Below are 56,074 nucleotides of genomic sequence, written 5' to 3' on the forward strand. Positions count from 1 at the left end.
GCTCGGGCGCTGCTGGCATAGCGTGTGCAAAGATGTATCGTAATTTAGGCGCCAAACACATCATAATGCTCGATTCCAAAGGGGTGATCCATAAGGGTCGCACCGATCTTACCGAGCAAAAGAAAGAATTTGCCCTAGACACCGCAGATCGCACGCTAGAGGACGCGATGAAGGGCGCGGATATGTTTTTGGGCCTTAGCAAGCCGGGCGTTTTAACCAAAGAGATGGTAAAGACTATGGCGCCGCATCCAATCATTTTTGCGCTTGCAAATCCGGTACCGGAAATTTATCCAAGCGAGGTCGAGGAAGTAAGAAACGACGCGATCGTAGGCACCGGCAGAAGCGACTTTGCAAATCAGATCAATAACGTTTTGGGCTTTCCGTATATCTTCCGTGGCGCGCTTGACGTAAGAGCCAAAAAGATTACGGAAAATATGAAAATTGCTGCCGCTCGTGCGATGGCGGATCTTGCTCGCGAAGAAGTTCCTGCAGAAATCCGCAAGATGCTGGGCAAAGATAGCTTGAAATTCGGCAAAGACTACGTTATCCCAAATCCTTTCGATCCGCGCGTATTTGCCGTGATCTCGACGGCGGTTGCAAAAGCTGCGGTAGATGACGGTGTCGCTCGCGTCAAAGAGTTCGACGCTGCGGCTTATAAAAAGAGCCTAGAAGCCAAAAAGCTATGATTCCTTGCTCCTGCACGAGGCGAGATTAAATTTAAGAGGCGTAAATGAAAGATTTGGCTTTACTTACCGATTTTTATCAGCTTAGCATGATGCAGGGCTATTTTTTTACGAAGCCCGATCAGACAGCGGTTTTTGACGTTTTTTATCGTAAAAACCCAAGCGGCGGCGGTTACGCGATATTTTGCGGCTTAAACGAGGTTGTGGATTATATCGAAAACTTAAAATTTAGCGACGACGACATCGCATATCTAAAAAGTCTAAATTTCTTTAAGCCCGAATTTTTGGAATTTCTAAGAGGCTTTAAATTTAGTGGCGAAATTTACGCGATGGATGAGGGGCAGATCGTATTTCCGCACGAGCCGCTAATTCGCGTCAAGGCAAATATCATGGAGGCGCAGCTCATCGAGACCGCGATCCTAAATACTATAAATTTCCAAACTCTCATCGCTACGAAAAGCTCGCGTATAAACTTTAGCGCTCAGGGAGATTCGGTGATGGAGTTTGGCTTGCGCCGCGCTCAGGGGCGAAGTGCGGGCATCTACGGCGCAAAGGCTGCGATTATAGGCGGCTGCAGCGCCACGTCAAACGTGCTCGCCGCAAAGAAATTTGACGTCCCTGCGATCGGTACCCACTCGCACTCTTGGATTCAGAGCTTTGATAGCGAGCTGGAGGCGTTTCGCGCTTACGCTAAAATTTATCCAAACAGCGCGCTTCTGTTAGTCGATACCTACGATACTCTCGCAAGCGGCGTGCCGAATGCGATCAAGGTTTTTGAGGAGCTGCGCGCAAGCGGTCATAAGCCGCTTGGAATCCGCATAGATTCGGGCGATCTGGAGTATCTAACCAAGCAGGCGCGTAAGATGCTCGATGCGGCGGGCTTTGAGAACGCAAAGATCACCGCATCTAACGATCTAGACGAATACGCGATCGATCAACTCAAGCTTTTTGATGCCAAAATCGATAGCTGGGGGATCGGCACGAGGCTTATTACGGGCGGAGATAGTTCGAGTCTCGGTGGCGTGTATAAGCTAAGCGGTATCGAAAAAGATGGCGAGATCATAGCTAAGATCAAAATTTCAAATGATCCGCGCAAGATCAACAACCCCGGCTACAAGCAGGTCTTTAGACTCTACGACAAAGATAACGGCATGGCGCTTGCCGATCTGATCGCGCTTGATGAAGAGAGCATAGATGAGAGCGTGCCGCTTGAAATTTTCCATCCGCTTTACACCTACAAGCGTAAAATTTTAACGAATTTTAGCGCGCATAAGCTCTTACGTCCCGTTTTCAAGGAGGGCAAATTCGTAGGCGTGCGCCGCACGGTAAGCGAGATCGCGCGTTTTAGCAAGGAGCAAAAGAGCAAATTTTGGCTCGAGCACCTTCGCAATGTCCATCCGCAAAGCTACAAAGTAGATCTCTCTCAAAAGCTTTGGGATATCCGAAAATCACTCATCAACGAGTGTAACCTGAATTTAAAGGAGAAATATGTTTAAAGTTCTATCGTGTGCCGCTTTGGCGTTATTTTTGCTAGGATGCGGCTCAAACCAGCTCCGCCAATCCCCGGATAGCGCTATGAATAAGCAAGCACAGAGCGAAAAAACCATAACTCAAGAGAACTCAAAGACCTTCTATTTCGTCGATGACAAGGGCAAAAAGCTTTCGCTTAGCTCAAACGACGATTTCAATACCGCCGTGTTAAAGGACGATAGCGGCAAAAGCTACGACCTCAAGCGCGAGCGCGCCGCCGACGGCATCTATATGGAGAACAAAGACGGAGTGAGCATCCACTTCAAAAAAGGTGAGGGCATAGTGGAGTTTAGCAAATACAAATCCATCCCGATCACCGAGGTCAAATAAACTTTAAAATTTTTGGTTAAATTCCGATTTAGCGCCGGAATTTAACCTCTTTTCCTGCGCTAAATTCGGAGAAAGTTATGTTATTAGGCAAAATCGATTATCTAAATTTGCTCCCTTTTCACGTATTTTTAAAATCCCTTCCGCTGCCGTCTTATGTTAAAAAATCGATAGAATTTAAAAAAGGGGTGCCGAGCAAACTCTGCGCCGATCTTTATTTTAGGCGCATAGACGCCGCGGTAATCTCCAGCATCGAAAGCCGCCGCGCAAAATACCGCAAGCTGCCTCTTGGAATTGTCGCAAAGCGCGAAGTGTTAAGCGTACTCGTGCGCAAAAACTCGGCGCCCAGGCTCGATCCCGCGTCGATGAGCTCAAATATGCTAGCTCGCGTGCTGGATCTTAGCGGCGAGGTGCTAATCGGCGATAATGCTCTAAAGGCGCTGCTTTTGCAGGACAAGGATAAATTTTACGATTTGGGCGAAATTTGGCAGCAGCGTACGGGCTTGCCCTTCGTTTTCGGGAGGCTGTGCTGCGTGAAAAACGAAAAAGCTTACGCGCGCCTGGCGGCGAAATTTTTACGTTCGCGCATTAAAATTCCAAGATATATCCTGAAAAGCTACGCCTTTTCGCGCGGCATAAAAGAGCGTGAAATTTTAAATTATCTGAAATTTATAAGCTACAAAATCGGCGTCCGCGAGGAGCTGGCGCTGAAAAAATTTATCGCTAAAGCCAAAAAATTAAAATTTAATCCGGTTCAAAAGGAGGAACTATGAAGTCTTACATCGACGGCTTGCTGCTAAATTTAAAGCGTGCCAATCCCGGTCAGGAGGTCTTTATCCAGGCATCGACCGAAATTTTATACTCGCTCATACCGCTTTTAAAGCGCGATGAGCGATACGTGAAAAATAAAATTTTAGAGCGCATTTTGGCGCCCGAGCGCACGATGATGTTTCGCGTCGTCTATATGAGCGACGGCGGCGAGCCCTGCGTGCATACGGGATATCGCATAGAGTTCAACTCCGCTCTGGGTCCTTACAAAGGCGGTCTGCGCTTTCATCCGAGCGTAAATTTGGGCGTTTTAAAATTTTTAGGGTTTGAGCAAATTTTTAAAAATTCCCTCACAGGTCTTAATATCGGCGGCGCAAAAGGTGGCGCAAATTTCGATCCTAAGGGCAAGAGCGACGGCGAGATTATGAGATTTTGTCAAGCTTTTATGCTTGAACTTCACCGCCTAATCAGCTCCAATACCGACGTGCCCGCAGGCGACATCGGCGTGGGCGGTCGCGAGATCGGCTATATGTACGGCGCGTATAAAAAGCTCACCCGCAGATTCGACGGCGCTCTTACGGGCAAAGGGCTAAGCTGGGGCGGCAGTCTTGCGCGCACCGAGGCTACGGGCTACGGATCGGTCTATTTTGCAAACGAGATGCTCGCTACCAGAGGTGATTCTCTGCACGGCAAAATTTGCACGATCTCGGGCGCCGGCAACGTCGCGATCTACACCGCCGAAAAGCTATATCAGATGCAGGCTAAGCCCGTTACAGTAAGCGATTCTACGGGTTTTATCTACGATGCCGAGGGAATTGACGTAATGCTTCTTAAAAAATTAAAAGAGCAGCTGCGCGTAGGGCTTTGCGAATATATTAAAGAGCGTCCTAACGCAAAATTTATCCCAGTTAGTGCTTATCCTGAGGGGCGTAACGGCGTGTGGAGCGTGCCGTGCGACGCCGCATTTCCGAGCGCTACGCAAAATGAGATTAGTCTGCAAGACGTAAAGACTCTCTATGCCAACGGATGTCGCATGGTTTGCGAGGGCGCGAATATGCCAAGCACGCTTGAGGCGATCGATTTTATGCTCGCGCAAAAAGACTTTCTTTTCGGTCCTGCCAAAGCGGCGAATGCGGGCGGCGTGGCTACGAGCGGGCTTGAGATGGCGCAAAACGCGCAGATGGCGTCGTGGAGCTTCGAGGAGGTCGATAGTAAGCTGCGCGAGATCATGCGCCACATATTTCGCACCAGCTACGAGACCTCGAAGGAATTCGGCGCGGAGGGCAACCTCGTGCTAGGCTCGAATATCGCGGGCTTTCGCCGCGTAGCCGATGCGATGCTGGATCAAGGTTTGGTTTAAGCTCAACTCGCTTTATTTTGTCAAAAGCGGCAGCTCGCTTTTAAATTTAAGCTTTTTAAATTTACGGCGAGCTTTTTGGCTGCGGGGCTTGATAAAATTTCAATAGTTTGCGCCTAGGATATAGCCGCTCATCGCTATAATTCATTCTGCGCAACTTGCGCGCTGCGTAAATTTAAATAGCGCCAAGCAGTGCGGTTTTAAAATTTTAGCTCGTCGTAGCGATACTTTTAAAATTTAGCCGCAAGCATGACAAAGACCGCCCAGCCAAATTTCATCTTTAAATTTGGCTGGTAAATTCCGCCCGTTAAATTTAGCTTTGAAATTTGACGCTTAAAATTTAAGTCCGAATCCGCTTTTAAATTTAGCCTAAATTTTATCTCAGCTCGCCCGCGCAGCGCGAAAATTTAAACCGAGCACGGGCTGAGCGTTTACCGCAATTTGGCATAATGGCGCAAATTTTATCCAAAGGTTGTAATATGAAAAAATTTATGATTTTGCTCGCCGCTGCGGCTCTGTCGCTTGCGCATGCGGACGTGACGGATATCCTAAAGCAGGGCGCGGACGCGCTTGGTACGACTAGGAGCGGAAGCTACAAGGATCTGCTCGCTTCCGCCGCAAACAGCGCCGCAAGCGAGCTCGCCAAGGGCTACATCCACAGCAAGACCGCTAAAATCGAACTTCCTCCTTCGCTGAAAGCGGCTGCAAAGCTTGCGAGAAAGGTGGGCGGCGATAAATGGGAGCAGCAGCTCGTCGCGAGTATGAACGATGCCGCTACCAAGGCGGTGAGCGGCGCGAGCAAGATATTTTTGCAAGATCTGAAATCGATGAGCGATGCCGACGTTAAAAAGCTCATCGGCGGCGGTGACACCGCGCTTAGCGAGTATCTGCAGAGCAAGTCGGGTGCGAAGCTACGGGCGGTTTTTAGACCGATCGTAAGCGATATGATGAGCAAAAACAGCTTTGCAACGGCGTATAACGGGCTAAATTCCTTCGCGCAAAACAAGATCGCGAGTAACGAAGCAGTACAAAATATCGCGCGCGGGCTGGGCGCGAGCGAGTATCTGCCTAAGCAGGGCGAGGATTTGAACGATTACATCACGCAAAAGACGCTGGATGGGCTATTTGCGGTGATGAGGGAAAAAGAAAGCGCGCTTCGCGGCAGCGCCGTCGGCAAAGGTGCCGGGATTTTAGGCAAGGTGCTTCAATAAAGCTCGCGGTGAGGCTTTGGCGTAAATTCCGCCGTATAGCTGCTTATAATTGCTTTGCGCCGTAAGTTTGGGCAGTCTAAAGCTGCGCGCAAAGCACCCTCTCGTGCAAGACAGCTGTTTGAGTCAAAGTAGGCGTGCGGCGGAATTTAGAGGTTTATTTGTCGCGCGTTTTCGCGCGATCGATTTTATACGATAATCTTGCTGCGAAGTTAGTCTGCGAAATTTAAAATTTTACAAAGCTTTAGGGATTTGAAATTTTAGAATTTAATGCGGTGTTTAGATGCGCGCATAAATTAGCGCCTACATCTGAAATTTTAAAAAACGGCGAAGTATTGGGGTAGTAGGGCGGTAACAGATAAGCGCGTAAGACTAAAGCAAGAAAGCCGTCTTGTAAATTTCGCTTCTTTCATATCTCACTTTATGTTCCGCAAAAACCGGTTTACTCATTAGTCCTATTATTTTCCGATTCCATTTTTCTTAATTCTTTAAGCGCTCTATTATAGACATTGGCTTGCTTGCAAACTCTACCTTCGGCAGCAATATATCTTACTAAATTTATATCATTTGTATCGATTGCTATCAATAATCTACCCATAAGCCTTTCCTCTACAAAAAACGTATAATCGCACTTTGCACACAAATTACTTTCATAAATTATAAATAATAACAAAACTACTACGGCGCAAATTATAAATTTTAATGCTTTAACCATATTTTCTCCTTGTGTGTATTCTTGCCCGTATATTGATAATGTCGATTGGCGAGGCATTATATCACTTCTTATTTTTAAATTTAAATCTCTTTCGCTTAATTTTTATAAAATTTTCCAGCTGTTTATCGGTAAAATTTAAAACCTCTTTTCGGTTTTGCAAATTTACGTAGGTGTGCCTTATATCGCAGCATCTATAAAAAATATATTTCCAATTTTTAATTAGCCAGTCTGCTTCTACCATATTTTTATCTGTTTTAAATAAAAACGGCAAAACCCATAAACCCGCCTTGTAACCGCTAATTACGATCAATTTTATAAAATTTACTCCATCATCGTCTTTTGCTTTTACTACGACAAAATTTACATTTTTCTCATATGGATAGCCGGATTTTCTACATTCGATAATATCTCCGAGCTTGATCCTTCCACGAAATTTCAAGAGAGGAATGCTAAATTTTTTTATTAGATTCCTCTTTATGCGTCTATTGCGTCCGAATTTATCCCTAGGTTTTGTCAGTCTGAAACCGGGGATTGTTTCGTCGCAATCTTTTAGTTCATCGCTACTAAGATAATTATCAGAGCATATAAATACCTCCTGGGGGCTCGCATTGATGCCGAAATTTGCTAAATTACGAATCAATTGCCCCTTATCCACTACAAACCCCGCTTTACTTGATAGCATCTCGCTAGGAAGCTCAAAATATCTGTTATTTTTTAAATTTAAAAGGCAAGGATTTTCTGTCCAGAAACATCGCTCATCGCAGACCATAAGCTCATCGTCGTTAAATTTTATAATATCGCCTCTTTGTAAGTCATTGTCGAAGGTTGATATTGGTAAGATAGTCATTCAAAGTCCTTTTGCTTGCTAGATTGAACATGTTCATAATAAATTTTTCGTTATTTGTAATCGCTAAATTACACCTCGATAACCACATCGTTATACTTTTCATAAAGCCTCGGCTTTAAAATTTTATCACGATACTCTTTGCCTGCCTTAGTCATACATATCCAATGGCTAAATCTGCTCCAGGTATCGGGATTCTTCCAAGTTATCTCTGCTTTGGGAGTTATGTTCTCCTCCTCTAAAAATTTATACTCAAAAAAGAAATTATCTCTAAAATAGATCCACTTCTCATAAAGCGACATACCTAGATCGATCTTGGATAAATTCGTATCGAAGTCAGCCCATTTCTTTCTTAAATTTTCGCCCTCTATGCCGAAGTCTATCATACCCCCTAAAAATAGTTGACCCATTACTCCGAAGTATTCTCCCGCGTATGTCGGATAGGCTGAAATTTCAGGATTATCTTCGTCCGCTAGCTTATAGTCGCTTCGGATAATCCCATATAGTTCAAACCATTCGTACCAATCAAAGATTTCATATTCAAGGTAATCCAAAATATCTTTTTTTCTGGTACCGGGAATTTGAGCTAATATGCGAATAAACGAATCCATCCAGCAATCAAATCCTAAAGCCTTATAAAGTTCTTCATCTTTGTTAAAAACCCAGCCGTATAGTTCATTCAGTTTTAAAATTTTAAATTTCATAGTATCTCCTTTCTAAATTTAATCGGTTGGCGATATTTTATTTGCATAATCTAAAGCTTTATCCAATCCTCTTTCTTTACGCCGAATTCAAATTCAGCCTGTTTAAACGCGCCCTCTATACTTTCATGATAGGTATCGGTTTGCTCCTTCTCCGATTCGTTGAGATAGAACAGATAAAATCCGCTGTCGCCGCCATACTGGATGATACTTAAAGCAGATGGCTGCGGCAGAATTGTATCGCTGTCGTAATGAGCGGTGTTTCCGGTGGCCATGAAACTACTTTCGGGTAAATTTTATAGAGCTCTTTTGGGCGTTTTCCTCGCTAAATTTTAATCCGTTAGCCATTTTACCACGTATTCCAGTAATTCCTCTAAATTCTCGGCTCCACAACTTCCTTTGAGTTCGTTTTCCGTGGCATTGACGAAAAACCAATCCTCGTCATCTCTATCGATATTTATTTTGATCGGCTTTTTCCCGCTCTCGCCATCGATTTCAATCCACCAACCGGGATTATCGACCGTTTCTAGCGTAAGGCCATATTCATGCTCCCATTCTCCGTCGCATTTGGAAGCGTACCAGTTTTGTATGAGTTTTAGATTACTCATTGCTCCTCCTTTAATTTCATAAATTTCAAAATTCTCGATTTGTTAGGCTCTGATATTGCAATTGAAGCAGGGCTTCCTTGCTATTTAAATTTAATCGCTTATTAGAAATTTCTTTTCCACGCCATCTTCCTTTATGTCGATTATCTTCCACCCCGGTCTATTTAAAAATTTTATAGCTTTTTCATCCAGTTCGGACAATGGCTCCTCGTGATTAAATTTGGTTTTAAAGTAATATAAGAAAAGATCGCCCGTTCGATTTTCATCCATAAGCTGCATTATGCACCTATCGTTTGAATCGCCGCTACCATATCGGTTTATCATCATAAACGGCTCGCAGCTGTTATGAAACGGAAAGCGACCGAAGTTAAAAAGATTGCCGACGAGCTCAAATACAAGGACAAAAAACAGAAACAAAATGAATAGTTTGACCATTCTGTGTTTCACAGCGGCGCTCCTAAGCTTTGAAATCAAAAATTCGTTTGTGTTTTAAATGCCAGACGGTATTTGCGCTTAAGTCGCGGGTGCGTCCAAGCGCTAGTAGCGGCGGTCGGGCGCAAAATTTACGACGCTATCTCGCTTTTTGCCGCGCCGATTGCAGCGGATTCGCTTTCATCCATGATGATGAGCTGTTTTGCGCGCTTAATCTTGGCATCGTCGCGAAACGCCGCGCGCACCTTGTCCATGCCGGTGTAAAATTCCTTCATCAAAACAAGGCACAAATACGCGCCAAATTCCGTCGTGCGGATGATCTCGCCCTCGATCCGCACGGCTCCTGCAAGCCGCAGTAGGCTAAGCTCTCTGCCCAGTTCGCGGCGCAAATTTAGATCGTTTGCGGCGTTAAATTTAGCGATATTGATCTCGCCGCTAAAAAGCTCAGTCAAAAACAGATATTTCGCGCGCTCGGATCTGTTAAAATCGCAGGTGGCGATGACGGTGCTTTCGTTTTTATGCACTCTGCTTGCGTAGTCTTCGAGGTTAAACGCATTTACGAGTAGCCTGCCGCCTAGGAAACTAAACGCACCGCTTCCGATGCCTACGTATTCGTGGTTTGTGCCTACATACTCGTCGTTGATGTTTGATTTCTCGCGAGCGAAGGCCCATGCGTTGCTGCGGTGCCAGCTCGCAAATTCCTTGCAGATGATGGAGTAAAATTCCTCCTCGCGGTCTATGTTGCTAACGCCGAGGCTCCGCGCTATTTGATCGCGCATCAAAGGCGATTTCATCAGCGGATATAGCGTGATCTGCTCCGGTTTTACCGCTTTTGCCGCTTCGATGTCGCGAAGTAAAATTTCGCGAGTTTGAAACGGAAAGTTAAAGATCAGATCTAGGCTTAAAATCGGCAAAATTCCGACCGCTCGGGATAGCTTTTCTTGCAGAATTTCGCCCGAGCCGAATTTGTCGTAGCGTGAAGCTTTGCGTAAAATATCATCATCAAAGCTCTGCACTCCCACGCTTAGGCGGTCTATTAGCCCGCGAAATCGCAGCAAGCTCTCAGGCTCGATGTGGTTGGGATCGCTCTCGCACGAGACCTCTTTGATGCTAAAAAGCGACTTGGCAAGCTCCAGCGTGCGCGCTAGCTCCTCCTCGTCGATGAGCGTCGTGCCGCCGCCTACGTAAAGCGTCTCAAAGTCGTAGCCTGCGTCCTTCGTGCGCTGCATCTCTACGCGTAGCGCGCTAAAATACGCCTTGCACGCGCCGCGTTCGTAGGCGTATTTATGAAAGGAGCAGTACGGGCAAAACGTGTGGCAAAAGGGCACATGCATGTAGAGCATATATTTTTTATCGGGGTTTGGAATTTTAGCGATATTTTCCTGCGTGATGTCGATTCTAAGGGAGTTGTATAGGGATTTTTGCATAGTTTCGGCGGCGTATTTTTTGGCGAAGCTATGTACCATTTGACTGATAAAATTCATAAAACTTTAACCTTTTTTAAACTTAAAAATTAATTTCTGAAGTTTATCGAAAACTAACTTATAAATTTATCAATAATTTAATAAAAAGTGTAGCGCCGCCATATATATTAGCGTAGGAAGCGCTATCGTAACGAGGGAATTGCGAAATTTAGCATGCACGACAAACGCTATAATCAGGCAAGATAGCAGCGTCGCCGTTTGCAGCACATCCGCGCTAAAAGCTCGCTCGCCTGAGAAGCTAGGCAGCATCGTCTTAAGCGCATAGATCGTCAAAACGACCATTATCAAAAGGCCCGAGTTTTTCTGCAGATACGATAAGCTTGGACTCGCGGTCTTTTTCTTAAAAAGTAGCAGCGGCAAAAATCGCGTCAAAATCGTAGCGAGCGAGGCCAGAAAGATATAGGGCAAAATTTCCACTACCTGCTCCTTTTTAAGAATTTTCGCAGCCTGCGTCCAGTGCGTGAAGGTCGCTCGAAGTATTTACGAAAGAGCAGCAAAACCGCAGTGCCGAAAATCAGAGTGCCGAATAAAAAGTATTTTGTAGGAAAGATAAAAAGCCCCGCAAATGCGCAGGCAAATCCTAGCAATAGCACTTTGTATTGCGGGTTTGCTTTAAAAACTTCATAGGTTAGCATCGCAAAAAGCGCAGTTAGGCTAAACTCGACTCCGCTAAAATCAAGCTTTAGGCTTGCTCCCAAAACAGCCCCCGCAACGACGCCCGCGATCCAGTAGGACTGATTTAATACCGCGGTTAGATTATAGAGTAGATCAAGCTCTTTTAGCCTTTGCGGCGTTACGGGCTGTTCGCCGCTAAGCTCCTCGGGGCGCAAAAACGCGCGCGCTTTTAGCAGCGCAAAGGTTTCGTCCGTAAGGGCATATACGGCGTAAATTTTATGACGCACGAAGCGCAGCTCGTCCAACAGCGACATCGTGTAGAAAAAATGGCGAAAATTTAGCAAAAACGCCACGACGAAGGTATCTACGAGCGAGGCGTGGGTTACGATGAAGGCGATCAGCACGAACTCTACGCTGCCTGCGTATATCAGCAGCGAGGTTAGCGCGAGCGCCCATACGGGCAGGTCTTGGCTGATGCCGTAGATACCAAACGCCAGCCCCAGCGGCACGTAGCCCATCATCACGGCGAGGGTGGATCTGAAAATTTCAAATTTACTCATAGCTTTCCTAAATTTAAAAGCGCGATTGTAGCTAAAATTTTATTAAATTTTACAGGGCGTGCGGGCGAGATCTGTGTCGCCGCTAGCGAGTTTTATGCGGTGAGGCGCCGCAAGAGGAGCTGTAAAATTTGCTCGCTTCGGCGCTGTAAAATTTTAAAATTTAGCCCGCATAGAAATTCGCGAAATTTTAAAATTTCGGGGAGTGGATTTTTAAATTTAGCCTAAAATACGTGGCGCAAAAGCACGAATGCAAACGCCGAAAGCAGCGCCGAGACGGGCAGGGTGATAATCCACGCTAGCCCGATCGGCTTCATCAGCGACCAGTTCGTGCTGTGATTTACCAAGCCGATTCCCAAAATCGCGCCGATTAGCACGTGGGTCGAGGAGATCGGAAGCCCCAGCACCGATGCCGCCATGACGACGACGGCGCTTGCGAGCTCGGCACTAAAGCCCGAGGCAGGGTGGATTTTCGTAAGATTGGTGCCTACGGTGGCGATTACTTCTTTGCCGATGAACCAAAGCCCCGCTATGAGGGCTACTGCGAACATTATCATAATCTGCTGCGGCACGGGAGTGGAAGGATTGATACTATTCGTAGCCATCGTATCGATGATGGCGGCAAACGGACCCACGGCATTTGCGATGTCGTTGCTGCCGTGCGAAAACGCAAAGCCGCTAGCGGTGAGCACCTGCAGCCAGCTAAACATCAAAAACGCGGATTTGTTTAAATTTGAGCGGCGCAGGGTTTTAGCGAAAATAAACATCAAAAGCCAGGTAATCAGCGTTGACATACCAATGATCAGGTAGTTGTAAAAATTCGTAAGCCCGAAATTCAGATTATGCAGCCCCTTAAATATCAGCATCGCCGAGATCACGAAAGCACCGATACCAGCTACGGCAGGGATTCCGTACTCTAGGGCTTTGTGGGATTTGAGCTTCTCTTTTTTAGCGTCAAGCTCGATCACCTTTTTATAATACTCGCTATCCAGCTCGCTTGGATCGAAATCGGGATCGCGCATCGCGTAAATATCGTGATTTAGCGCCTCTGCATAGGCGATCTTTTGAATGTCGTCCAGGGTCTCAAAGGTCTTTTTATGCAATTTGCGGAGAGATTTTTTTTCGCGCTTTATGCGGTCGATCTTTATTTGAGCGTAGCGGTTGTAATCCAAAATATAATGTTTGATGAGCCAGAAAATTCCAAAAGAGATCACTCCGCCCAAAATCGGCGAGAGTACCCAAGAGATCGCTATTTTGCCGATTTTATCCCACTGCACGAGCCACAATGCGGAAGTCTCTGCGGTATTAAGCAGGGCGCCTAGCGTAAGCCCCGAGCCCACGATACCGCCTATGATAGCGTGCGTAGTGGATACGGGCAAACCCTTTCTGCTGGCAAAAAGCAACCATGCCCCCGCCGCAAAAAGCGCGCTCATCATTACATAGATAAAATCCCTAGGATGCACATCCATTTTGCTAAGATTGATTATGCCGCTGCGGATCGTCGAGGTTACTTCGCCGCCTGCGATTACCGCGCCGCTTGCTTCAAATACCGCCGCGATACAAAGGGCTTGCGCGATGCTAAGAGTGCCGCTTCCGACGCTAGTGCCGAAGGAATTTGCCACGTCGTTTCCGCCGATATTAAAGGCCATAAAGATGCCCAAAAATACCGAAACTAAAAATAGCATTTTATCGCCGCTTCCTATAAAACCGAATCCCCAGATAAGAAAATAGATTGTTACGCCGCAGAATATGCCGTAGAAAATGAGACTTATCTTGCTAGATTTCATAGCTCTCCCTTAAAATCCGCGAAATTTTACCACACGCGCCTTAATCCCCACTAAATCGCACGGGCGAGGTATATAAATTTTAATTTTAAAAGCGAATTTAGTGGCGCGCGCTAAGCTTTATTAAATCAATACTTCGTTACAATCCACATTAAATTTTAAAACCGAGGCGAAAAATGTCTAGAATTCCGCTGCAAAGCCCGTATTTCGGAATATTCGTAATGCTAATCCTAGCTTTTTGCGTCTTTTCGCTCATCGTTAAACTATCCTCTTTGGTAGGCTCGCGTTTAGCAGATAGGCGCGACGAGCGGCTAAAGGGCGAAATTTACGAAAGCGGTCCCGAGGCCGTCAAACAGCCTAACCGAATGAACTCCCACTTTTTTTTGATAGCCGTGCTTTTCATACTTTTTGACGTCGAGATTATCTTTATGTTTCCATGGGCGGTAAATTTTAAAATTTTAGGCGTGTTCGGGCTCGTGGAGATGGCGTTTTTCATCGTATTATTAGGCATCGGTTTCATCTACGCCTGGAAAAAAGGAGCGCTAAATTGGCAGAGCATAAGATAAACTACGCGCGCGAAAACGGGCTTCCAGTAGTTCTTACCACCGTCGATAAGCTGATTGCGTGGGGCAGAAGTAACTCTTTGTGGGCGATGACGTACGGGCTTGCGTGCTGTGCGATCGAGATGATGGCGGCGGGTGCGGGCAGATTTGACTTCGATCGCTTCGGTACGATATTTCGCGCAAGCGCCAAGCAATCGGATGTAATGATAATCGCAGGCACACTTAGCAAAAAGCATGCCGAGTTTACGCGCCGCCTATACGACGCGATGCCCGAGCCCAAATGGGTCATCAGTATGGGTAGCTGCGCCAATACCGGAGGGATGTTTAATACCTACGCGACGGTGCAGGGCTGCGATCGCATAGTGCCCGTGGATATCTATCTGCCAGGATGCGCGCCTCGCCCTGAGACGCTGCAGTTTGCGCTGATGGTGCTGCAAAAAAAGATCCGCACCCAAACGCCACGCCGTGCACAAAAGGCAAAAAGGCTGATCTGATGAGAAAATTTAATCCCAAAGGCGATCAGAGTAAAAAAAATTACTACAAAGACAGATTTTTTATCCCCGAGGAAACGCCGAAGTTGGAGGTAGCCAAAAGCGATTTTAAAGACGATTTGGATGCGCTTGAAGGCTTTAAAATTTTAAACTCATACGTGGAATTTAACACCCTCGTGCTCTATGTGGAGCCCGCGCAAAATTTAGCGGCGCTACGTGCGCTTAAGAGCGCTGGATATGAAATTTTGTGCGAGCTAAGCGGCGTAGATTTTACCGAGGCTCGCGGCGGCATCGAGGTTTTTTATCAGCTTTTGGATATCAAAAGGGCGCGCCGCGCGCGGCTAAAGTGCTTCGTGCCGAATGAGAGCTTTTTGCAAAGCGCTGCGGGCATCTACAAAAGCGCGAACTGGGCGGAGCGCGAGCTATACGATATGATGGGCGTTTGGATTGAAAATCATCCAAATTTAGCGCGCCTAATAATGCCTGATGATTGGTTCGGATACCCGCTTTTGAAGTCCTATCCGCTGCAAGGAGACGAGTTTGCCAAGTGGTACGAGGTGGATAAAATTTTTGGGCGCGATGCACGTGAACGGATCGGCGAGGAGAACCGAAATTCCGCATTCGTGGATGAAAAAGATACCTTTAACTTCGCGCGGCTCTATCACGAGAGCGGTTATGGCGAGCCGCGGCCGCAAGAGAAAATTTTACAAGAATATCAAGAAGAGGGCGGCGTGCGCTTCGTAAAACGCGCTAAACGCGGAATTTACAAGATCATTACAAAGAGAAAATAATGCAAAATCGAAGCAAGCTAAGACCGTTTTTCGAAAACATCGAGTACGAGCGCGAGGGCGCGAATATGATCTTAAATTTCGGTCCGCAGCATCCAAGCGCGCACGGCCAGCTAAAGCTAGTGCTGGAGCTTGACGGCGAGCGCATCGTGCGTGCGCGCCCGGGCGTAGGCTATATGCACCGAGGCATCGAAAAGATGGCAGAAAATATGATCTACGCGGAATTCGTCCCTGTAACAGACCGCATCGATTACATCGCATCGGGTTCGAACAACTACGGCTTTTGCGCCGCGGTCGAGAAGCTCTGCGGCATCGAAGTGCCGCGCCGCGCACAGATCATCCGCACGATCTTGCTGGAGCTTAATCGCATCAGCTCGCACCTTCTGTTTTTGGGGACGCACGCGCTTGATATCGGTGCGATGACGGTATTTCTCTACTGTTTTCGCTCGCGCGAATACATACTTGATCTCATAGAAAAATACTGCGGCGCGCGCCTTACGCACAATAATATCAAAATCGGCGGCGTATTTTTGGATCTACCTAACGGCTGGCTAGAAGAGATGCTAAAATTTTGCGACGAATTCCCGAGCGATATTAAAGAATTTGAAGATATGCTCGATACGAATAGAATTTGGCTAATGCGAACCGAAGGGGTGGGTGTGATCTCGCACGAAGTGGCTCTTAGCTGCGGCTGTAGCGGAGTAACGCTGCGCGCTAGCGGGCATGCTTGGGATATCCGCAAAGAGGAGCCCTATCTCATCTACGACGAGCTTGATTTTGACGTGCCGTATGCGAGCGAGGGCGATTGCTACGCGCGCTATAAGTGTTATATGGCAGAGATGCGCGAGAGCCTTAAAATTTTGCGCCAGTGCGCCAAACACTATCCGCTGAGCGATCCGCAAATTTTAGCGATCGACCCCGCTTACGTAAATCCTAGCAAAGAGCAGATTATGACGCAGAACTACTCGCTGATGCAGCATTTTGTGTTAGTCACTCAGGGCTTACGCCCGCCCGTGGGCGAAATTTACGCCGCGAGCGAGAGTCCTAAGGGCGAGCTTGGATTTTATATCCGCTCGATGGGCGAAAGTCGCCCGTACCGCCTTAAGATCCGCACGCCGAGCTTTTGGCATTGCGCGGTCTATGAGGAAATTTTGCCCGGGCAGTATCTTGCCGATGCCGCGGCGATCATCGGCAGCACGAATATTATCTTAGGCGAGGTGGATCGATGAAGCGCTACGATTTAAGGCATCTGGGCGATAAATTTTTAAACCGCATGGGCGAAATTTTAAAAAATTCCGCTCACGGCGAGACGATGATCTTTATGTTTGAAATGGGCGATTTTAGCGCAGTTCAAAAAAGCGCAGATCTGGTGGAGGGGCTAAATTCCACGCTTTTAAGCTCGATCCGCTATAACCAAGTCGATTGGATGGTCGTCGCCAAAAAGGGGAGAGGATGAAAATTTTAAATTTCGCGTCGCTGCTTAGCCTGCAAAATCCCGCGCTCGCAGCCAGTTTTCAGAGCGCTGAAATTTTAAGCGTATCGCCGCTGCAAGATCCGCATCTTCCCGGCGAGCTGATAAAATGCGAAATCGGCGCGCAAAGCTTCGTGCTGGCGCTAATCTGCGCTAGTTTTTGCGACGAGCCCTATTTTGCGGATCTGGATCTGGAGTATCTAAGTGGCGAAAGCAGCGTGGGCGAGGAGGAGATCGAGCAGATCGCGGAGTTTTTACGGGGAGGCTGCGACGCGATTTTGATCGACGATGCGCTTATTAAAACTCATCCCGACGCCGAAAATATCAAAGCCTTTCTATCTCTCATAGCGGCGAAGTTCGAGATTAAAATTTTAAATTTACGCGGCGAGCGAGCGGATTTAGGCGCGCAAGAGCGGTTAAATTTAAGCCCGCTTAAAGAACCTGAGAATTTCGACGGCGCCGTGGTTTTTAAGCACGATGCGGACGAGCGGCTCATCGGCGGAAGGTATTTTTGCATGGTCGCAAAGATCAAGGGCGGCGATCGCGTCCGCATCAAGACGCCGCATTTAAATTTGGAAAAAGAATTTATTTTGGATGAGGAGCTAAAGGGCACGATCGCGCTTTTGGGCTCGGGCGGTCAGGGCTTTGGCGGTTATAATTTCGAACTAGCCGAAATTTCTAAGGTTTAAAATGGCAAAGATCACGATCGACGGAAAAGCTTGCGAGTGCGACGAGGGCGAGTATATCTTGCAGGTCGCGCGTCGCTGCGGCGTTTTTATCCCTGCGCTTTGTTATCTAAGCGGCGGTACGCCGACGCTCGCATGCAGGCTTTGTATGGTCGAAGCGGACGGCAAGCGCGTCTATAGCTGCAACGCCAAGGCCAAAGACGGCATGGTCGTTTACAGCCGCAGCCCCGAAATTGACGCCGAGCGCGAGGCGATCACGCAGGTTTATTGTATCAACCATCCGATGGCATGCGGGGTTTGCGATCAAAGCGGCGAGTGCGAGCTTCAAAATTTAGCCCATCTGATGCGCACAAATGCCCAAAGCTACGCTATCCGCGATACGGCGCGCGAGGTGCAGGATTGGGGTTATTTGAGCTATGATCCCAGCCTTTGTATCGTCTGCGAGCGCTGTATTACCGCCGCGAAAGACCGCTTGGGCGTAGATGCGTTTAAACTCGTTCCGCGCGGCGGAGACGCGCCGAGTAAGGAGCAAAAGGACGCAATGCCCAAAGACGCCTACGCCGTATGGAACAAACTTCAAAAAAGCCTAATCGCGCGGGTAAATGAAAATGATGATTGCGTAAACTACGGCGAGAGCGCGGCGGTTTGCCCGACTGGGGCTCTGGTAGAGAGCGCGTTTAAATACGTTTCAAACGCCTGGGAGTTGCGTCAAATCCCCGCTTCCAATCCACACAGCAGCGATTGCGAACTGCTTTATTACGAGGTCAAGCGCCGCGGCATAGGCGACCCGCGTGAAAAAATTTATCGCGTTAGCAGCGACATAAATTTTAGCGTTCTGCATGCAGGAGCGCGCTTCGGCTGGGATTTCTCAAACGAGCGGGCGAGCAAAAACGAAGCGGTTTTTAGCCGTATCGTGCGCGGCATCGAGGACGGCGAGATCAAAAATATTAAATTTAATAGTTTCATCACCAATGAAGAAGCGCGGATTTTAGAGCTTTTGCGGCAAAAATTTAAACTCGCTCTGATCAACGACGAAGCGCTTGCCTATCAAAAATTCCTGCGCGAATTTTCAAAGCTTAGCGGCACGAAATTTTATAATGCGGATTCGCAGACTATTAAAAATAGCGATTTCATCGTAGTTTGCGGCACATTTTTGCGCAGTGACGCTCCAAATCTGGGCTATGCGGTAAACAGCGCCTGCAAGCTAAATAAGGCAAGCGGGATCTATTTTCATCCGTTTTGCGACGAGGGGATTAAGGGCTTTAGTAAAAATTTCATCCATCAACCGCACGCTGTAGGGTTGGAGGCGCAGATCCTGCTTTGGATCTTGCAAAAATTCGGACATGATTTGCCTGAGTGGCTGGATACGAAACTTGCGGCGGAATTTAAAATTTCGCGTGCCGCGGCGAAGCAAAATTTAGACGAGAAATCCGCAGATTCGCAAAATCTTGAGAATTCTGCGGAGGCAAATGGCGCTGGGAACGTTGCGAGTGCGAGCGGTGCCGAAAATTCCGCAAGCGCGGACGGCGCTGAAAATTCCGCAAAAAATTCTGCGCAGAATTCCGAAAATGTTACGGAAAGTAAAATTTCAAATTTTGCCCGCGCGCTTGGTCTGGATGAGCAAAAAATAGATGAAATTTTGGCTAAAAAGGAGTATTTTTCGCTCATCATCGGCGAGGATTTTATCCGAACGCCAAATAGCGCTATGCTCGCGCGCCTGGCGGGTTTGGTGCAGCACTACACGCCATTTAAAGTACTAGTGGTGCCGCCACGCACGAATAGCCTTGGCGTCGCACTCATCTGTGAACTTAGCGCGCAAATGAGCGCTGGTGAGACGCTAGGCTATAACGAAGCGGGTGATATAAGCTTCGGCGTGCTGGAAGCGGATCTGGACGCGCCTAGCTTGGTGCAGCAGGAGGGCACGTTTACGAACTACGACAAGCGCGTAGTGCCTACGAATGCGGCGCTTGATTATCGCGGATACGAGCTAAACGACATCGCCTGTGCGCTGGGAGTTTGCGCGGAGCACGCGATCAGCTATACGTCAAGCTTGGGCGCGGATTTTGAGCAGGTTAAATTTGATGATTTAGAAAATTTTTACGACAACGGCGGCGCAAATCACCGCGGATATGAGCTGCGAAATGAGAAGTTCTCCGCTAGCGAGGAGGAGTTTGAAATTTCGCCTTCCGCGCCGCTTAGAGCAGGCGAAGGCGAAATTTTAATCTATGAGGCAAATCCGCTGCATCAATTTAATAAATTTAGCGGCGCAAGCAGCGGACTAGGCGAAGCGGGCGCGCTGTATCTAAGCCCTAGCATCGCCGAAAGCTTGGGCGTGAGCGCAGGCGACGTCGTTAAAATTTACCAAGCGGACGATGCGGGCCATAATGAAAAAACTAGCGGCGCAGGCAAAACTGGCGCTGCTGATAATGAAAGTGACAAGGGCGGCGCCGGTTATGCGAAAAAAGTGGATCGTGCAAGCGGCGCGCACAAAGTCGGCGCCTCTGATAATGAAAATAGCGAAAGCGGCACAGAGGGGCTCGTAAGCTTAAAGCGCGAAATCGTCGCTAGCGTAAAGATCGATCCAGGCTTTAGCGGGGCGTATCTGCCGTATTTTGATGAGAAACTACGCGGCGAGATATTTTTCAAAACCTCACGCTACGCAAGCGTAAAAATCGAGAAAATTTCAAATTCTAAAGGAGAGGGCAGATGAGCGATAGTGTATTTTATTTCGTAGCCACCGTCTTAAAGGCGCTCGTGATTTTAGCCGTCATCGCGCTGCTCTCGGGACTTGCGACTTACGCCGAGCGTAAGGTGCTTGCCTTTATGCAGCGCAGGATCGGGCCTTCTATGGTCGGGCCTGCGGGGCTTTTGCAGGTGGGCGCGGATATGATAAAGCTTTTTACCAAAGAGGACGCTATCCCTGCGCGAGCGAATAAGCTTCTTTTTAAAATCGCGCCGATCATATCGGCTACGGGAGCTTTCGTGGCGCTTTCGGTAGTGCCGCTGCTACCGGAGTTTACGATCGGCGGGCGGACGATACAGCCGATTTTAAGCGATATAAATGTAGGAATTTTATTCTTGCTCGGAGCTAGCGGCACCTGCGTTTACGGACTGCTGATCGGAGGGCTTGCGAGCTACAATAAATGGGGCACTATAGGCGCGTTTCGCGCGTTTTTGCAGATCACCTGCTTTGAGGTGATAAACGGGCTTAGCCTGATCCCTATCGTGATGATCACTGGCTCGCTCTCGCTCATCGACATCGTAAGCGCGCAAAGCGGCGGCATCGACAAGTGGTTTATCTGGAAAGAGCCCGTCTGCTTCGCGTTATTTCTGATCGCCGCTTTCGTCGAGTGCAACCGCACGCCTCTGTGTCTTACCGAAAACGAAACTGAGATCGTAGCGGGCGCTGGTACGGCGTATTCGGGCATGCGCTGGGGTATGTTTTTTATCGGCGAATATGCCAATATCATAACCTACTCCGTCGTTACGACGCTGCTGTTTTTGGGCGGATTTAACGCATTTTGGTTTATCCCTGGCGGCATTATGATGGTATTAAAATCAAGCCTCGTGTTTTTCTGCTTTCTATGGGCGCGCGCGGCATGGCCGCATCTACGCCCTGATCAGCTGATGGGGCTTTGCTGGAAAGTCTGCATGCCGTTAGCTATTGCTTGCGTGCTAATTACCGCGCTAGCGATCGTTTAAGGAAGGGCGCGATGGCAAGATACGCTCAGATCGACAAAAGAACCCCTATTAAATCCGGCGGCGATAAGTTTCGCAGATTCCTCTCCCGCACCTTTAACGGCGAGCTTTTCGTGGGGCTGTGGGTGGTGTTAAAAAATATGTTTAAGCGCAGCGGCTCGCACACGCTTCGGTATCCTATGGAAAAATTTGTTATGCCGCCTAGATATCGCGGCGTGCATAAGCTAATGCGCCTGCTAGAAAGCGGCAGCGAGCGCTGCATCGGATGCGGCTTGTGTGAGAAGATCTGCGTGGCAAACTGCATCGCGATGGAGACCAGCCTCGGCGCCGACGGCCGCAAAAAGGTAGATAACTACTCGATAAATTTAGGGCGCTGCGTCTACTGCGGGCTTTGCGCGGATGTCTGCCCCGAGATCGCTATCGTGCACGGCTGCGAGTACGAGCTTGCGAGCGAACAGCGCGCGTATTACGGCTTTAAAGAGGATCTTTTGATCCGAGGCGAAAATTTATGCTTAAACGGGGCGGCGCAGGAGTTTGCGGGCTACGGCAGCCTGGATGAAAACGCAGGCGCGCGGATCAAGGTGACGCCGAACGCCTATATAAAAAGCGACGCCGCAAGCGATGAGCTAAGCTCAAAGAGCGCGGATTCAAATTTAAAAAACAGCGCCGCGGAAAGCTCCAAAAAAGAGGGTGCCGCTAGCGATAAAATTCTATTTTCAAAGGGCGCGGGCTTAAGCGGCGAAATTTTATCCAAGCGGCAAGACGTGGGGCGTGCAAGCTTAAAGGAAAGTTCCGCCGCGGACGCCGAAAATTCTAAAGAAAATTCCGTTACGGACGCTCAAAATTCCGCGCCTGATTCACAGCGAAATTCCAAAGAAAATCTCGTCTCTCAGAGCGCCGAAGATTCCGCTACGGATAGTAAAAATTTGGCGGAGAATTCTAAAGAGAGTTCCGTTGTGTCGCATGCTGAAAATTCTGTCGGCGATTCTACGGAAAATTTTAAAAATAATTCCGCTACAAACGACGATTCTTCGGAGAATTCCAAAGAAAATTCCGCCTCGCAAAGCGCCGAGGATTCCGCCGCGCAGGGGGAGGAGCAATGATACAAACGCTTGCATTTTATTTTTTCAGCGCGGTTTGCCTGGCGCTTTTCGGCATCAGCGTTTTTAGCAAAAACGTCCTTTATGCCCTTAGCGCGCTGGCCGGCGGTATGGTCTTTATGAGCGGATTTTTCTTCTTGCTGGATGCGGAGTTTTTGGGCGTAGTGCAGATCATAGTCTACACGGGCGCCGTGATCGTGCTTTACGGCTTCGCGCTGATGTTTTTGGGCGCGGATAAAAACGTAAACGAGCCCAAAAAGGGGGCAAGGCTATTTTTCGCGCTTAGCGGCGTGATTGCATTTTTGCTCGTGATTATCGTGCTCGGCGCAGTGGTTGCGAACAACGTAGAAACGCTTAAAATTTTAAACACCGACGATACCGAGGCGCTTGGGATGATTATCTTTACGAAATATCTGGCGATTTTCGAGCTTGCCGCCGTGATGCTGCTCGTGGCGATGATCTGCGCTATCGTGCTTGCGCATAAGCAGATGGACGCGAGCCTGAGCTACGAAGAGAGCGAGGGATAAAATGGGTCTAAATCACTATCTGATCGTCGCTGCGATGATGTTTGGGCTCGGGCTTGCGGGTATGATGAAGCGAAGAAATTTGATAATGCTCTTTTTTTCGAGCGAAATTTTATTAAACGCCGCAAATTTAGCCCTCGTCGCCGTGGCGAAATTTTACGACAATATAAACGGCGAAATTTTTGCGCTTTTCATCGTAGCGATCGCCGCGAGCGAGATGGCCGTGGGGCTTGGGCTGCTCATCTTGTGGTATAAGAAAACGGGCAGCATCGAACTTGACAGCTTCGTAAATTTTAAAAATCCTTCCAAGGATGGACCGGATGCTTGATACCGTTTTTGTGTGGCTTTTAATCGCCCTTTTCGCACCGCTTGCCTCGGCGATCTTCGCAGGCGTTTTCATTCGCGCCAAAGACAAGATGTTTATTGGCGTAATCTGCTCGGCGCTGGTGATTTTAAGCACTATCGCGTCGCTTGCTTTGATGGAGCTCGTCTCTGACAACCGCCTAATCAGCGTAAGCTTAGCCGATTTCATAAGCACCGGATTTCTGGACGCAAAATTTAGCTTTCTCATAGATAGCGTAAGTGCGGTGATGATGGTGGTCGTAGGTATCGTTTCCAGCGTCGTGCACGTGTATTCGATCTACTATATGTGGGAGGATGAGGGATTTGCTAAATTTTTCAGCTTCCTGGGGCTTTTCGTATTTTCGATGCTGGTTTTGGTAACGAGCGATAATTTTTTAGGGCTTTTCATCGGCTGGGAGGGGGTCGGACTTTGCTCGTGGCTGTTAATAGGCTTTTGGTACGACAGGAGCAATTACAGCTGGTGCGCCAATGAAGCTTTTATAATGAACCGTATCGCAGACCTTGGGATGCTGCTTGGAATTTTTCTGATCTATTTAAATTTCGGCTCGCTGCGCTACGAGGTAGTGTTTGCGAACGCAGCGAGCTTGGAGCCTGAAATTTTAACCCTGATTGCAGCGCTTTTATTCATCGGCGCGATGGGCAAAAGCGCGCAGTTTCCGTTCCATACCTGGCTTGCCGACGCGATGGCGGGCCCGACGCCCGTATCTGCGCTCATCCACGCAGCGACGATGGTTACGGCGGGCGTTTATCTGGTGATCCGCGCAAACGCGATTTTCGCGCTCGCGCCCGAAGTAAGCGGCTTTATCGTCTGCTTGGGCGCTTTCGTGGCGGTCTTTGCGGCGTCGATGGCGCTGGTTCATAACGATCTTAAAAAGATCATCGCCTACTCCACGCTTTCGCAGCTTGGCTATATGTTCGTAGCCGCGGGGCTCGGGGCGTATTGGATCGCGCTATTTCATCTGGCGACGCATGCGTTTTTCAAGGCACTTCTATTTTTGGGAGCGGGTAACGTAATGCACGCGATGAAAGACGATCTAAATATCCAAAATATGGGCGGATTATATAAGTTTATGCGGCCGACGGCGATTTTAATGTGCATAGGCTCGCTCGCGCTTTGCGGATTTTATCCGTTCGCGGGCTTTTTTTCAAAAGATAAAATTTTAGAAGCGGCGTGGAGCGCGGACGCGTATTTTATCTGGGCGCTGCTGTTTGCGGGCGCCGCGATGACGACGTTTTACAGCGTGCGCCTAATAATGCTCGTGTTTTTCGGCAAGCAAAAATTTACCCACCATCCGCACGAGGCGAAAGGCTTTGCCCTCATCGCGATGGGCGTATTAGCCGTGCCTGCGGTGATCGCAGGCTTTTTCGAGCACGATTTTGCTGAGTTCGTGCTTAGCATACTGCCGGGCTTTAAAGCTTCGATCCCGCACGGCGTAGAGGTAATTTTGATCGCCCTAACGCTAGCGATGATAAGCGCGGTGGCGATCGGCACGATTTGGATATACGGCAAGGGTAAATTTAGCCAAAATTTAAAGAACTGCAAATTTTATAAAATTTTGATCGCGCAGTATTTTATCCCGCAAATTTACGAGCGCGTGATCGTGCGCGGATACGCTAAGCTTAGCGAGATCTGCGCTAAATGCGACGGCGCGATCATAGACGCCAGCGTTGATCTGATCGCTCGCGTGGCGGTAAAAAGCGGCGAAGGTGCGGATCGCGCGAGCAATAGCGGAGATTTGAGCGCAAATTTAAGGTGGATGGTTTTGGGATCTTTCATTTTGCTGATTTTGGCGTTTGCGCTGTGAGGTGGGCATGGAATACTTTTTAAGTTTGGTTATATTTTTTCCGGCGGTAGCTGCGGTTTTGGGCTTTTTGATCGACGAAGCGAGCATTAAGACCTATGCCGTTACGATGAGCTTTATAGAGTTTGTGCTTTCGCTCGTTTTGTGGATACTCTATGAGCCGGTGGACGGCATCGCGTTTAGCGTGCTGCACCCTTTCATAAGCGAATACGGCATCAACTACTTCATCGGCGTGGACGGAATTTCGCTGTTTTTAGTGATCCTAAGCACGCTGGTTACATTTTTGGCGCTGCTTAGTCTAAGCATTAAAGAGTGCGCCAAAAATTTAATCATCTGCATTTTGTTTTTAGAGATGACGATGGTGGGCGTTTTTGTGGCGCTGGATGCGATTTTGTTTTACATCTTTTGGGAGCTTTCGCTTATTCCGATGCTCTATATCATCGGCGCATGGGGCAGCGGCAAGAGAATTTACGCCGCGGTAAAATTTTTCATCTACACCTTTCTAGGTTCGATGTTTCTACTCGTAGGGCTCGTAGCGATGAGCTATTTCTATCACGAGGCTACGGGCGAGTATAGCTTTAATATCCTAGACTGGCAGAGCTTGTCGCTGCCGCTTAGCACGCAAATTCCTCTATTTTTGGCATTTTCGGTCGCTTTTGCGATCAAGACGCCTTGCTTTCCTTTTCATACCTGGCTTCCGTACGCGCACGGGCAGGCTCCTACGATAGGCTCGGTTCTGCTTGCTGCAGTGCTTCTTAAGATGGGCACCTACGGCTTCGTGCGATTTTCGCTGCCGCTATTTCCCGACGCGAGCGTGCATTTTAGCGGGATAATGTGCGCCGTAGCGATCGTTATGATCATCTATGCAAGCTTCATCGCCTTTGCACAAAAAGACATCAAGCAGGTTATCGCGTACAGCTCGATCGCTCATATGGGCGTCATAATGCTTGGAATTTTTTCAATGAGCGCAGAAGGGGTGAGCGGCGCGGTATTTTTGATGATCAGCCACGGCATCGTAAGCGGCGGGCTTTTTATGCTCGTAGGCTTTTTATACGACCGCAGGCACACGAAGCTTTTCAGCGAGTTCGGCGGGCTTGCGCGGGTGATGCCGCTTTATGCGTTTTGCTTTTGCGTCGTGCTGCTAGGCTCGATAGGCCTTCCGCTTACCATCGGCTTCGTGGGAGAATTCCTAAGTCTTGCGGGGATTTTTAAAATAAGCTTTAGTTACGCGCTTTTGGGCGGACTCGGCATAATAATGGGCGCGATCTATTCGATGAACCTTTATAAAAAGACCTTTTTCGGCGCGCTCGTGCATGAGGAGAATAAAAAGCTAAGCGATCTAAACAGAACCGAGCTTTGCTCTATCATCCCGATCTGCGTGCTGGTGGTAGTGCTCGGCGTCGCGCCGAATCTGATGTTAAAGAGAATCGAGCCCAGCGTGACGCAAAGCCTTGAGCTGATGTTTAATAAAGCCTCTCAAACCGCGACTCGTGCCTATATGGAAAAAGCAAATTTTAAGGTAAGAAGCGATGCAAAATAATCTTTTAAATTTAGCCTCGATCGCGCCTATGGCGATGCTCGGAGGATTTGCCCTGCTGATGCTCGCAGTTTCGCTTTTTGCGCGCACGCTATCGTATAAATTTTATGCTGTCATCACGATACTGGCGCTAGCTCTGGGCTTCGGGCTTGTTTTTGGATACAACAGCGGCATACGCGGGCTTTTCGACGTGATGCTGGTGGACGGAATCGCGACGCTATCGATGCTTATCATGCTCGCAGGCTCGATATTTTTCATCTTTCTGTCTTTGGGTGCAAGAAGCGCGCATGAGTACTACACGGCGGAGTTTTTCGTGCTGTTTTTATTCGTGCTCGTGGGCTATGAGTTTATGGTCGCGAGCGAAAGCTTAATGATGATCCTCGTTGGGCTTGAAACAGGCTCGCTGGCGCTTTATACGTTAATCGCGCTTCACAACCGCGCCAGATCGGTAGAAGCGGCGCTAAAATACTTCATAATGGGCGCGCTGGGATCGGGCTTTTTCGCATTCGGCGCGGCGATGTTTTTTCTATCGACCGGCTCTATGGAAATTTCAAACATCGCGCAGATCGCCAAGAGTTCAAATTTACAAACCAACGTCTTGCTTTTCGCCGCCTGCTCATTTATGATCGTCTCTATAGGATTTAAGCTCTCGCTGATCCCGTTTCACACCTGGACGCCCGACGTTTACGAGGGTGCGAGCTCCGCTATGGCGGGCTTTTTGTCCGTCGTGCCCAAGATCGCGGGCTTTGTCGTTGCGATCAGGCTGTTTGAAGCGCTGCAAAGCATCGGCGTGCAGTGGCTAAACATCGTGCTCTACGCCGTAGCGGTGCTTACGATGAGCTTAGCGAACCTTATGGCGCTCGTACAGCGCGACGTCAAGCGGATGCTTGCTTTTAGCTCCGTTTCGCACGCGGGCTTCGTGCTCTGCGCGATCGTGATCGGCTCGACGCAGGCAAACGCCGCACTTTTCAACTACTGGATACTATATGCCGTCGCGAACCTCGGCGCGTTTGCGTTCATTTGGTGCGTGCGGGAGAGGCGCGCACGCAGCTTTGGGTCTGGGCCCGAAGTTAGCGCGGAGGGTTTGAAATTTTGCTACGAAAACAGCGCGTCAAACGGGCAAAATTTTAAGACGGAGCCTGCTTACGCGCGCGACGACGGGCTAAATTTTAAAGCCGAAGCGGACGAGAGAAATTTTAAGCTCGAGGATGAGGTCGGCAAAGGAAATTTCAAAACCGAGAGGTTTGAAAAAAATTTTAAATTTGACGGTGGCGCGCGAGGTGGAGATATTAAAATCGACCGCGGCGCGCAGACTAGGAGCCGTGCCGATAAGTCCAGCGCCAAAATTTGCGCGCAAAGCTCCAAGTTCGCGGCTCGCTTCGAGCATCCGTTTGAGAAATTTGACGGTCTGATCCGCACCCATCCACTCTTTGCGCTATGCGCAGCGATCTTCATGCTCTCGCTTGCGGGCGTTCCGCCGTTTAGCGTGTTTTGGGGCAAGATGTATCTGCTAAGCGCCGCGGTCAATTCGGGCTACTTTGCTCTCGCCGTTATCATGGCGGTAAATAGCGCGCTCGCGCTGTATTACTACCTGCGCCTCATCGTGCGTATGTTTTTGCACGAGCCGCGAAAGGACGCGGAGCTTGACGGCTCGCTGGGAGCGGTCTCGGTGCAGATAAAATTCGCCGTCGTGCTAGCTAGCGTGGCGTGCGTGCTGGCGCCGTTTTTGGTGAAATTCCTAACCGGCGCGGTAAATAATTTCGTCTTTTTAAGCGGGTATTGAGCTTAAATTTTAAGCGCGAATTGAACCCACCGCGCTTTGCCAACAAGGAGAGATATGTTTTTGGGCGAGCTAAGTGCTGACGGCTACGGTTTTGCGCTGCTTGATGTGCGCGATTTGAGTGAGTTTTTAAAGGAACGAAAATGCAGAGCAAAAAAGCTTCTAAGCTACTGGGACGCGCACAAGCAGCTGTTTTATGACGCCGTAAAGGGCGCTAAAGCTTTACCCTTCTACCCGCTTACGGTGCGCAGCTATGAGATCTTCGTTTGCATGGACGAGGAGTTTGCGCTGCCTGCGGGCTACGAAGTGGCTTTCAAGCGCGATAAGCTGTATTTCGCCCCGCAAAGCGGCTCCGCGATCCTAGCGAGCTTCGATGCTTTGCAATATCGTTTCGATAAGCTAAAAAGCGGCGAACTCGAGCTAGGCTATGAGTGCCAAAGCGGCGCTGCGGGCAAGATACGAAAATTTAATTCCACGCTCAAGCTCGGCTTGCAAAGCGGCACTTACGAGCTTTGCGTCGTTGGGCTAAAAAACAGCTCGCAGCACCCCGAGAAATACGGTTACGCCTTTATTTTCAAGCGCAATGCAAGCGCGGAAAATCAAAATTTTGATAGGCTTGATAACAATAAATTTAGCTTTGATATTTGCGAAGGCGATTAAATTTGACCGAAATTCTGCGTCACGCAAGGCCTCGGCGCGCCCCGCAAAATTTTAAAGATACGACCGGCGCGGTAAATTTAAATCTAAATTTTACTTCCTTGTCTCACTTTTTTCTAGCAAGCGCACAAATTTTGATAAATTTTGATTTTAAATCTCGCGGCGGAGGAGCTTTAAAATTTCACGCTCCAGCTCTTGCGGTGGCGCCGAAATTTTATCCGCAAACTGCGAGCGGTTGAAGGTGCGCTGGCGCTTTGCAAGCTGTACCGTGTGCAGGCTTACGAGCTGCTCGCACTGCACCCGCGTGATCTGTCCGCGCAAAAGCTGCCCGCACTCCTTTAGCCCGATACAGCCTAGCGCCCTGCACTCCGCACCGTAGCGGGCGAATAAAAACTCCGCTTCTTCTAAAAGCCCGCGCTCAAACATCGCCTTCGTGCGCGCTTCGATGCGCTGTGCAAGCCACTGCTTAGGCGCGTCGATCTCAAAAATTTTAATATCCGAAATGACGGGCGGGGCGGTGTTTTCGTGCAAAAATTTACTTGGCGTCTCGCCGCAAAATTTATAGATGCTTAGCCATTTTTGTAAACGAAAGCTGTCCGCCGCGCTAAGCTTTGCGGCAAATTCCGGATCGATCTGCTGCGCTAGAGCGTAAATTTCATCGTTTGAAATTTCATTTTTAAAATCGGGAACCTTCGGCGCCAGACCGCTTAGCATCGCTTTTAGATAAAATCCGCTGCCCCCAGTGATTATCAAAGGCGCACCGCTACGCTCTGCAAAAGCCCGCGCGGCCGCGTACTCTTTTATAAACTCGCCGACGCTGAAGTACTCGTTTGGGTAGATTAAATTTACGCCGAAGTGCTTGATCTCGCGCAGCTGCTCCTCGCTTGGCTTAGCGCTTGCGATGTCGATTTGCCGGTAAATGCAGAGCGAATCCAGGCTCAAAATCACGGCGCCGGTCTCTCGCGCGATACTTAGTGCAAGATCGCTTTTGCCGCTTGCGGTGGTGCCGATGATCGCGATCTGCGGGCTTGCGTGCGAGTTTTGATTCTGGTTCAAGGCGTTTCCTTTCGTAAATTTTTCGTTCAAATTATATCAAATTTAGAGCTATTCTTACTTTTTTTTGATACAATGGTGCCCAAAATAAGGGACGAAATGGCTAAATTTAAAGAAATTTTATCCGATATCAACGAATTAATAGTTTTTAAACACTCGGTTTTCGCGCTACCGTTTATCTTTACGGCGATGATTACCGCGAGCAAGCTGCAAAACGGCTCGATATGGTTCGGCTGGAAGTTGCTTTTTTTAGGGACTTTATGCGCGGTGAGCGCAAGAAGCTTCGCTATGGCGCTAAATCGCTACTTGGACGAAGACATCGACCGCGCCAATCCGCGTTGTGCTTCGCGCCCTAGCGTGGACGGACGGATCGGGCGCGGCAATTTACTGCTTTTCATCATCGCAAATGCAGTGGTTTTCATAGCGGTTTCGGCGCTTATAAATCCTTTGGCGCTTAAGCTTTCGGTGCCGATTTTAGCGGCATTGGGGGGGTATTCATATTTTAAACGCTTTAGCGAGACCGCGCATTTAATGCTCGGCTTTTGCTTAGGGCTTGCGCCGATTGCCGGAGCGATCGCCGTTAGCGGCGTAATTCCGCTATGGTCGGTGCTACTATGTCTCGGGGTAGTATTTTGGGTAGGCGGCTTTGACGTGCTGTATTCGCTTCAAGATATGGAATTTGACCGCAGCAATGGGCTTTACAGCATCCCTGCGCTTTACGGCAAGGAAGCCTCGATGTTTATCTCTAAAATTTTTCACGCCGTGGCGGTGCTTTTTTGGCTGCTGTTTTGCGCGGCGGCAAATTTAGGTTTTTTTGCCTATCTTGGCGTGGCTGCGTGCGCGACGATCTTGTACTTTGAGCATAAGATCGTACGTAGTGATTTTAGCAAGATCGATCGCGCGTTTTTTACGCTGAATGGCTATTTGGGCATCGCCTTTTTTGCTTTTATTTTTGTAAATTTATTTTAAGGAACCCCTATGGATCTTAACACCATCATCATTTTAGGACTTTGCGTCGTTATATTTTTAATGTTTTTCGTCATATATTTTAAGGATAAGCAAGCGGATAAAAAATTCGAGCGCTTCGATCAGGTTCTGACCGACGCTATGCAGGAAAACTATCTGCTTAAAAAGAAGGTCGAGGAGCTAAAAGAGATGATCGATTCGGGCGGCAAAGTCGCTCCCAATATCGATATAAACGCGATTGCCGACGTAATCGACGAGACGATAGAGCAGAGGCTAGATGTAGTGCCTACGATGATCGACGAGCGGGTAGAAAAGCAGATCAGACCGCTACTAGATCAGCTTAAAGAGCTCATCGGCTCGGTAAGAAAATAACGAGAGCAATATAAAAATAAAATTTTGCAAAATCGCTTTGTTTTTTATATAATCGCCGCAAATTGATATTAAGGCAAAATATGCTAATTGATAAATTTGGACGAACGATCGATTATTTGCGCATTTCAGTTACGCAGCGGTGTAATTTCAGATGCAGATATTGCATGCCTGCTACGCCGTTTAACTGGGTGCCGCGAGAGAATATTTTAAGCTTTGAGGAGATGTTTTTATTCGTCAAAGTTGCGATCGACGGCGGCGTAAAAAAGATCCGTATCACGGGCGGCGAACCACTGGTGCGAAAGGGGATCGAGGATTTTATAAAGATGATCGCGGATTATGCTCCAAATATCGATCTTGCGCTTACCACTAACGGATATTATCTCAAAAACTACGCGCGCGCCCTTAAAGACGCGGGGCTAAAGCGCATCAATATGTCGCTTGACTCGCTGCGTCCGGAGCGAGCTAAATTTATAGCTCAGCGCGGCGTGCTTTATAACGTCCTGGAGGGCCTTGACGCCGCGCTTGAAGCGGGGTTAAAGGTTAAGCTAAACACCGTCGCGCTAAAAGGGATCAACGACGACGAGCTTATTTATTTGTTGGAATTTGCCCGCGAGAAGGATTGCCAGATCCGCTTCATAGAATTTATGGAAAACACCCATGCCGGCGATCTTACGGGATTAAAATCGAGTGAAATTTTAGATATTTTAAGGCGTAAATTTATCTTTACCGCTCTGCCGAAATCTCAGAGCTCGCCCGCGTCGCTTTACGCGCTCGGGGACGGCTACACCTTCGGTATCATCGATCCGCACAAACACGATTTTTGCGAGAGCTGCAACCGTATCAGACTAAGTGCCGAGGGGCTTTTGATCCCTTGTCTTTACTTCGAGGACGCACTAAGTATCAAAAAGGCGGTCAAAGAGGGCGACATCGCCGCAGCCGCCGAAATTTTGGCTAAAATTTTAGCGAATAAGCCCGAGAAAAATCGCTGGCAAACGGACGCTTCGAATGAAATTTCAAGCCGCGCTTTTTACGAGACGGGCGGATGAGGCTCGTAGAGAGCTTTTTAAGTATCCAGGGCGAGGGCAAGTATGCGGGCAGGCTCGCGTTTTTCTTTCGCTTTGCGGGCTGCAATCTGCGCTGCGAGGGCTTCGGCGGCGAGCGCATTTCGCCAAAAACGGGCGAGACGCTACGCGGCTGCGATACGATCCGCGCGGTATTTACAAATCACTTCGAGCACGAAGAAATTTTAAATTTAGCCCAGCTTTTGAATAAAATTCCAAATTTATTCGCTTCGTCCTGTTCCCTACCTGCTTGCTCTGCATTAGGTTTTTGCGGCGCCACCGAACCTTTTTCTAAAAGCGATACCTTAAATTTCGCCGCCGCGCAAAGACTTCCCCGCCAAAACGGTAGCGCAGAAAAATCTTTAAATTTAACGAGCGAAAATTCTTTAAATTTCGCGGCGCAAATTTCCTCAAATTTAAATCTGCATAGCTCCGTCTCGCCACAGAGCGCTAAGCTTTACCAAAAGCCGATCGTCGTTATTACAGGCGGCGAGCCGCTACTGCACCATAAAGAGGCGCTATTTTACGAGTTCGTCTGCGAGCTGCTCGCGCGCGGATACGAAGTGCACTTCGAAACCAATGGCACGATTTTCGTGGATTTTGAAAAATTTCCCGCCTACAAAAGCTGCGTCTTTGCGGTCTCGCCTAAGCTTTCAAACTCCGCCGAGCCGCGCGAACGCAGGTTGAGCTTCGCCGCGCTGCGAAGCTTAAAACAAAACGCAAAAGATAGTTTTTACAAGTTCGTCATCTCGCCCGAGTTTGACGCGCAGCCCGAGATCGCTGAAATTTTAGCGGCGTGCGAGAGCGAGGTTTATTGCATGCCGTGCGGCGCAGATCGTCGCGAGCTGGAAAGCGGCGCGCAATTTTGCGTGGATTTTTGCCTAAAAAACGGCTATAATTACTCCGATCGCCTGCACATTAGAATTTGGGGCGAGAAGGACGGGGTATGATAATCAGGAAATTATACGAATTCGAAAACGCTCACATCGTGCGCCTGTGCGGCTCGAAGCGGTGCCGCACGAGCATCCACGGTCACTCCTACAGATGCGAAATTTTGCTTAGCTCAAATTTTTTAGATGAAGCGGGTATGGTTTATGACTTCGGCTACATGAAGCTCGGTATTCGCGAGCTTATCGATAGTTTCGACCACGCTACGACGATCTACGCGCGCGATGATGCGGGCTACATCGCGGATCTTAAAAAACACAGTGCGCGCTGGGTACAGATACCGCTAAATCCGAGCGCGGAGCAGTTTTGTAGAATTTTTTTCGTTCTAATCGACCGACTTTTGAGCCTGACTCAGATGCAAAACGGTGAGCGCGAAGTAAAGCTTCACAGCGTCATCGTGCACGAAACGGCCACCGGCTACGCGCAGTGCTTCCGCGAGGACGCCTACAACGCGCAGATGGGCGAGATCGCGCTGGATGAGATAGAATTCTCGCCCGCCGTGCGCGAGGAGTGGAGGCAACCTGAGCTTTGGCAAAAGCTGCTACGCGGCGAAAAAATCATCTATCCAAAGGATTGCTGATGAGAAATTTATTTAAATTTGGCGCGGGGCTCGTTCGCATTTTTGCCGCGTGCGCAATCTTTGTCTGCGCGCTTGCTTTGGGCGGTTGCGACGATGAGAAAAAGGACGCCCTGCAAAAGCCGCCGGTAGATAGCGAGGTGCCGAAGGACGTGCCTATCGCGCCTAGCGAGCCTAAAATCGATATAAATGCCGATATGCCGCCGCTTCCGGTGACAGAATAAGGCGGAGCATTGAAAAATCTGCGTCTAAATTTGAAAATTTTTAAAATTTGCGTTGTTCGTATGCGGCGCGCAAGCGCGATTTTAGCGCCGTTTTTGCCCGTGCGATCTGCGCAAAGAAATTTTAAATTTCATAAAGCTCTATCCGCAAAATTTCATTCTTGGCGCGAGATACACTGCGCCAAATCGCGATTAGAAGGCAATGGGGTAAAATTTAACGCAATAAATATCCGCGACCGCTTTGAAAGGTTTTTAAAATTTCAAAGGCGCGGAACAGGTCTGTCTTATCTCGCGCCGAAAAAATTTGCGTTGAAATTCGGTCGTTTCGGCTCTAGCCGCGCAAAATTTTATTTCCTAAATTTAACTCCCTGGCGGAAGTGATGGATTATCTGTATCAAAGCGCCCTGAGCTTTCATAAATTTTTCGCGCTAGCTGTGGCGATTTTAACGATAATTTATCTGATTTTTACCCAACTTAAGATCGACGCGGCGGCAGAATTTTGCCCGCGCAAAGAGGCTTTGAATTCCGCCGCCTCCGCGCCGCAAGCTGAAAATTTAAAGCAAAAGAGCAGATCTGGGCTTAGATTTCTTAGGCGCATCAGGCTGTTTTTGCCGATCTATTATTCGTGTATCGCGGCGCTGATAATTAGCGGAAGCGTGATGCTGCCGGTGCTGCGTTTTGATCTGAGCTTTAAAATTTACTTTATGGCGGTCGGATCGCTAGCGATGATCGCGCTTAGCGCGGTATCATACAAACGGCTGAAAATAGCGTATCTAAGTCAAAACTTTGCGCCGTATCAGCGCAAAATGCGGGTGATTTTGGGGCTAAGCTTAGCGATAATTTTGATAGCGAGTGTTATTTGATGGTATATTTTTACGATAAGCTTGCAGGCGAACAGAGCCTAGTTTTGCAGAATGATCAGTTTTTGCACCTAAAGGCCAGACGAGCAAGGGCGGGCGAGCGCATAGACGTGCGAAATCTAAATGACGGGGCGAGTTATCTATATGAGATCGCCGAAATTTCGCGCAAAGGTGCGGCTCTGAATTTAGTTTTTAAAAGCTCGGTTTTTACGCCGAGCCACGATTTTTGCGTCGCTTGGGCGGTCGTCGAGAGCGCCGTGATCGAAAAGAGCCTGCCTGCGCTAAATGAGATGGGCGTCGGGCGGCTTGTTTTGGTTTATGCCGATCTGTCGCAGAAAAACGTGCGGCTCGATCTGCAGAGGATAGAGCGGATTTTGATCAACTCATCTCAGCAATGCGGGCGAAATTCCATCATGCAGATCGATGTTTTGGGCGGCTCGGACGAGCTCGCGCAAAGGTATGAAAACGTAAGCCTGATCGATTTTGGCGGCAAGAATATCGACATTTTTGGCGGCGATGAGGTCGCTTTCATCGGCCCGGAGGGCGGATTTTCGCCGCGCGAAAGGGAGAAATTTAAAAACGCCTATGCGCTTAATAGCCCTTATATTTTGCGCTCAAACACCGCGCTGATCGCAACTTGCGCGAAGCTGATGTTTTAAACGCTCGGCAAATTTTAAAATTTAAAGCCGCGTGCTTTAAATTTTGGAATTTAAAATTTGCTCTGCGCGACCTGTGATGTTTATCTGCGGCTTGACGCGCGGCGTGTATTTGCCGCGGCGCGTATTCGCGCGCTGTATTTTGCACGCCGCAATAAATCAAAATTTTATCTTCTAAATGCGCTAAATTTTAAAATTCTTCGCGCTTAAAAAGCATGATCGAAAAAAAATTGCCGCTTTGCCGAGAGTTTTTTAAAACCCTTTAAATTTGCTTTTTAGATAAAAAAGTTGTATAATCGCAACCTTTTAAAATCATCAAAAAGGATCAAAAATGAAAAAAGATATCCATCCGAACTTTGTCGAAACGACCGTTACTTGCGCTTGCGGAAACACTTTTAAAACGCGCTCGAACAAGCCTGAGATCCGCGTCGATATCTGCTCCAACTGCCATCCGTTTTTCACAGGCAGCGAGAAGATCGTAGATAGCGCGGGCCGCGTCGAGAAATTTAAGCAAAAATACGGAATGAAATAGTTGCTATATCTCATTCCTACGCCGATAGGAAATTTAAGCGATATCTCGAGCCGCGCGCTTGAGGTATTGCAAAGCTGCGAAATCCTAATCTGCGAGGATACGAGGGTTTCAAAAAAACTTCTAAATCTATTATCCGATAAATTTCAAATTTCATTTAAAATTTCACAGTTTTACTCGCTGCACACGCACAACGAAGCGGAGTTTTTCGCGGGTTTTGATGCGGCGCTTCTGCGCGAAAAAACTTGCGCATACGTAAGCGATGCGGGCATGCCCTGCATCAGCGATCCGGGAATTGCGCTCGTAAAATTTGCGCAACGAAGCGGCGTAGCTTACGAGGTGCTTAGCGGCGCAAACGCTCTGCTGCTCGCAGCCGCCGCAAGCGGACTAGTGGAGAAAGAATTTAGCTTTTTAGGCTTTTTGAATAATGACGGCGCGCAGCGCAAAGCTCAGATCCTAAATTTAATGCAAAGCCCCTATCCATGCGTACTTTACGAATCTCCGAAGCGCGTGATAAAGCTAATAGAGCAGATCGCGGGGATCGACGCGCAGCGCAAAATTTTTGCGATCAAAGAAGCCACGAAAAAATTTGAAACAAAATTTTTCGGTAGCGCCGCAGAGGTTTTGCTGAGCTTAAACGGCGCAAATTTAAACGGCGAATGGTGCATCGTGATTGACGGCGCGGGTGAGAAAAGCTTTGAAAAAATCACGCAAGAAGATATTCTGTCGCTTGAGATCGCGCCGAAAATAAAAGCAAAACTACTCTCAAAAATAAACGGCGAACCCGCCAAAGAAATATATAAAAATTTGATACGCTAAGTCATATTTTAACCGTTTTTCGCTAAAATCCCAAAATGATTATTTACGGCAAGCAGCTGTTTTTGCACCTTTTAAACCGGCATCCGCAGAAATTTATCCGCATCATCCTTGCTAAGGAGTGCGAGAAAGAAATTTTTAAAAAGATCGCCGCAACCGGTGTAAAGATCGAGCGCGCCGATGCTAAAAAAGCTCAAGCCCTCGCTCGCGGCGGCAACCATCAAGGCTTCTTGGCCGAGGTGGAGGAGTTTAGCTTCGGCGATCTAGCTAGCGTCAAAGACGATAAATTCGTGCCGATCCTTTATGGGCTTACCGACGTCGGAAATATCGGCGCGATAATGCGCAGCGCCTATGCTTTGGGCACGGACAGCGTGATCGTCGTCGCAAATAATCTAAATATGGCGGGCGTAGTGCGCGCAAGCTCGGGCGCGGCGTATGAGCTAAACGTCGTTAAGGTCGCAGACGGGCTTAGCGTGATAAACGAGCTTAAACAAAGCGGCTTTGAAATTTACGCCGCGAGTGCGGACGGGACGAGCTTTAAGGAGTTAAAGCTCGGCGCGAAAAACGCACTCGTAATGGGGAACGAAGAAGAGGGGATACCTGCTAGGGCGCTTAAAAAATGCGACCGCGCGGTATCGATAAAGATGCGCGAAGGCTGGGACTCGCTTAACGTAAGCGCGGCATTTGCGATACTATGCGATGGAATTTTAAATGGAAGAAATAAAAGAGAAGTTAAATAATACGGACGAGCAGGCTGAACAAACCGAGAAGCCAGAGCAAACACAGCAGCCAAAAAATAGCGATCTGGATGAATTAAAATCTATGGATCTGATCGAAATAGCGCGCACGACGCGCATCGATGCGCAAAATTTAGAATACATCATCAACAAAGACTTCGAGAAGCTAGCAAATTTTAATGTGAGGGGCTACATTAAAATTTTAGAGCGCGAGTTCGGGCTGGATCTGTCGGACTGGCTTAGCGAGTTTGAGAGCGCCAAAGCGAGCTTTGCGCCCGTTAAAAAGGCCAAAGTCGAGCAGGTCTATGGTCAAAGGGTCAGCCCTAATAAAAGCGGCAGCGGTTGGCTTTTATGGCTGCTTGCGATGGTATTAATCATAGGCGCAATCTTTTATTTTGGACTTTATAAAAGCTTCGGCGAGTTTTTGGGCTCGCTTTTATGGGAACAAAACAAAACCACCTACTCGGACGCTCCAATCGTAAATAACACTCAAAAAAAGCTTGAAAATATCGGTATCGACGTCGTTTCACACAACGCTACAGATGAAAAATTCGCACTAAAGTCAGATGCCAATGCAGCCGCTGTTGCGGATAAAAATTTAAGCTCGCTCAATGCGCTGGACCGCTCTATCAGGATCGAGCGCGCGAGCATTAAGACTGAGGAAAATTCTACCGACGAAAACGCTACTCAAAGCGCGCCCGTGCCGAGCAAAGATATCGTGCTTAGCCCGCGCGGTAAGATGTGGATTGGGATCATTGATTTAAAAAGCGGCAAGAAGCGCGAGATGGTCATTAATGCCCCTTACGTCGTCGCTTCGCAAGGGAATGAGGAGCTGCTAATCTCTACCGGTCACGGGATGTTTGAGCTCGGCAAAGCCGATGGCAACGTAACTTTCAGCGAAAGAAACACTCAAAAATTCCACGTCAAAGATGGCAATATCACTAAAATTTCAGCCGATGAATTTCTGCGCCTAAACAAGGGCAAAAAGTGGTAAAATCCTCGCTCTCGCGCGGTTTTTGCTCGTAGGATTTCGCCGCCGCTGAGAGTAAAATTTCGGCTTGCTGCGGCGAGTGCGACCTAAATTAAACCTAGGAGCGTAAATTTAAAGAGTTTTAAAATGCGCTGCGTTGGATAAAATTTTAAACGGCATAGGTAAAATTTAACGGTGCGAATAAAATTTTAAGCGGTGCGGGCGCTTGTGGTAGCGCGCTAAATTTAAGAAGCATTGTCCATGGCGCCCTGCAAAACGAAGGCCCTGGTCGTTTTGATAGGACGCAAATTTAAATGTCGCGCCAAGGGTCGCGACGCGATAAATTTAAACGATCAACGCGCCTCTGCGCCTCCGCGGTTTTAAAATTTTATGTGGTAAAATTTTAAAATCGTCTTAGCGATATAAAAGCGCCGCCGCATCGCCGCTAAGGCTTGAAATTTTGCTTCCGAGCGGCACGTGTAGATCGCGGCGTTTAAGGCGCGAAATTTTAAATATGGCTTGAGAATTACTTTAAGATGAGAGGTTTGAGATGTTTGACGAAATTCGTTTTTCAAAGATCGAGCGTTTGCCCAATTACGTTTTTGCCGAAGTAAACGCCATAAAAATGGCGGCGCGCAGAGCCGGCGAGGATATAATCGATTTTTCGATGGGTAATCCCGACGGCAGGACGCCGCAGCATATAATAGACAAGCTTTGCGAAAGCGCGCAAAAGGACAAGACCCACGGCTACTCCGTAAGCCAGGGCATCTACAAGCTGCGACTTGCGTGCGCGAATTGGTACAAGCGCAAATACGGCGTGATCTTGGATCCCGAAAGCGAGATCGTCGCCGTGATGGGCTCTAAAGAGGGCTTCGTGCATCTAACTAGCGCGATCGTAAATCCGGGCGATGTCGCGGTGGTGCCCGATCCTGCGTATCCGATCCACACTCAAGCCTTCATCATCGCGGGCGGTAATGTCGTTAAAATCCCGCTTGCCTATGATGAGAATTTAAATTTTAATGAGAATAAATTTTTCATCGATCTGCAAAAAACTTTCGACGAGAGCATTCCGCGCCCAAAATACGTCGTCGTAAATTTCCCGCACAATCCTACGACGGTCGTCGTGCAAAAGAGCTTCTACGAGCGGCTCGTAGCGATGGCGCGACAGGAGCGGTTTTATATCATCAGCGATATCGCTTACGCGGAGATCGCTTTTGAGGGTTACAAAACGCCGTCCATTTTTGAGGTTCAGGGTGCGAAGGACGTCGCAGTCGAGGCGTACACGCTCTCTAAAAGCTACAATATGGCGGGCTGGCGCGTGGGTTTTGTTAGCGGTAATAAAAAGCTCGTCGCCGCGCTTAAAAAGATCAAATCTTGGTTTGATTACGGCATGTTTACGCCGATACAAGTAGCCGCCACGATCGCGCTGGACGGGCCGCAAGAGTGCGTAGAGGAGATCCGCGCGACCTATGAGAAGCGTAGGAATTTTCTGATCGACGCTTTTGCGGACGCGGGCTGGGTGATCGCTAAACCTAGCGCGTCGATGTTTGCGTGGGCGAAATTGCCGCCCGCCGCAGCTCATCTAAGGAGTATGGAGTTTTCCAAGCAGCTTCTTACCAAGGCGCGCGTCGCCGTAAGCCCGGGCGTTGGCTTTGGCGCGGCGGGAGACGATTACGTGCGAATCGCTTTTATCGAAAACGAGAATAGAACCCGCCAGGCCGCTAGAAATATAAAAAAATATTTGAAAGAGATCTGATGAAGGTAGCGATTTTAGGCGTCGGCACCGTAGGTAGCGAAGTTGCAAACATTTTGATCAAAAATAAAGATATTATCCTTGCGCGCGCGGGCGTTAGCATAGAGCCCGTAATCGGGCTCGTGCGCGATACGAGTAAAAAGCGCGACGTGCAAATTCCGCTTAGCAGCGACGCGCAAAGTATCATCGAGCGCGACGATATCGACGTTTTTGTAGAGCTTATGGGCGGGGTAGAAAAGCCCTATGAGATCGTAAGCGAAATTTTAAAGCGTAAAAAGGCGGTCGTTACCGCAAATAAGGCGCTTTTGGCTTATCATCGCTATAAACTTCAGGCTTTGGCGGGCGACACGCCTTTTGGATTTGAAGCGAGCGTGGCTGGCGGAATTCCTATCATCAAAACCCTGCGCGAAGGGCTAAGCGCCAACCGTATCGAAAAGATCATCGGCATCGTAAACGGCACGAGCAACTTCATCCTTACGAATATGATGCAAAAAAACGAGAAATTTGAGGACGCGCTAAAGCGAGCTCAAGAGCTCGGATACGCCGAAGCCGATCCTAGCTTCGATATCGGCGGATTTGACGCGGCGCATAAGCTTTTGATCTTAGCTAGCATCGCATACGGCGTGCACGGAGACCCGGAAGATATCTTAATCGAGGGGATCGAGGAGATCACGCAGGAGGATATCTATTTTGCGCGCGAATTTGATTTCATAATCAAGCTGCTTGCGGTAGCTAAGCGTGCGTGCGACAACAAAGTCGAGCTGCGCGTCCATCCTGCGCTCATTTCAAAGGATCAAATGCTCTCAAAAGTAGACGGCGTGATGAACGGCGTGAGTATTTACGGAGACTGCGTCGGCGAGAGTATGTATTACGGACCGGGTGCGGGCGGTAGCGCTACGGCAAGCGCGGTTATAAGCGATCTCATCGACATTGCGCGCGATAACAAAAACCCGATGCTCGGATATAAAATTTTGCCGAGCGAAAATTTTATGCAAATTTTGCCGAGCGAGCAGATCCGCACAAAATATTATTTCAGGCTGCGCGTGCGCGACGAGAAAGGCGTACTTGCGAAGCTTACAAACATTATGAGCTTAAACGATCTTTCGATCGACAGCTTTTTGCAAAAGCCGAAACTCAAAACGGACGAGGAAGTGACGCTGTTTTTCACGACGCATACGTGCTGCGAGAAGGACATAAAGCGCGCTATAAGCGTGATTAGCGGCGAAAATTTCATCACGCAAAAGCCTTTTATGATCAGGATCGAAAGCTAAGTTGAGCTTAAAAGAATACATTTTCGGCTTTGCCTGCGAGGACCGTGCGGCGGAATTTTTACGCGGCGAAGGATTTGAAATTTTAAAGCGAAATTTCCGCTGCCGCTTCGGCGAGATCGACATAATCGCGCGTAAGGGCGGAATTTTGCACTTTGTAGAGGTGAAGGCTACGAGCGGCGATTACGACGCTGCAGAGCGCGTGACTGGCGCCAAGATGGCTAAAATCTTAAAAGCGGCGGAATTTTATCTGATGAGCTGCGATACGGACGAGCCGTGGCAGATCGACGTAGTGGAAGTTTATCCAAAGCAGATAAAATTTATCGCCAACATATCTTTTTAAATTAGAATTTTTATTATTTATTTAAGATAGTTAACTATAATCCGCAGAATTTTAATACAAGGAGAACATTATGGGAAAGTATATAGAGCTTACTTCGGAGAATTTCGACGTTACTAAAGAGGGTGTCGCGCTAGTCGATTTTTGGGCGCCTTGGTGCGGGCCGTGCCGTATGATCGCTCCGATCATCGAGGAGCTTGCGAACGACTACGAGGGCAAGGCTAAAATTTGCAAAGTAAATACCGACGAAGCGCAGGATCTTGCGGTGCAATTCGGCGTTCGCTCGATCCCTACGATTCTATTTTTCAAAGACGGCGAGCTAAAAGCTCAGCTCATCGGCGCGCAATCTAAGCAGATCATAGCCGACAAACTAAACTCGCTTCTGTAAATTTTAAAAGGGCGGCTTTCGCCCTTTTTTCTCCCACTCATCGTTTTATTAATTAAATTCGTAAATTTAACGCCCGCGGCTTTACTTAATAAAATAATTAAGGAGAAAAAATGTTAGATTTAGCAATTATCGGCGGCGGCCCTGCAGGGCTAGCGGCGGGGCTTTATGCTACAAGAGGCGGTTTAAAAGACGTCGTGATGTTTGAGATGGGGATGCCCGGCGGGCAGATCACCTCAAGCTCCGAGATGGAAAACTACCCTGGCGTCGCTGTGGTGACCGACGGGATGAGCTTTATGGCGCCTTGGCAGGAGCAGTGCTTCCGCTTCGGCTTAAAGCATGAGATGGTGCGCGTGCTGCGCGTCTCAAAAGACGGCGACGGAAATTTTACGATCTATCTCGAGGGCGATCAAACACGTCGCGCACGTGCCGTTATCGTCGCTACGGGCTCTACTCCGCGCCGCGCGGGGATTGAGGGCGAGGATGAGTTCTTCGGTCGCGGCGTCAGTACCTGCGCGACTTGCGACGGGTTTTTTTACAAGGGCAAAGAGGTTGCCGTCCTCGGCGGCGGCGATACGGCGCTAGAAGAAGCGCTGTATCTGGCTAAAATTTGCTCCAAAGTATACCTAATCCACCGCAGGGATGAGTTTCGCGCCGCACCTTCGACCGTGCAAAAGGTGCGCGAAAGTGAGAATATCGAGCTCATTACAAGCGCGCTCGTAGAGCAAATCAAGGGCGATGCAAGCGGCGTAACTGGCGTCGTAGTCAAGGATAAAATTAGCGGCGTCGCGCGTGAGCTACAGCTACCTGGAATCTTCGTATTCGTAGGGCTTGACGTGCGAAACGAGGTGTTAAAAGACGAAAGCGGCAAGTTCATCTGCGACGTCACGCCGGGCGGACAGGTCGCGGTAAATTTAAAGATGCAAACAAGTGTACACGGGCTATTTGCGGCGGGCGATATGAGGCAGGATGCGCCTAAACAGGTCGTTTGCGCGGCAGGCGACGGCGCGGTTGCCGCACTTAGCGCGATCGCGTATCTGCAAGGACACGACAAATAAACCTATCTTCGGCGTAAAATTTCACGGCGCGGCGAGCGAAACTACTCCCGCTGCGCTTTAAATTTAAAACTTCACATAAAATTTTCAATGAAATTTTGATATAAAAAAAGCGGCTAAATTTTAAAATTTCATAAAATTTAGCCGCGAGATAATGCTATCGTCTTTTACGGAAACGCTTCCGAGCCGAAACGTCTTTTAAAAATTCAGATAAAATTTTATTGTCTTTCGTAGAAAGTCGCAAGGGCGTCTTCCGCCGTTTTTCTATTATTAAATGCCGATCTTATCTTAATAACATCATCAATTATATCTTTAGTCACTATAAATTTATCCGATAAACTTACGCTCTTATCGGCATTCACAATAAAATTTAATTCGATCGCAGCCTGTGGCGGCAGCTCTGCTGCCCTTCCAAGCTGTAGCCTTATTTGGCTAGGCGTTAGCTGCGAATAATAAGCGACGTCTTCTAATGAATCAATAATATTACTCATATAAATCGCAGAAGTTTTTGGTTCACCATCCTTTAGTATTTCATCTTTTAATTTATCGTCGCAATCAACCGGCTTTTTTTGAAATGAGTAATCTATTTTGCCTCTGTCTTTGAGCTCCTCTTGAAATTTCGTCTCATTTATTTTGCAATGTTCATTTGCCAATTTAAGTAAACGCTGTTGTTTATCATCAGATTTATCTTTATAGAAAAGCACGGCACCTCTTAAAGACGTGTTTAGCGTAGCCTCTTTATATTTTTTGTTAAAGGCATCTACATCGACCTTTACTTTCTCCATATCCACGTCGCAGACCATCTTAACCGTCTTTAATCCGCCGTTTTCCTCTTTGCTCCAGCTGACACTTTTGCAGATCTTCGAGCCCTCGATCGCCGTGCCGATACTCATCGACTTGAAATCAGGCAAAGTATAGTTTTTCACGAGCTCTACTTCGTCCTCGCCGCATCCTGCTAAAAACAATGCCGCCAGCGCGACACTTAGCACATATTTCATCTTTAACTCCTTGAAGTGAATTTTCTAGAAAATAATGCTACCCCCCCCCTGCTTAAAAACGGGTAAATTTAGAGCTTAAATTTGAAATAAATTCGCAAAGCGCTAGAGATCAAGAATCGTAAAAGTAAAATTTAATGAAAGAATTCGGCGAGAGAGGGAGGGAATCGAACCCCCCGGAAAACGGTCAACCGCCCTCCTATCGGATTTGAAGTCCGCAGACGCCACCAGGTCGCCATCCTCTCCAAGTGCGGGAATTATAGCGAGATAAAATTTATTTAGCTTTAAAGAGGCTAAATTTCAAACCCTTTCGGCTCATTATTAGCGAAGGTAGGATTATGAGCGCGCCCAAAAGCAGTAGGCTCATCACCAAACATATCAGCAACCCGAAGTAGATCGTAGGCCAGAAATTACTCATCATCATCACGCTAAAGCCCAAAATGATCGCAAACGACGTATAATACATCGCGTATCCGATACTTGCGTGGCTCGCGCGGATTGCCGCGGCCTCGTCGCCCAGGCGCGCAAACTCCCGTTTGTAGCGGTAGATGTAGTGGATGACGTCGTCCACGCCGATACCGATGCTGATCGCCGCTATCGTGATACTCATGATATCCAGTGGGATGCCCGCAACTCCCATGATGCCGAAGCAGGCGCAAAGCGGAATTAAATTTACGACGATCGCGATAAGAGCATATGAAAACGAGCGAAAGATGATCACGAAAAGCACGAAAAGCACGAGCACGGTGATACCCAGGGTGTCTATCTGCGAGCTCATCAGGCTTTGAAGCATATTGTTATAAAGCACCATTATGCCGCTGATCTGTGCCGTGACGTTATCTTTGGCGAGTAGGGAGTCCAGATCGCGCTTAAGATCGGCTAGGAATTGCGCCCTGCGAAGATTTGGATCGCTATCTATCGTGCGGATGCTAAAGTGCGCCTCGTTCGCTTCGATATTAACAAAGGGCAAAAGTACCAATTCGCGGTAGTTTGCGGGCATTTCAGAGTAGATCAAAGCAAGGCTTAGATCGTCCAGATCGCGCCCCTGATTAATCTGTTTGCCGAGCTTTAAAAGCGATGCGAGCGAGCTTACGTTGCCGATAAACTCGTGCCCCGTGACGTTTTTATCCTTCAAAAAATCATCTATTTTGCCGATGATGCGCATCTTTTCAGATGTGAACCAATACTGCGGCTTGTTCTCGTTGGCGGCGTACTCGGCTTCGAAATCGCCAAAATCGTCGCTTGCGGTGGAATTCTGCTCTAAATTTACGGCGCGAGTTTGATCCGAATTTGCGGCGCCGCTTGGCTGTGCTGCCGCAGCGGAGCCTTGCTCGGAAAAATTTTGATCATTTAAATTTTGCGCTGCGGCAACGGAACTTTGAGGTATGGAATTTCCTGCAATAGAATTTTGCGCTGTGGCGGTAGAATTCTGAGTAGTGGAATTTTGCGCGATAAAATTTTGCCCCGCAGGATTGGAATTTTCGCCGCTCTTAAAATTTGCGCCGCCGCTTGCGGAATTTTCGCTCCCGCTAGCAGAATCTGCGCCGCCTGCGCTTTTAAATTTAACGACGATATCAAGCGGGATCGTTCCGCCCAGATTTGTGTCGATGACCTCCATGCCCGCGCGGATGTCGGTGCTTTTTTTGAAGTAGCCGATGAAGCTGTTTTCGACGCGCAGCTGCGAGATGCCGTATAGTCCAAAGATCACCGCCGCAGCGCAAACGCCGTAAACCGCGCCTCTGCTACGTAGCGCTGTTTCGGCGCACCAAAGCGTAAATTTAAAGTGCTGCTCAAAGCTGCGGTTATTGTGCGTGCGCCTTAGAAGCGACATAACCGCGCCAAATACTCCAAATGCCGTAACTAGCGAGATACTGATACCTACGCTCATCATAATTCCCAGAGAAATTACGGGCTTTATATCGCAAAATATTAGCGACATAAAGCCGATGACGGTCGTAAAGATCGCGAAAAAGCAGGGTCTTGCGCGCTCGCGCAGCACGGCATAAACGAGCTGGCGCTGGGAAAAGGCGTGAAAGCGCGCGCTAAACTCGCGGTAGGCGACGATTAGGTGGATACAGACCGAAACCGTGATGATGAGCTGAAGCGCTATGAAATTTGAGCTAATCACCGTGACCTCAAAGCTCAAAAAGCCGAATAATCCCGCTGCGAGCACGACCGAATACGCGCAGATGATAAGCGGTAGCAGGATAAATTTCGCCTGTCTAAAAAAGAGCCAAAAGCACGCTAACAGAAGCACCAAGGCGCCGAGTCCGTAGGTCGCCAGATCCGAGCGGACGTAGCCTACCATATCGTCGGCGATCATATTTAGTCCGCCCAAAAATAATTGGTCGCCCGCAAATTCCTTCTCAAAGCCCGCGATCAGCGAGCGCAAAGCCACAATGTCGCGGTGATCCTTTTCGCGCAGCTCGTCGCGGTAGGATTTGAAATTTTGCTCCGAAGCTTTAAGCATGTCTTTGAGCTGTGAAATTTGAGCCCCCGAGCGGTTGCTCTCGTGCTCCGCTTGCTCTAGAGCGTTTTTGGCTCCGTCTCTTAGGCGCAAAAGCTCCTCGTAGCGGGTCTGCGGCTTTAAATTTATTAAAATTGCGGTAGTGCGAAGATCGGCGCTTACTAAATTTGACGCGTAAAAGGGGCTTGTGGCAAACTCGCGCCTAGCCGCGGTTAAATTTACGTCTGCATCGGTAAGGGTGGGTATGTGTTTAAGCAGCTCGCTCATGCCGCCACTTTTGTTTAGCAAAAGCGGCACATTCGTGATGTCCGTGACGCTGGCGACGAAATCAAGCTTGGAAAAAGCCGCATCCATCTGCTCTATTTTGTGGATCGTCTCGGGCGCTAAAAGATCGCCCGCGGGAGTGTATGCAAGCACCAAGAAATTCGGCGTTTCGTAGCGCTTGGATACTTCGCGCCAAATTTGAAGGTCTTTGTCATTATCTAGTAGAAGCGTCTGGCTTGAAGCGTCGATCTCGAGCTTTGTGGAGTAATATCCGAAAAAGAGCGCCAGCGCCGTAAACAGCGCAAGCGTGATTTTCGGAAACGCGACGATTAAACGAAAAATTTTTTTCAAATACCGCTCTTTTAGGCGCGCTGTGCTATTCGCCGCTATTGATGACGGTGGAATTTAGCCGCTTTATAAGCTCGTCAAAGCCCAAGCTTTGCGTTACGTCGCCTAGCTGCGAGCGGTAGGTCTGAATTAGGCTGACACCTACGATATCGACGTCGTAGATGCGCCAATCAGAGCCGTTAGGATAAAATTTAAAATCTATGTCGTAGTTTTTCTGCTCGCCGATGACCTGCGTTTTTAGCACGCGGCGCTTATCGCTCGGGCTTTGTTTGCTTAGCACCTTCATATCCTGATCAGTATAAAGCGAAAGTTTTTCGATAAACGAGCGCTTTAGATGCGCTTCAAAGGCTTTATTAAATTCTGCGATCTGCGCCGGGCTAAGGCTTGCGTAATGCTTCGCAAGGGAGAGCTTCGCCATCATCTTATAATCAAAATAGCCGTCGAAAAGCGCAAAAATTTTCGCTGGCTTTGCGTCTTTCGGGGTGCTGCTTCGCATAATATTTACGGCCTCGGCGACCTTTTGGCTCATCACCGGCTCGATATCCGCATCGCTAATAGCGTGCGCCGAAATCAAAAGCGCTCCGCAAAGCGCTAGAACTTTTAAAATTTTCATTTTTATTCCTTTATTAATTTCTCGCGATTTTGCTCGTAAGCATCGCGCAAAAACGGATATAGATCCACCGCATCTTTGGTCATTTTTTCATAAAATTTCGGATCGCGCGAGTAGTCGTTAAATATTCTAAATCCATTGACGGAGTTTCGCACCGTGCCATCTTTAATATAATTTATCGGGTTTGAAAAATAATCTCCTACAAGTCCAGCTGTATCACGTAGATTGCTTTGTCCTAAGATCGGCCAGACGATGTGAGGACCCGCTGGCACGCCCCAATATCCGAGCGTCTGCCCGAAATCCTCGTCGTGGCGCGGAATCCCGTAGTATTTGCCCGCCATATCGTTAAGCCCGCCGAAGCCCACAGTCGAGTTGATCAAAAACCGCTTTGTCTCGTCCCAAGAATTTTCAAATTTGCCCTGCAACAGGTTGTTTACGAGTCTCATCGGATATAAAATATTATAGAAAAAATTTGAAAACGCGCCCTGAATCGGATCGGGCATTACGTAATCGTAACTGCTGGCTACGGGGGTTAGTATATATGAGTAAAATACGTCGTTGAAGCTCGTCATAACGCGGTTATAGCCGCTAAGCGGATCGAAAACCTCACGTTGCGCGAACTCCTCGTCAAAACCATCCGTATCGCTAGGCGCTACGTCTTGCTTTTGCGAGCAACCGCAGAGTGCCAATGCCGCGGCTAAGAATATAAGTTTTATAAATTTCAAATGTGACCCTTCTTTATAAATCAAAGTGGCGATTTTACAAGTTTAAAGAAATTTTGTCAATAAAGGTAAAATTTCATATAGAATTTCCCTCTTTATATCGCAGAATAAAGCCTGCAGCTCTTTAAGAAATATATCAGAGGATATATTATAAAATCACGTGAAAGTAAATAAGAAAGGATGAAAATGGACGCAAAATTTGCTTTGGAATTCCTACTTGGCAAGGAAACATCGCTTCTAGCCAAGCACATTAAGCTGCTTAAGGCCGTAGATGAGACTAAAAGTATTACAAAAGCCGCAGAGATCGTAGGAGTGTCGTATAAAAACGGCTGGGACGCGCTAAATTTAATCAACAACGCGAGCAAAAAACCCCTCATCGTCCGCACTCAAGGCACAAAGAAAAATAGCGGCTCGGAGCTTACCCCTTACGCTCACAAGCTGATTCGCGCTTATGATGCTATCAGCCACGCGGGTGAGACATTTTTGAGTGAAATTTTAAAGCTTGACGAGATCACCGAAGAGAGCCTTTTAAGCTTAGAGAAGATCGGCATGAAGCTTTCTGCGCGCAATCAGCTAAGCGTTGAGATTACGGATGTTCAAACAGGCGCTGTAAATTCTCAAATCACGGCTAAACTCGCAGGTAGCGAAATTTTATGTGCGACAGTAACCGTAGAGAGCGAAAAAAATTTAGGGCTAAAGGTGGGCAAGGATGTGCTGTTTTTATTTAAGGCTCCAAGCGTCATCATCGCTAAAGAAGCCTCGGAGAAGCTAAAACTTAGTACGGCGAATCAAATCAAAGGCACGATTAGCGAGGTCAAAATCGGCGCGGTAAACGCAGAGATCTGTCTAGACACAAGCTCGCACCAAAATATCACCGCGATCATCACGCGAGAATCTGCCACCGCGATGGCTCTGGGAGTAGGAGATGAGGTAACGGCGATCATCGAGCCTAGCGAGATCATTATTGGCGCGTAATAGGGTGAAATTGGGTGCGCAAAATTTTAAAATTTAAGGCGTAAATTTAAAATTTTAGATACAATTCAATTCTCGGTGAGAGCCGAAAAGAAAGGCATAAAATGAAGTTGAAAGCGGTGCTTTTAGGAATTTTAACCGCAGCCGCGCTTAGCGCAGGCGAGGTTAGCGTAGCAGCCGCTGCGAACACGACGTATGCGTTTGACGAGATCAAGGCGGAATTTGCCAAGCTACATCCGCAAACTACGCTAAATGTGAGCTTGGGTGCGAGCGGAGCGCTTAGTACGCAGATCAAAAACGGCGCGCCGTTTGATATTTTTATGGCGGCGGATATGAAATTTGCAGACGATCTGCATAAAGAGGGCTTTGCGACGGCGCCTGCCAAAACTTACGCCAAAGGCAAAGTGGCGATGTTTAGCGTGCGCGGCGTAGATCTTAGCAAGGGGCTTGAAGCTTTAAAAGACCCTAGCGTAAAAACGATTTCGATAGCAAATCCAAAGACCGCTCCTTACGGCACCGCAAGCGTACAGGCCTTCCAAAAAGCGGGAGTTTACGATGAGATTAAAGGCAAAATCGTAGAAGCAAAATCGATCGGCGAGGCTCTTTCGCAAGCGCTTAAAGCTTCCGACGTCGGCTTTATCGCGGCTAGTGCGATGTATGCGCCTAAGATGGCAAAGGACGGCTGCAACGGCAAGCCTTGCAAGCAGGGCGAAAATTTCGTCTTGGTCGACACCAGCCTCTACGAGCCGATAGCTCAAGGCATGGTCGTGCTAAACCGCGCTAAAGACAACGCCGAAGCTAAGGCGTTTTATGATTTTATCCTAAGCGATAAGGGCAAAGAGATCTTTGCTAAATACGGATACGAGTTTTAATGATTAGAGCGAGAATCAACGAAATTTTACAAAAAGACGGCATCCATTCTGTAGGATTTATCGCGGGCGGCATCAAGCTACGTGGCGTATTTCTGCAGCTAAGTAGCGAGCTTAAGGTGGGTAGCGAAGTTTACGTGGGCTTTAAAAGCACCGATGTGCTTTTATCTCGCGAAGCCCTAAGTGGTGTATCTAGCGAAAATGAAATTCACGGCAAGATTATGAGCCTAAGCTTGGGCGAAATTCTATGCACGCTCAGGTTTGAAGGCAAGATAAGCTTTGATGTGCTCATTAGCGCGCATTCTGCGCAGGAGCTTGCTTTACGCGAGGGCGACGAGGTTTTCGCATACGTTAGCGCCACTGCGATATATATAGAAAAATATGATAACGATTGATTGTAAGAAAAAAATCAGTGATGATTTCTCGATTGATGCTCGCTTAGAGATTAACAAAGGCTCGTTTGTGTGCCTATATGGGCGCAGCGGCAGCGGTAAGACTACACTGCTGCGCATTTTGGCTGGATTTTTGCGCGCAGATAGTGGTAGCATAAAAGACGGCGATCTCGTGCTACAAGAAGGCAATGAATTCTTAAGTGCGGGCAAGCGCAGGATCGGCTTTTTGTTTCAAGACTACGCACTTTTTGAGAATATGAGCGTGACAGGCAATCTGCTTTTTGCCAGAAACGATCCACAAAAAGCTGCAATGTTGCTTGAAATTTTAGAGCTTAGCGAGTTTGCAAAATCTGGCGTAGAGGGTCTTAGCGGCGGACAGAAGCAGCGCGTAGCACTTGCTCGCGCACTGATGCAAGAGCCTGAAATTTTGCTACTTGACGAGCCGCTTTCGGCGCTTGATTTTACGATGCGCGAAAAAATCCAAGAGTATTTGCTAAAGATTCACGAGCAGTTTCATCAGACCGTGATTTTGGTAAGCCACGACGTAAGCGAGATTTATAGACTTTGCAAGCGGGTTTATGAGATGAAGGACGGCAGGATCGTCCGCACCGGTACGCCGGAGGAAATTTTTCTTAAAACAAACGGCTCGCAGAAGTTTTCTTTCGCGGGCAAGATTGTCGATTTGCAAGCACGCGACGGGGTCAAAGTGGCTGTCGTAGCGATCGGCAGCCAGCTGTGCGAAGTGGTGCTAAGCAATGCAGAAGCCGATGGCTTGCAAGTAGGCGATGAGGTCAAAACAGGCGCCAAAGCCTTTAATATCACTCTGCGTAAAATTTAAACTTACAGGCAAGCTTGGGCGCGCATAAGTGGGAAACTTCAACTAGATTAGAGATTTAATACAGGCTTTTATGGAATTTTACGTGGAATTTAGACGAGGAATTTTGCAAAATTTTAGCTGGATTTGCCCGTAAAATACGGTAAGATTTTAAAATTTTATTCGCATCGCGTTTAGATTTTCATGAAACATAAAAATTTAAACGCAGGCTAGAGCAAAATTGCAATGCGAGCCTAGATAGCGTGCGGAAATTAAGCTTTAAATTTTAGATTTTGCGCAGACAGGCGCCGTTAAATTCCTTCTTTGAATTTATTAATTGGCGTGGTGGGTTTATTTTTAAATTTGGCGGCTTTTAGCTTACTTTTTTGGCAGGAGTTGCGCGAATTCTATCATGCGATTTTGGTAAAAAATTTAATGTGAAGCTTCGCGTAAACTTAAAATTTTCAGATTTAGAATTTCACCTGGATTTTGTGACTTTGAAATTTTAAAAGCTCTAACAGCTTGAAGCTTGCGTGTAAACTCGCTTAATAAGCTGTGGCAGGATTTCATTAACCCGGTTTTTTACATTTATGCGAAATTTTAATTTCGTCTTGTCGGGCTCAATCAAATTTCACTAGGTCGTTCGGAGGGCGTCGTTTAGCCTATCTTACGTGAAATTTGCGCTCAGATAAATCCTGCCCGCTTAAGTTTTAAAGCCTAGCGAAGCTTTTTGAAATTTAGCTCAGCAAAATTCGTGGTCTTAAAAATTTGCCGGCTTGGGTAGAGCTTAAAAGCTCAGCAGGATTTGCACGCTTGAAGGAATTTATTAGCCAAGCAATTTATAAAATTCCGCCCAGTTTGGCTTGCGCGGAATTTTCAAAATTTCTATTTTGCTAAAGCTCTAGCTCTGCGCAGAATTTTTCAAAATTCTATTATGCAAAGCCTTATGACTATGAGGTTTGCGCAAATTCTATCTAGCCTTGCCTCTAAATTTTAAAGTAGGGCTAGGCTTTTAAGATTTTATAGTTTGGGCCCAGTGGCTCGGCTCGGAGGATAAATGTTTGAAATTCTAAAGGGGCTCGATTACACGCCGTTTCTCGTTTCATTAAAGCTTGCGGGCTTAACGACATTTGCGCTATTTATCATCTGCGTGCCGCTCGCGTTTTTTATGGCGAGAAAAAATTTCCGCGGCAAAAGCGTGATTGAATCGATCATTTCGCTTCCGCTCGTACTTCCGCCTTCGGTACTAGGCTTTTATCTACTCGTTTTTCTCTCACCGTATTCGGTGCTGGGGGAGTTTTTCGACAAACACTTTGGGCTTCGGCTCGTATTTAATTTCAGCGGGCTCGTGATCGCGAGCTGTATCTACTCGCTGCCGTTTATGTTTTCGCCGCTGGTTTCGGGCTTTCGCTCGCTTCCGCGCTCGCTTTTTTGGGCGTGCGACTCGCTCGGCAAGGGCTATTTTTCCAAGCTTTTTCGCGTCGCGTTGCCAGCGATACGCCACTCCCTGCTTAGCGCCTTGGTAATCTGCTTTGCGCATACGATGGGCGAGTTTGGCGTCGTGCTAATGATCGGCGGCAGCGTAAGCGAGCAGACCAAGGTTGCCTCCATTGCGATTTATGAAGCGACTGAGACGCTGGATTTTGCGCAGGCTCACGCATATTCGGCGCTGATGCTTATTTTTAGCTTTGCAGTGCTTTTGATTATGCATTTTTTGGGCGCGCGCGGAGCAAAAATCAAAGCTTAAATAGGCTTTAAAACGAAATTTGCTAAAATCCTGCAAAATTTGGAATTTGGCATGAAAAACAAAAAAGACTTCGTTACCGAAAGATTTAACGCCGCCTTGATTCTAGGCGCTGCGCTGCTTACGCTTGTAGTAGTTTGCGAGATTAGCTTTTTGCGCACTAGGATCGCTACGCAGCTTGATTTGCGGACGCGCACGGCGATTACTTTACTTAAAAATACCGACGAGTCGCTTTTTAGCGAGCTTGAAATTCTAAAAGAAAATATCATTTCTTTAGATGCAAGGCACGAAGCTACGCAAAGCGAGCTTTATGCGGATTTGATCCGCAACGTCGTAAAATCTTCTCATAGATTTGACGCTATTTTTTATCTGCGCGCCCGCGGCGCGGAGCAGGAGAGCTTAGCATATTTTTCATCGGATGGGCGCATTTCGGATCTTGGCGAGATACGGCTTGCGGATATCGCAAGCGAGCTAAAAAAGGATGAATGGGTATCGCGCTATATGATGATGGACGGGGCGTGGCGGTATTTTTTAATCAAGCGCGTAAACGCTGATTCGTATCTGCTAGGCTTTGCCAACACCGCTAGGCCGATTGCCAGGCTCTCTTCGCTGGGAGATATTTTGGTCTTTAATGCCGAAGGCAAATTTTTTAACGCTCCTGGCAGCGCAACCGATATATTAGGGCAGGATTTTGATTTTTCGCGTCTAGGCGAAGTGGTAAGCTTTGAAGACGAATCGGGGCTAAGTTTTGCTTATCTTGCGAAATTTGGAGATAATTTCGTAATGGCTCGCGAACGAGCCGGCTATTTTTTGGGCGCGGACGATTTTATCGTCGTAGCGCTAGCAGCAGCGATTTTAGCTTATTTAATCCTTCTAATTTCAAATTTTACGTTTTTAAAAAAGCGCGTTTTTATCCCGCTTGCGGCAGTTCAAAACGCGCTGCGCCAAGGGGATTATCACTCCAAAATTCGCGATATAGAAGCGCTAAATCCACTGAACTCTGTCTTAGAAATTTCTAAATCCATAGACGAAGTTTTGAAGTCTAATTTGCGCCACGGAGATTTTAGCCTTAGCTTTAAAGATGCGCTAAAATACAGCTCCCTTTCAGTGCTTAGCATCGATAACGTAGCAGGCACGATCGAAAGCGCTAGCAACGGCGCACGCGAGCTTTACGGCGATGACGTCGTAGGACGGAATATATTCGCGCTGCAAGCAGGCTCGTTTTACGATCACGCCTATCAAACCCAGCGCGCAAACTATGTCAAAGAAAACTATGTCGTAACCCGCCAAGAGACCAAAAATGGCGTCAAAGACCTTTATGTTAAAAAATCTTATATCCGCGACGGAAGTAAAATTTCAACCCTTTTTGTGGTGCTCGATGCGTCAAAATATCGCAGATTTTACGATGAAACTAAGCAAAAATATGAGTATTTAAATCACGCGCCTATCGTTACACTCGTGTTTGACTACACTTCGGGCAAGATCGTAGATGCTAGCAAAAATATAAAAGAGCTTTGGGGCTACGAAGCGGCGCAGTTTTTAAGCGGTGAGATAAGGCTATGGGATTTGCTGGATGAAAAGGACGCGAATGAGGCTAAAAATGAAATTTTAAACCGCTTAGCCGATATGCCTTCAGAAGAGCTAAGCTTTTCTCAAAGCTATAAAATTCGCCATAATGATAATATCCGCTATAGCTACGAAGTGAGCATCTATGTCAAAAAGTCCGCCGCCAGGGCTGCGTTTTATTTTCAAAATATCGATGACGATGTTAAGGCGATCCGCGGCTTGCAGGAGGATTTGGACTTTTACCGCACCGTAATCGAGACTAGGAATTTTTGTACCTGCTTAATCGATCTTGATGCGCAGACGCTGTCGTTTGATAAAAATTACTTTAAAATTTTAAAATATCGCGGCAAAAGGCTAAATACTGCGATGAGCTTTGGGGAGTTTAGTTATGAAATTTACTTCGCGGATTTAGAAAATTTCAACAAAATGATCCGCGAATGCACCGCCGGGCTTAGGAGCGATTTTAGCTGCGAATTCCGTCTGCGAAACGCCGCTAATGCCTATACTTGGATCAGTATGCAAGGCTACGTCACCGAAAAGCACGGCTCTCACTCTCGCCTTGTAAAAACTACGCTCGAAGATATCAGCTCGCGAAAGCAGACGGAGCTGGAGTTAAATTTAAACGCCAACGTCTTTTCGCGCTCGCTAGAGGCGATCTTAATCACAGATGAGA

At 47.9% G+C, this 56,074-nt stretch carries 58 protein-coding genes and 2 pseudogenes (2 of these 60 only partly in view); 45 read left to right on the forward strand and 15 right to left on the reverse strand.

Going from position 1 to position 56,074, the window contains the following annotated elements:
* The 6 genes from Q0144_RS01950 to Q0144_RS01975 all read left to right on the forward strand — a co-directional run.
* On the forward strand, window positions 1-686 hold the 3' portion of the coding sequence (locus tag Q0144_RS01950) for a malic enzyme-like NAD(P)-binding protein (protein ID WP_298061238.1). It extends 571 nt beyond the left edge of the window; the window shows 686 of its 1,257 coding nt (coding positions 572-1,257); its start codon lies off the left edge, out of view; it ends in the stop codon at window positions 684-686.
* A 44-nt stretch (window positions 687-730) separates the two neighbouring features.
* Window positions 731-2,179, forward strand: a complete 1,449-nt coding sequence (locus Q0144_RS01955; protein WP_298061239.1) for a nicotinate phosphoribosyltransferase — start codon at window positions 731-733, stop codon at window positions 2,177-2,179.
* Window positions 2,172-2,543 carry a hypothetical protein gene (locus Q0144_RS01960; protein ID WP_298061240.1) on the forward strand — a complete coding sequence of 124 codons (372 nt, stop codon included), beginning with the start codon at window positions 2,172-2,174 and terminating at the stop codon, window positions 2,541-2,543. Before Q0144_RS01955 ends, Q0144_RS01960 begins: the two co-directional genes overlap by 8 nt.
* 77 nt (window positions 2,544-2,620) lie before the next feature.
* Window positions 2,621-3,313, forward strand: coding sequence for an MqnA/MqnD/SBP family protein (locus Q0144_RS01965; protein ID WP_298061242.1), 693 nt, complete (start codon window positions 2,621-2,623; stop codon window positions 3,311-3,313).
* A complete protein-coding gene (gdhA, locus tag Q0144_RS01970; RefSeq protein ID WP_298061244.1) occupies window positions 3,310-4,668 on the forward strand; it encodes an NADP-specific glutamate dehydrogenase in 1,359 nt (452 codons plus the stop codon). Before Q0144_RS01965 ends, gdhA begins: the two co-directional genes overlap by 4 nt.
* Before the next feature lie 476 nt (window positions 4,669-5,144).
* A complete protein-coding gene (locus tag Q0144_RS01975; protein WP_298061246.1) occupies window positions 5,145-5,876 on the forward strand; it encodes a DUF4197 domain-containing protein in 732 nt (243 codons plus the stop codon).
* Between the two features lie 439 nt (window positions 5,877-6,315).
* On the opposite strand, the gene Q0144_RS01980 is transcribed toward Q0144_RS01975, so the two are convergent.
* From Q0144_RS01980 to Q0144_RS02025, 10 genes are all read right to left on the reverse strand, one after another.
* Window positions 6,316-6,588: a hypothetical protein gene (locus Q0144_RS01980; protein ID WP_298061249.1), complete on the reverse strand. Its 273-nt coding sequence runs from the start codon at window positions 6,586-6,588 to the stop codon at window positions 6,316-6,318.
* Window positions 6,589-6,649: 61 nt separating this feature from the next.
* Window positions 6,650-7,435: an Imm45 family immunity protein gene (gene imm45, locus Q0144_RS01985; RefSeq protein WP_298061251.1), complete on the reverse strand. Its 786-nt coding sequence runs from the start codon at window positions 7,433-7,435 to the stop codon at window positions 6,650-6,652.
* A gap of 68 nt (window positions 7,436-7,503) precedes the next feature.
* On the reverse strand, window positions 7,504-8,136 hold the full coding sequence (locus tag Q0144_RS01990) for a hypothetical protein (RefSeq protein ID WP_298061253.1): 633 nt from the start codon (window positions 8,134-8,136) through the stop codon (window positions 7,504-7,506).
* A gap of 50 nt (window positions 8,137-8,186) precedes the next feature.
* Window positions 8,187-8,408, reverse strand: coding sequence for a hypothetical protein (locus Q0144_RS01995; RefSeq protein ID WP_298061255.1), 222 nt, complete (start codon window positions 8,406-8,408; stop codon window positions 8,187-8,189).
* 57 nt (window positions 8,409-8,465) lie between these two features.
* Window positions 8,466-8,741, reverse strand: a complete 276-nt coding sequence (locus tag Q0144_RS02000) for an Imm53 family immunity protein (RefSeq protein ID WP_298061257.1) — start codon at window positions 8,739-8,741, stop codon at window positions 8,466-8,468.
* 90 nt (window positions 8,742-8,831) lie between these two features.
* On the reverse strand, window positions 8,832-9,185 hold the full coding sequence (locus Q0144_RS02005; protein ID WP_298061260.1) for a hypothetical protein: 354 nt from the start codon (window positions 9,183-9,185) through the stop codon (window positions 8,832-8,834).
* A 116-nt stretch (window positions 9,186-9,301) separates the two neighbouring features.
* Window positions 9,302-10,654, reverse strand: a complete 1,353-nt coding sequence (locus Q0144_RS02010; protein ID WP_298061262.1) for a coproporphyrinogen III oxidase family protein — start codon at window positions 10,652-10,654, stop codon at window positions 9,302-9,304.
* Window positions 10,655-10,723: 69 nt separating this feature from the next.
* Window positions 10,724-11,071 carry an AzlD domain-containing protein gene (locus tag Q0144_RS02015; RefSeq protein WP_298061264.1) on the reverse strand — a complete coding sequence of 116 codons (348 nt, stop codon included), beginning with the start codon at window positions 11,069-11,071 and terminating at the stop codon, window positions 10,724-10,726.
* A complete protein-coding gene (locus Q0144_RS02020) occupies window positions 11,071-11,829 on the reverse strand; it encodes an AzlC family ABC transporter permease (protein ID WP_298061266.1) in 759 nt (252 codons plus the stop codon). The genes Q0144_RS02015 and Q0144_RS02020 overlap by 1 nt, the downstream gene beginning before the upstream one ends.
* A gap of 221 nt (window positions 11,830-12,050) precedes the next feature.
* Window positions 12,051-13,613: an inorganic phosphate transporter gene (locus Q0144_RS02025; RefSeq protein WP_298061268.1), complete on the reverse strand. Its 1,563-nt coding sequence runs from the start codon at window positions 13,611-13,613 to the stop codon at window positions 12,051-12,053.
* Between the two features lie 173 nt (window positions 13,614-13,786).
* Here Q0144_RS02025 and Q0144_RS02030 point away from each other — a divergent pair, with 173 nt between their 5' ends.
* From Q0144_RS02030 to Q0144_RS02100, 15 genes and pseudogenes are all read left to right on the forward strand, one after another.
* On the forward strand, window positions 13,787-14,176 hold the full coding sequence (locus tag Q0144_RS02030; RefSeq protein WP_005869774.1) for an NAD(P)H-quinone oxidoreductase subunit 3: 390 nt from the start codon (window positions 13,787-13,789) through the stop codon (window positions 14,174-14,176).
* The gene (locus Q0144_RS02035) at window positions 14,158-14,667 is read left to right on the forward strand and encodes an NADH-quinone oxidoreductase subunit B (protein WP_177386788.1); all 510 of its coding nucleotides are present in this window, start codon (window positions 14,158-14,160) and stop codon (window positions 14,665-14,667) included. Before Q0144_RS02030 ends, Q0144_RS02035 begins: the two co-directional genes overlap by 19 nt.
* Window positions 14,667-15,455 (forward strand): NADH-quinone oxidoreductase subunit C, encoded by a 789-nt coding sequence (locus tag Q0144_RS02040; RefSeq protein ID WP_298061270.1) that lies wholly within the window; start codon window positions 14,667-14,669, stop codon window positions 15,453-15,455. Before Q0144_RS02035 ends, Q0144_RS02040 begins: the two co-directional genes overlap by 1 nt.
* Complete coding sequence (gene nuoD / locus Q0144_RS02045) at window positions 15,455-16,681, forward strand: NADH dehydrogenase (quinone) subunit D (protein WP_298061272.1); 1,227 nt, start codon at window positions 15,455-15,457, stop codon at window positions 16,679-16,681. Before Q0144_RS02040 ends, nuoD begins: the two co-directional genes overlap by 1 nt.
* On the forward strand, window positions 16,678-16,908 hold the full coding sequence (locus Q0144_RS02050) for an NADH-ubiquinone oxidoreductase subunit E family protein (protein WP_295151097.1): 231 nt from the start codon (window positions 16,678-16,680) through the stop codon (window positions 16,906-16,908). The genes nuoD and Q0144_RS02050 overlap by 4 nt, the downstream gene beginning before the upstream one ends.
* A complete protein-coding gene (locus Q0144_RS02055) occupies window positions 16,905-17,612 on the forward strand; it encodes a hypothetical protein (RefSeq protein ID WP_298061274.1) in 708 nt (235 codons plus the stop codon). Before Q0144_RS02050 ends, Q0144_RS02055 begins: the two co-directional genes overlap by 4 nt.
* 1 nt (window position 17,613) lies before the next feature.
* Window positions 17,614-20,319, forward strand: coding sequence for an NADH-quinone oxidoreductase subunit G (locus Q0144_RS02060; protein ID WP_298061276.1), 2,706 nt, complete (start codon window positions 17,614-17,616; stop codon window positions 20,317-20,319).
* Window positions 20,316-21,311, forward strand: coding sequence for an NADH-quinone oxidoreductase subunit NuoH (nuoH, locus tag Q0144_RS02065; protein ID WP_298061278.1), 996 nt, complete (start codon window positions 20,316-20,318; stop codon window positions 21,309-21,311). Before Q0144_RS02060 ends, nuoH begins: the two co-directional genes overlap by 4 nt.
* Window positions 21,312-21,322: 11 nt before the next feature.
* Window positions 21,323-21,907: pseudogene (gene nuoI / locus Q0144_RS02070) on the forward strand (NADH-quinone oxidoreductase subunit NuoI); the annotation flags it as partial.
* Window positions 21,908-22,407: 500 nt separating this feature from the next.
* Entirely contained in the window at window positions 22,408-22,935 is a 528-nt protein-coding gene (locus Q0144_RS02075) for an NADH-quinone oxidoreductase subunit J (protein WP_298061280.1), read from the forward strand.
* Window position 22,936: 1 nt separating this feature from the next.
* Window positions 22,937-23,260 (forward strand): NADH-quinone oxidoreductase subunit NuoK, encoded by a 324-nt coding sequence (gene nuoK / locus Q0144_RS02080; protein WP_005869753.1) that lies wholly within the window; start codon window positions 22,937-22,939, stop codon window positions 23,258-23,260.
* Window positions 23,253-25,100, forward strand: coding sequence for an NADH-quinone oxidoreductase subunit L (gene nuoL, locus Q0144_RS02085; protein ID WP_298061282.1), 1,848 nt, complete (start codon window positions 23,253-23,255; stop codon window positions 25,098-25,100). Before nuoK ends, nuoL begins: the two co-directional genes overlap by 8 nt.
* A gap of 7 nt (window positions 25,101-25,107) precedes the next feature.
* Complete coding sequence (locus Q0144_RS02090; RefSeq protein ID WP_298061284.1) at window positions 25,108-26,637, forward strand: NADH-quinone oxidoreductase subunit M; 1,530 nt, start codon at window positions 25,108-25,110, stop codon at window positions 26,635-26,637.
* Window positions 26,627-28,417: an NADH-quinone oxidoreductase subunit N gene (locus tag Q0144_RS02095; RefSeq protein ID WP_298061286.1), complete on the forward strand. Its 1,791-nt coding sequence runs from the start codon at window positions 26,627-26,629 to the stop codon at window positions 28,415-28,417. The genes Q0144_RS02090 and Q0144_RS02095 overlap by 11 nt, the downstream gene beginning before the upstream one ends.
* Window positions 28,418-28,471: 54 nt before the next feature.
* Complete coding sequence (locus tag Q0144_RS02100) at window positions 28,472-29,074, forward strand: hypothetical protein (protein WP_298061288.1); 603 nt, start codon at window positions 28,472-28,474, stop codon at window positions 29,072-29,074.
* Between the two features lie 147 nt (window positions 29,075-29,221).
* On the opposite strand, the gene miaA is transcribed toward Q0144_RS02100, so the two are convergent.
* Window positions 29,222-30,127 carry a tRNA (adenosine(37)-N6)-dimethylallyltransferase MiaA gene (gene miaA / locus Q0144_RS02105; RefSeq protein ID WP_298061291.1) on the reverse strand — a complete coding sequence of 302 codons (906 nt, stop codon included), beginning with the start codon at window positions 30,125-30,127 and terminating at the stop codon, window positions 29,222-29,224.
* Between the two features lie 96 nt (window positions 30,128-30,223).
* Here miaA and mqnP point away from each other — a divergent pair, with 96 nt between their 5' ends.
* From mqnP to trxB, 18 genes and pseudogenes are all read left to right on the forward strand, one after another.
* Window positions 30,224-31,093, forward strand: coding sequence for a menaquinone biosynthesis prenyltransferase MqnP (gene mqnP / locus Q0144_RS02110; RefSeq protein WP_298061294.1), 870 nt, complete (start codon window positions 30,224-30,226; stop codon window positions 31,091-31,093).
* Between the two features lie 9 nt (window positions 31,094-31,102).
* Window positions 31,103-31,462, forward strand: coding sequence for a hypothetical protein (locus Q0144_RS02115; protein WP_005869739.1), 360 nt, complete (start codon window positions 31,103-31,105; stop codon window positions 31,460-31,462).
* An 80-nt stretch (window positions 31,463-31,542) separates the two neighbouring features.
* Complete coding sequence (gene moaA, locus Q0144_RS02120; RefSeq protein WP_298061296.1) at window positions 31,543-32,508, forward strand: GTP 3',8-cyclase MoaA; 966 nt, start codon at window positions 31,543-31,545, stop codon at window positions 32,506-32,508.
* Window positions 32,505-32,738 (forward strand): annotated as a pseudogene (locus tag Q0144_RS02125) (7-carboxy-7-deazaguanine synthase QueE); the annotation flags it as partial. The gene moaA and the pseudogene Q0144_RS02125, both read left to right, overlap by 4 nt.
* Window positions 32,727-33,473: a 4Fe-4S cluster-binding domain-containing protein gene (locus Q0144_RS02130; protein ID WP_298061361.1), complete on the forward strand. Its 747-nt coding sequence runs from the start codon at window positions 32,727-32,729 to the stop codon at window positions 33,471-33,473. The pseudogene Q0144_RS02125 and the gene Q0144_RS02130, both read left to right, overlap by 12 nt.
* Window positions 33,470-34,051, forward strand: coding sequence for a 6-carboxytetrahydropterin synthase (locus tag Q0144_RS02135; protein ID WP_298061298.1), 582 nt, complete (start codon window positions 33,470-33,472; stop codon window positions 34,049-34,051). Before Q0144_RS02130 ends, Q0144_RS02135 begins: the two co-directional genes overlap by 4 nt.
* The gene (locus Q0144_RS02140; protein WP_298061300.1) at window positions 34,051-34,272 is read left to right on the forward strand and encodes a hypothetical protein; all 222 of its coding nucleotides are present in this window, start codon (window positions 34,051-34,053) and stop codon (window positions 34,270-34,272) included. Before Q0144_RS02135 ends, Q0144_RS02140 begins: the two co-directional genes overlap by 1 nt.
* A gap of 377 nt (window positions 34,273-34,649) precedes the next feature.
* Window positions 34,650-35,132, forward strand: coding sequence for a hypothetical protein (locus Q0144_RS02145; protein WP_298061302.1), 483 nt, complete (start codon window positions 34,650-34,652; stop codon window positions 35,130-35,132).
* Window positions 35,132-35,788: a 16S rRNA (uracil(1498)-N(3))-methyltransferase gene (locus Q0144_RS02150; protein ID WP_298061363.1), complete on the forward strand. Its 657-nt coding sequence runs from the start codon at window positions 35,132-35,134 to the stop codon at window positions 35,786-35,788. Before Q0144_RS02145 ends, Q0144_RS02150 begins: the two co-directional genes overlap by 1 nt.
* Window positions 35,789-36,116: 328 nt before the next feature.
* Window positions 36,117-36,317: a 50S ribosomal protein L31 gene (rpmE, locus tag Q0144_RS02155; RefSeq protein ID WP_177387662.1), complete on the forward strand. Its 201-nt coding sequence runs from the start codon at window positions 36,117-36,119 to the stop codon at window positions 36,315-36,317.
* Window positions 36,318-37,133 (forward strand): 16S rRNA (cytidine(1402)-2'-O)-methyltransferase, encoded by an 816-nt coding sequence (gene rsmI, locus Q0144_RS02160; protein WP_298061305.1) that lies wholly within the window; start codon window positions 36,318-36,320, stop codon window positions 37,131-37,133.
* Between the two features lie 35 nt (window positions 37,134-37,168).
* Window positions 37,169-37,870, forward strand: coding sequence for a 23S rRNA (guanosine(2251)-2'-O)-methyltransferase RlmB (gene rlmB, locus Q0144_RS02165; protein ID WP_298061306.1), 702 nt, complete (start codon window positions 37,169-37,171; stop codon window positions 37,868-37,870).
* Window positions 37,842-38,861, forward strand: a complete 1,020-nt coding sequence (locus tag Q0144_RS02170; RefSeq protein WP_298061309.1) for a hypothetical protein — start codon at window positions 37,842-37,844, stop codon at window positions 38,859-38,861. Before rlmB ends, Q0144_RS02170 begins: the two co-directional genes overlap by 29 nt.
* A 526-nt stretch (window positions 38,862-39,387) precedes the next feature.
* Window positions 39,388-40,593 (forward strand): LL-diaminopimelate aminotransferase, encoded by a 1,206-nt coding sequence (locus Q0144_RS02175; protein ID WP_298061311.1) that lies wholly within the window; start codon window positions 39,388-39,390, stop codon window positions 40,591-40,593.
* Window positions 40,593-41,861 (forward strand): homoserine dehydrogenase, encoded by a 1,269-nt coding sequence (locus Q0144_RS02180; protein WP_177387652.1) that lies wholly within the window; start codon window positions 40,593-40,595, stop codon window positions 41,859-41,861. The genes Q0144_RS02175 and Q0144_RS02180 overlap by 1 nt, the downstream gene beginning before the upstream one ends.
* Window position 41,862: 1 nt before the next feature.
* A complete protein-coding gene (locus tag Q0144_RS02185) occupies window positions 41,863-42,201 on the forward strand; it encodes a YraN family protein (protein WP_298061314.1) in 339 nt (112 codons plus the stop codon).
* Between the two features lie 70 nt (window positions 42,202-42,271).
* On the forward strand, window positions 42,272-42,586 hold the full coding sequence (gene trxA, locus Q0144_RS02190) for a thioredoxin (RefSeq protein WP_295151069.1): 315 nt from the start codon (window positions 42,272-42,274) through the stop codon (window positions 42,584-42,586).
* A gap of 110 nt (window positions 42,587-42,696) precedes the next feature.
* Window positions 42,697-43,641: a thioredoxin-disulfide reductase gene (gene trxB, locus Q0144_RS02195; protein ID WP_298061317.1), complete on the forward strand. Its 945-nt coding sequence runs from the start codon at window positions 42,697-42,699 to the stop codon at window positions 43,639-43,641.
* A gap of 215 nt (window positions 43,642-43,856) precedes the next feature.
* On the opposite strand, the gene Q0144_RS02200 is transcribed toward trxB, so the two are convergent.
* The 4 genes from Q0144_RS02200 to Q0144_RS02215 all read right to left on the reverse strand — a co-directional run bounded on the left by Q0144_RS02200 (window position 43,857) and on the right by Q0144_RS02215 (window position 49,047).
* Entirely contained in the window at window positions 43,857-44,636 is a 780-nt protein-coding gene (locus Q0144_RS02200) for a hypothetical protein (RefSeq protein WP_298061318.1), read from the reverse strand.
* A gap of 271 nt (window positions 44,637-44,907) precedes the next feature.
* Complete coding sequence (locus tag Q0144_RS02205; RefSeq protein ID WP_298061320.1) at window positions 44,908-47,715, reverse strand: MMPL family transporter; 2,808 nt, start codon at window positions 47,713-47,715, stop codon at window positions 44,908-44,910.
* A gap of 25 nt (window positions 47,716-47,740) precedes the next feature.
* Window positions 47,741-48,325 (reverse strand): ABC transporter substrate-binding protein, encoded by a 585-nt coding sequence (locus tag Q0144_RS02210; protein ID WP_298061321.1) that lies wholly within the window; start codon window positions 48,323-48,325, stop codon window positions 47,741-47,743.
* A 2-nt stretch (window positions 48,326-48,327) separates the two neighbouring features.
* Window positions 48,328-49,047 carry a VacJ family lipoprotein gene (locus tag Q0144_RS02215; RefSeq protein WP_298061324.1) on the reverse strand — a complete coding sequence of 240 codons (720 nt, stop codon included), beginning with the start codon at window positions 49,045-49,047 and terminating at the stop codon, window positions 48,328-48,330.
* 183 nt (window positions 49,048-49,230) lie between these two features.
* Here Q0144_RS02215 and Q0144_RS02220 point away from each other — a divergent pair, with 183 nt between their 5' ends.
* The 6 genes from Q0144_RS02220 to Q0144_RS02245 all read left to right on the forward strand — a co-directional run.
* Complete coding sequence (locus Q0144_RS02220; protein WP_298061327.1) at window positions 49,231-50,019, forward strand: TOBE domain-containing protein; 789 nt, start codon at window positions 49,231-49,233, stop codon at window positions 50,017-50,019.
* Between the two features lie 101 nt (window positions 50,020-50,120).
* On the forward strand, window positions 50,121-50,888 hold the full coding sequence (modA, locus tag Q0144_RS02225) for a molybdate ABC transporter substrate-binding protein (RefSeq protein WP_297989259.1): 768 nt from the start codon (window positions 50,121-50,123) through the stop codon (window positions 50,886-50,888).
* The gene (locus Q0144_RS02230; RefSeq protein ID WP_177389459.1) at window positions 50,888-51,280 is read left to right on the forward strand and encodes a hypothetical protein; all 393 of its coding nucleotides are present in this window, start codon (window positions 50,888-50,890) and stop codon (window positions 51,278-51,280) included. The genes modA and Q0144_RS02230 overlap by 1 nt, the downstream gene beginning before the upstream one ends.
* Window positions 51,267-52,115 carry an ATP-binding cassette domain-containing protein gene (locus Q0144_RS02235; RefSeq protein ID WP_298061329.1) on the forward strand — a complete coding sequence of 283 codons (849 nt, stop codon included), beginning with the start codon at window positions 51,267-51,269 and terminating at the stop codon, window positions 52,113-52,115. Before Q0144_RS02230 ends, Q0144_RS02235 begins: the two co-directional genes overlap by 14 nt.
* 1,033 nt (window positions 52,116-53,148) lie before the next feature.
* Complete coding sequence (gene modB, locus Q0144_RS02240) at window positions 53,149-53,838, forward strand: molybdate ABC transporter permease subunit (RefSeq protein WP_298061332.1); 690 nt, start codon at window positions 53,149-53,151, stop codon at window positions 53,836-53,838.
* Window positions 53,839-53,889: 51 nt separating this feature from the next.
* Window positions 53,890-56,074: the 5' portion of a diguanylate cyclase gene (locus Q0144_RS02245; protein WP_298061335.1), read on the forward strand. Its footprint extends 1,883 nt past the window's final position; 2,185 of the gene's 4,068 nt are visible here — the first part of the coding sequence; its start codon is at window positions 53,890-53,892; its stop codon lies off the right edge, out of view.

The sequence above is a fragment of the uncultured Campylobacter sp. genome, from assembly GCF_938045345.1.
Taxonomy (GTDB): domain Bacteria; phylum Campylobacterota; class Campylobacteria; order Campylobacterales; family Campylobacteraceae; genus Campylobacter_B.

What these genes read in the sequence shown, in the direction of transcription:
- Q0144_RS01955 (WP_298061239.1), top strand. Translation starts at nt 731, where the DNA reads ATGAAAGATTTGGCTTTACTTACCGATTTTTATCAGCTTAGCATGATG.
- Q0144_RS01960 (WP_298061240.1), top strand. Translation starts at nt 2,172, where the DNA reads ATGTTTAAAGTTCTATCGTGTGCCGCTTTGGCGTTATTTTTGCTAGGA.
- Q0144_RS01965 (WP_298061242.1), top strand. Translation starts at nt 2,621, where the DNA reads ATGTTATTAGGCAAAATCGATTATCTAAATTTGCTCCCTTTTCACGTA.
- gdhA (WP_298061244.1), top strand. Translation starts at nt 3,310, where the DNA reads ATGAAGTCTTACATCGACGGCTTGCTGCTAAATTTAAAGCGTGCCAAT.
- Q0144_RS01975 (WP_298061246.1), top strand. Translation starts at nt 5,145, where the DNA reads ATGAAAAAATTTATGATTTTGCTCGCCGCTGCGGCTCTGTCGCTTGCG.
- Q0144_RS01980 (WP_298061249.1), bottom strand. Translation starts at nt 6,588, where the DNA reads ATGGTTAAAGCATTAAAATTTATAATTTGCGCCGTAGTAGTTTTGTTA.
- imm45 (WP_298061251.1), bottom strand. Translation starts at nt 7,435, where the DNA reads ATGACTATCTTACCAATATCAACCTTCGACAATGACTTACAAAGAGGC.
- Q0144_RS01990 (WP_298061253.1), bottom strand. Translation starts at nt 8,136, where the DNA reads ATGAAATTTAAAATTTTAAAACTGAATGAACTATACGGCTGGGTTTTT.
- Q0144_RS01995 (WP_298061255.1), bottom strand. Translation starts at nt 8,408, where the DNA reads ATGGCCACCGGAAACACCGCTCATTACGACAGCGATACAATTCTGCCG.
- Q0144_RS02000 (WP_298061257.1), bottom strand. Translation starts at nt 8,741, where the DNA reads ATGAGTAATCTAAAACTCATACAAAACTGGTACGCTTCCAAATGCGAC.
- Q0144_RS02010 (WP_298061262.1), bottom strand. Translation starts at nt 10,654, where the DNA reads ATGAATTTTATCAGTCAAATGGTACATAGCTTCGCCAAAAAATACGCC.
- Q0144_RS02020 (WP_298061266.1), bottom strand. Translation starts at nt 11,829, where the DNA reads ATGAGTAAATTTGAAATTTTCAGATCCACCCTCGCCGTGATGATGGGC.
- Q0144_RS02025 (WP_298061268.1), bottom strand. Translation starts at nt 13,613, where the DNA reads ATGAAATCTAGCAAGATAAGTCTCATTTTCTACGGCATATTCTGCGGC.
- Q0144_RS02030 (WP_005869774.1), top strand. Translation starts at nt 13,787, where the DNA reads ATGTCTAGAATTCCGCTGCAAAGCCCGTATTTCGGAATATTCGTAATG.
- Q0144_RS02040 (WP_298061270.1), top strand. Translation starts at nt 14,667, where the DNA reads ATGAGAAAATTTAATCCCAAAGGCGATCAGAGTAAAAAAAATTACTAC.
- nuoD (WP_298061272.1), top strand. Translation starts at nt 15,455, where the DNA reads ATGCAAAATCGAAGCAAGCTAAGACCGTTTTTCGAAAACATCGAGTAC.
- Q0144_RS02050 (WP_295151097.1), top strand. Translation starts at nt 16,678, where the DNA reads ATGAAGCGCTACGATTTAAGGCATCTGGGCGATAAATTTTTAAACCGC.
- Q0144_RS02055 (WP_298061274.1), top strand. Translation starts at nt 16,905, where the DNA reads ATGAAAATTTTAAATTTCGCGTCGCTGCTTAGCCTGCAAAATCCCGCG.
- Q0144_RS02060 (WP_298061276.1), top strand. Translation starts at nt 17,614, where the DNA reads ATGGCAAAGATCACGATCGACGGAAAAGCTTGCGAGTGCGACGAGGGC.
- nuoH (WP_298061278.1), top strand. Translation starts at nt 20,316, where the DNA reads ATGAGCGATAGTGTATTTTATTTCGTAGCCACCGTCTTAAAGGCGCTC.
- Q0144_RS02075 (WP_298061280.1), top strand. Translation starts at nt 22,408, where the DNA reads ATGATACAAACGCTTGCATTTTATTTTTTCAGCGCGGTTTGCCTGGCG.
- nuoK (WP_005869753.1), top strand. Translation starts at nt 22,937, where the DNA reads ATGGGTCTAAATCACTATCTGATCGTCGCTGCGATGATGTTTGGGCTC.
- nuoL (WP_298061282.1), top strand. Translation starts at nt 23,253, where the DNA reads ATGCTTGATACCGTTTTTGTGTGGCTTTTAATCGCCCTTTTCGCACCG.
- Q0144_RS02090 (WP_298061284.1), top strand. Translation starts at nt 25,108, where the DNA reads ATGGAATACTTTTTAAGTTTGGTTATATTTTTTCCGGCGGTAGCTGCG.
- Q0144_RS02095 (WP_298061286.1), top strand. Translation starts at nt 26,627, where the DNA reads ATGCAAAATAATCTTTTAAATTTAGCCTCGATCGCGCCTATGGCGATG.
- Q0144_RS02100 (WP_298061288.1), top strand. Translation starts at nt 28,472, where the DNA reads ATGTTTTTGGGCGAGCTAAGTGCTGACGGCTACGGTTTTGCGCTGCTT.
- mqnP (WP_298061294.1), top strand. Translation starts at nt 30,224, where the DNA reads ATGGCTAAATTTAAAGAAATTTTATCCGATATCAACGAATTAATAGTT.
- Q0144_RS02115 (WP_005869739.1), top strand. Translation starts at nt 31,103, where the DNA reads ATGGATCTTAACACCATCATCATTTTAGGACTTTGCGTCGTTATATTT.
- moaA (WP_298061296.1), top strand. Translation starts at nt 31,543, where the DNA reads ATGCTAATTGATAAATTTGGACGAACGATCGATTATTTGCGCATTTCA.
- Q0144_RS02135 (WP_298061298.1), top strand. Translation starts at nt 33,470, where the DNA reads ATGATAATCAGGAAATTATACGAATTCGAAAACGCTCACATCGTGCGC.
- Q0144_RS02140 (WP_298061300.1), top strand. Translation starts at nt 34,051, where the DNA reads ATGAGAAATTTATTTAAATTTGGCGCGGGGCTCGTTCGCATTTTTGCC.
- Q0144_RS02145 (WP_298061302.1), top strand. Translation starts at nt 34,650, where the DNA reads ATGGATTATCTGTATCAAAGCGCCCTGAGCTTTCATAAATTTTTCGCG.
- Q0144_RS02150 (WP_298061363.1), top strand. Translation starts at nt 35,132, where the DNA reads ATGGTATATTTTTACGATAAGCTTGCAGGCGAACAGAGCCTAGTTTTG.
- rpmE (WP_177387662.1), top strand. Translation starts at nt 36,117, where the DNA reads ATGAAAAAAGATATCCATCCGAACTTTGTCGAAACGACCGTTACTTGC.
- rlmB (WP_298061306.1), top strand. Translation starts at nt 37,169, where the DNA reads ATGATTATTTACGGCAAGCAGCTGTTTTTGCACCTTTTAAACCGGCAT.
- Q0144_RS02170 (WP_298061309.1), top strand. Translation starts at nt 37,842, where the DNA reads ATGGAAGAAATAAAAGAGAAGTTAAATAATACGGACGAGCAGGCTGAA.
- Q0144_RS02175 (WP_298061311.1), top strand. Translation starts at nt 39,388, where the DNA reads ATGTTTGACGAAATTCGTTTTTCAAAGATCGAGCGTTTGCCCAATTAC.
- Q0144_RS02180 (WP_177387652.1), top strand. Translation starts at nt 40,593, where the DNA reads ATGAAGGTAGCGATTTTAGGCGTCGGCACCGTAGGTAGCGAAGTTGCA.
- trxA (WP_295151069.1), top strand. Translation starts at nt 42,272, where the DNA reads ATGGGAAAGTATATAGAGCTTACTTCGGAGAATTTCGACGTTACTAAA.
- trxB (WP_298061317.1), top strand. Translation starts at nt 42,697, where the DNA reads ATGTTAGATTTAGCAATTATCGGCGGCGGCCCTGCAGGGCTAGCGGCG.
- Q0144_RS02200 (WP_298061318.1), bottom strand. Translation starts at nt 44,636, where the DNA reads ATGAAATATGTGCTAAGTGTCGCGCTGGCGGCATTGTTTTTAGCAGGA.
- Q0144_RS02210 (WP_298061321.1), bottom strand. Translation starts at nt 48,325, where the DNA reads ATGAAAATTTTAAAAGTTCTAGCGCTTTGCGGAGCGCTTTTGATTTCG.
- Q0144_RS02220 (WP_298061327.1), top strand. Translation starts at nt 49,231, where the DNA reads ATGGACGCAAAATTTGCTTTGGAATTCCTACTTGGCAAGGAAACATCG.
- modA (WP_297989259.1), top strand. Translation starts at nt 50,121, where the DNA reads ATGAAGTTGAAAGCGGTGCTTTTAGGAATTTTAACCGCAGCCGCGCTT.
- Q0144_RS02230 (WP_177389459.1), top strand. Translation starts at nt 50,888, where the DNA reads ATGATTAGAGCGAGAATCAACGAAATTTTACAAAAAGACGGCATCCAT.
- Q0144_RS02235 (WP_298061329.1), top strand. Translation starts at nt 51,267, where the DNA reads ATGATAACGATTGATTGTAAGAAAAAAATCAGTGATGATTTCTCGATT.
- modB (WP_298061332.1), top strand. Translation starts at nt 53,149, where the DNA reads ATGTTTGAAATTCTAAAGGGGCTCGATTACACGCCGTTTCTCGTTTCA.